Below are 57,040 nucleotides of genomic sequence, written 5' to 3'. Positions count from 1 at the left end.
CGCGGCCTGGATCGTCGCGTGCTGCGTGCGCGCGAGCGACGTCGCCTGCTGGCGCACGCCGAAGCCGATGCCGGCGATCGCGAGCAGGAACGGCACGACGGCCAGAAGGAAGATCTTTGCCTTGAGTCTCATGGTGGTGCGAAGCGGCCGCGAACCGGCGCGGGCCGGCCGGGCGCGTCAGCCGCGCGGCGGCGCGGCGGCGGATCGAGCCGACATTGTCGGCGATTTTGCGCGCGGCCGCCGCCGCCGCCGGGCACCCGGGCGTTCAGGCCCGCCGCGATTCGAAATGGTCCGGCGGCGCGGCCGTCTGCACGACGATGCGATTGCGCCCGGTTTCCTTCGCGCGATACAGCGCGTCGTCGGCGAGCTTCAGCGCGGCCTGTATGTCGTCGTCGCGTTCGGGGTAGCTCGTCGTCACGCCGATGCTCACGGTCAGGCGGCCGGCCGTGCCGGCGTCATGCCGGATGCCGAGATCGAGGATGCCCATGCGGATCGCCTCGGCGATCGTCACCGCGCCGTCCGTGTCGATGTCGGGCAGGACGACGACGAACTCCTCGCCGCCGTAGCGCGCCGCATAGTCGGCCGGGCGGCGCAGGCAGCCGGCGATGCAGTGGCCGACCGCGGCGAGCGCGTCGTCGCCGGCCTGGTGGCCCTGCGTGTCGTTGTAGCGCTTGAAGTAATCGACGTCGATGAACAGCAGCGACAGCGCGTGCTGCTCGCGCGCGGCGCGGCGCCATTCGCGCGCGAGCGTGACGTCGAGCATCCGGCGGTTGTCGAGGCCCGTGAGGCCGTCGGTGCGCGCGAGCGCCTGCAGTTCGGTTTCCGCGCGGTGGCGCTTGCGCAACTGCACGTCGAGCAGCAGCGACAGGCCGACGAAGCCGATCGCGAGCACGGCCATCGCGGAGCCGATCGGAATCGCGCGGTCGTACCACGCGGCGTAGGTGTCCGCCTCCGAGCGCGCGACCATGATGATGAGCGGCAGGTGCTCGAGGTGCCGGAACACGTACAGGCGCCGCACGCCGTCGATCGTCGCGGTGTCGGCGAAGCTGCCTTCGTTGGCCGTCATGAAGCGCCGGAACGTGCTGGCATGGCTGATGTCGCGGCCGACGATCTTGGGGTCGTACGGCTCGCGCGCGACCATCTTGCCGTCCGTGTTGATCAGCGCGATCGAGCCGCGATCGCCGAGCGACAGGCGCGAGAACAGGTTCTGGAAATATTCGAGCCGGATCGACATCACGGCGACGCCGCCGAACGACCCGTCGGGCTTCGCGATCCGCCGGCTGAGGGCGATGCTCGGGGAGCCGCCGCGCAGCCGGGAGTGATACGGCGGGCTGACGTACAGGCCGACGTCGGGATGGTCGCGGTGCACGGCGAAATACGGCTCGTTGGCGAAATTGGCCTTGCGCGGCACATCGCTCTTGCCGTCGACCGCGATGTCGCCCTTCGCGTCGAGCACGTAGATGCCGCCGAGGTACTTGGCGGTCGTCGCGCGGTCGAACAGCACCTGGCGGCGCAGCGGCATCGGCAGCTTGACGACTTCGGGGTCGGTCGCGCCTTCGACGACGGCCTGCAGCGACAGCGAATAAATCTCGATGTTGCGCTCGATGTCCCACGACGCCATCAGCGCCAGGTTCTGCTGCATCGCAATGGAACGGTCGCGCGCGTCGATGCGGCCTTCGTACAGCACGATGCCGCACAGGAGCAGCAGGAGCAGCGCGATCAGCAGCCCGGTATAGAAAATCAGGTGCGGCAGCAGGAACCTGCGCAGATGAGCGGCGACACGGCGCGTCGGGCCGGATTCGCTGGGCATTGCGTAGTCGGTTTCTGCCATGGTCCGTGTGGATCGATGGGCATCGCCGCCTGGCGGCGGGCCGATGCGATTGTTCGTATGACGTGTCGGCGGCGATCCGGTGCGCGGCCCTTCCGGCGCCTTCCCGCCGTTCGGCGGAGAAAGTTGACACCGATTATCGGCAATCGCGGCCGGATTAACCGGTAAATCATCGATTCACCGGTGGCATCTGCCGCGATTCGACGATCCGGCGAATCGGGTGGCGTGGATTCAACGGAGTATAACGCGCGCGTTCGTGTGCGCGGAAAATGTTGCGACCCGTTGATCCGGATCAAATTATAGTGAATTCACGGACTTGCAAATATCGGGCAGAGCGTTGCGGTACAAGGCTTTGCGGTATGCAAAAGGGTGCCGCGCCGCGTATGGCCGGCGATTCCACTGGTTTAACGGCGGGCGTGCGAGATACTTGAATGCACGTGGTATGTACCGATTATCGGTTTCAGCGGACGATTGCAGTGGCCGTGTCAACGCGAATATGAAAACGGGCGGCCGCGAGGGCCGCCCGTTTGGTCAGGCCGGCATGCGGACCGGCCCGCATGCGCAGGTTTAGGCGCCGTGCTGTTGCGCCTTGAACGCGAGGCGGAACTGGTGCAGCAGCGGCTCGGTGTAACCGCTCGGTTGCGACGTGCCCTGCAGCGCGAGCGCGCACGCGGCCTTGAATGCGGTCGACTGGTCGTAGCCGGGCGCCATCGGGCGATAGTTCGGGTCGCCGGCGTTCTGCTGGTCGACGACGCGCGCCATCCGCTTGAACACGTCGAGCACGAAGGCCTCGGTGATCACGCCGTGGCGCAGCCAGTTGGCGATGTGCTGGCTCGAGATGCGCAGCGTTGCACGGTCTTCCATCAGGCCGACGTCGTGGATGTCGGGCACCTTCGAGCAGCCGACGCCCTGTTCGACCCAGCGCACGACGTAGCCGAGGATGCCCTGCGCGTTGTTCTCGACCTCGCTCAGGATCTCGGCCTCGCTCCACGCGGCGCGCTCGACGACCGGCACGGTCAGCAGCCCTTCGAGCAGCGTGTCGCGTTCGCTCGCGTACGGCGTCTTCTCGAGTTCCTGCTGGACGGCCTGCACGTCGACGAGGTGGTAGTGCAGCGCGTGCAGCGTCGCGGCGGTCGGCGACGGCACCCAGGCGGTGTTCGCTCCGGCGCGCGGATGCGCGATCTTCTGCTCGAGCATCGCGTGCATCAGGTCCGGCATCGCCCACATGCCCTTGCCGATCTGCGCGCGGCCGCGCAGGCCGGCCGACAGGCCCGCGAGCACGTTGTTGCGCTCGTACGACTGGATCCACGCGGACGACTTCATGTCGCCCTTGCGGATCATCGGGCCCGCTTCCATCGCGGTGTGCATTTCGTCGCCGGTGCGGTCGAGGAAGCCGGTGTTGATGAACGCGACACGCGCGGCCGCCGCGGCGATACACGCGGCGAGGTTCACGCTGGTGCGGCGCTCCTCGTCCATGATGCCCATCTTCAGCGTGTTGCGCGGCAGGCCGTACAGATCCTCGATGCGCGCGAACAGCGTATCGGCGAACGCGACTTCGACCGGGCCGTGCATCTTCGGCTTCACGATGTAGATCGAACCCGTGCGCGAATTGCGCTTCGCCTTCAGGTCGTGCAGCGCGCACAGCGTCGTGACGACGCCGTCGAGGATGCCTTCCGGGATCTCGTTGCCGTCGCGGTCGAGCACCGCGCCGTTGGTCATCAGGTGGCCGACGTTGCGCACGAACAGCAGCGAGCGGCCGTGCAGCGCCAGCGTGCCGCCGTCGGGCGTGGTGTACTCGCGGTCGGCGTTCAGGCGGCGCGTGAAGTGCTTGCCGCCCTTCGCGACTTCCTCGGCCAGCGTGCCCTGCATCAGGCCGAGCCAGTTGCGGTAGAGCTGGACCTTGTCGTCGGCGTCGACCGCCGCGACCGAATCCTCGCAGTCGATGATCGTGCTGACCGCCGCTTCGAGCACGATGTCCTTCACGTTCGCGAGATCGGCGCGGCCGATCGGCGTCGACGCGTCGATCTGGATCTCGAGGTGCAGGCCGTTGTGCTTCAGCAGGATCGCGGACGGCGCGTCGGCCGTGCCCTGGTAGCCGACGAACTGCGCCGGCTGCGCGAGCGATACGTTGCCTTTCGCGGTTTCGACGGCGAGCTGGCCGTCCTGCACGCGATAGCGCAGCGCGTCGCGGTGCGAGCCGCTCGCGAGCGGCGCCGCGTTGTCGAGCACGTTGCGCGCGTAGTCGATCACGCGCTGGCCGCGCGTGGGGTTGTAGGCCGCGGTGCGTTCGGCGCCGCCGTCTTCGGGCAGCGCGTCGGTGCCGTACAGCGCGTCGTACAGGCTGCCCCAGCGGGCGTTCGCGGCGTTCAGCGCGTAGCGCGCGTTCGACAGCGGCACGACGAGCTGCGGGCCGGCCTGCGTGGCGATCTCGCTGTCGACGTTCGCGGTGGCTGCCGCGACGTTCGACGGGACCGGCACGAGGTAGCCGATTTGTTCGAGGAAGGCACGGTACGCGGCGTGGTCGCGTACGGGGCCCGGGTGGGCACGGTGCCACGCGTCGAGTTCCTGCTGCAGGCGGTCGCGTTCCGCGAGCAGTTCGCGGTTGCGCGGCGCGAGGTCGTGCACCAGGGCCGAGAAACCGCTCCAGAACGCGGCCTTGTCGATGCCGGTGCCCGGCAGCGCTTCGTTTTCAATGAACTGGCTCAGCGCTGGCGCGACTTGCAGTCCTGCTTGGTCGATCATCGTTAATCCTCCCGGGGAAAAATGCGCGCGCGGCTTGGCTGGTTATTCCGCGACGCTCTGTGTGCCGGCGCGGGCGATCTGCGCGTCCTGCTCCGACTTTACGCCAGACACGCCGATCGCGCCCGCAATCCGGCCGCCGACCGTGACCGGCACGCCGCCTTCGAGCAACCCGCTCAGCGGCGCGCTGAGAAACGCGGTGCGGCCACCGTTGATCATATCCTCATACGCCTTCGTCTCGCGACGGCCGAGCGCCGCCGCGCGCGCCTTGTCCTGCGCGATGTCGCTGCTGGCCGGCGACGCACCGTCCAGCCGTGCGAACGCGAGCAGGTGGCCGCCGTCGTCGACGACGGCGATCGACACGGCCCAGCCGTGGCGTTCCGCTTCCGCGCGGGCGGCGGCGAGCATGCGGTCGGCATCGGCCAGTTCGAGTTCGGGTTTCGTCTGCATGGCATTCCTCCGGAATCCGGTCAGTTGACGAGCCGGTTGTCGACGAGCTCGATCCAGTGGCGTACGGGCGTGCGACCCGCGCCGTTCAGGTGAGTCTGGCAGCCGACGTTGGCCGTGACAATCAGGTCCGGCCGCGCAGCTTCGAGCGCATCGAGCTTGTTGTCGCGCAGCGTCGTCGCGAGCTCGGGCTGCGTCAGCGAATACGTGCCGGCCGAGCCGCAGCACAGATGGCCGTCGGCGACATTCGTCAGATCGAAGCCGAGCCGCGTCAGGACGCTTTCGACCGCGCCGCCGAGGCGCTGAGCGTGCTGCAGCGTGCACGGGCAGTGGACCGCGATGCGGCGCGGCGTCCCATCGGCCAGCGCGTCGAGCGGCTCGGCCGCGATCACTTCGGCGAGATCGCGCGCGAGCGTGCTGACGCGCCGCGCCTTCTCCGCATAGACGGGGTCGGAGCGCAACAGGTCGCCGTATTCCTTGACGAACGCGCCGCAGCCGCTCGCCGTCAGCACGATCGCTTCCGCGCCGGCTTCGATCGCCGGCCACCACGCATCGATATTGCGGCGTGCGCGGACCAGGCCCGCCTCCTGCGCGTTCAGGTGATATTCGGTCGCGCCGCAGCAGCCGGCCTCGCGCGCCGGCGTGACGCTGATGCCGAGCCGGTCGAGCACGCGCGCGGCGGCCGCGTTGGTGTTCGGCGACAGCGACGGCTGCACGCAGCCTTCGAGCATCAGCACGCGCCGGGCGTGACGCGCGGCGGGGCGCGCGGCCGCCGCGGGGACGGCGGCCGGGATCTTGTCCCGCAGCGTGCCGGGCAGCAGCGGGCGCAGCGCGCGGCCGGCCTTCAGCAGCGCGGCGAACGTCGCCGGACGCGGCACGACGTGACGCAGCCCCGCGCGCAGCCATCGTTCGCGCGCGGGCCGCGGCGCGCGCTTCTCGGCTTCCGCTCGGCCGATGTCGAGCAGCGTGTGGTAGCGCACGCCGGACGGGCAGGTGGTCTCGCAGTTGCGGCACGTCAGGCAGCGGTCGAGATGCCGTTGCGTGCGCTCGCCGCACGGCTCGCCTTCGAGCAGCTGCTTGATCAGGTAGATGCGGCCGCGCGGCCCGTCGAGCTCGTTGCCGAGCACCTGGTAGGTCGGGCAGGTCGCATTGCAGAAGCCGCAGTGCACGCAGGCGCGCAGGATCGCTTCCGCTTCGTCGGCCCGGGCGAGGGCCTTGCTTGCTTCGCTGAGATTGGTTTGCATCGGCGGGTCGGGGTCGGGTTCGCGTCAGAAGTCGGCGTAGAGCCGGCCGGGGTTGAAAATCGCGTACGGGTCGAGTTGCGCCTTGAGCTGCCGGTGGACGCGCAGCAGCGCGGGCGGCAGCGGCTGGAACGGCGCGTGTGCGGCGCCCGCCGTGAAGCAGGTCGCGTGGCCGCCCCATTGCGCGGCGAGCCGCTGCACGTCGGCCGGCGCGGCGTCGCTCTTCAGCCAGCGCTGCGCGCCGCCCCAGTCGACGAGCTGCGCGCCCGGCAACGCGTCGAGCGGCGCGGCAGCCGGCACCGACACGCGCCACAGCGGGCGCGGATCGTCGAAGAACGGCAGCGCAAGGTCGCGCAACCGTGCCCAGAACGCGTCCCCGGCGTCGTCCATCGGATCGCCGCCGATCGTGTCGCGCGCGGCCTTCACCGAGCCGTCGCCACCCTCGATGCGCACGCGCAGCACGCCGTCCGCGTGGCACGCGCCCGCGAGCGGCAGCCCCGCGCGCCGCCATGCGGCGACGCGCTGAACGGCTTCGCCGGCCGCGAGCGTCAACGCGAGATCGCCGGTCGCGCGCGGTTTCGGCAGCACCTTCAGCGACACCTCGGTCACGACGCCGAGACAGCCGAAGCTGCCCGCGAGCAGCCGCGACACGTCGTAGCCCGCGACGTTCTTCATCACTTCGCCGCCGAACCGCAGGTGCTTCGCGTGGCCGGTGATCACGCGGCAGCCGAGCACGAAGTCGCGTACCGCGCCGGCCCACGGGCGGCGCGGTCCCGACAGCGCCGCCGCGAACATCCCGCCGACCGTCGCCGCGCCGCCGAACGACGGCGGCTCGCACGGCAGCATCTGGCCGGCCGTGTCGAGCATTGCTTCGAGATCGGCGAGCGGCGTGCCCGCGCGCGCGGTGACGACGAGCTCGGTCGGGTCGTACGAGACGACGCCGCGATGCATGCGTACGTCGAGCGTGCGGCCTTCGACGGGGCGGCCGAGGCACGCCTTCGTGCCGGCGCCGCGGATGTGCAGCGGCTGGCGATCGTGGATCGCCGCGTCGACCTGCGCGACGAGCGCCGCGCTGTCGTCGATCGATTCGATGTCGCGTCGCATCAGAAGCGCTCCAGTTCGGGAAACGGCAGCTGGCCGTGATGGACGTGCATCGCGCCGAATTCGGCACAGCGGTGCAGCGTCGGGATGTTCTTGCCGGGATTGAGCAGCCCCTGCGGGTCGAACGCGGCCTTCACCGCGTGGAAGAACGTGATTTCGTCGGCGTTGAACTGCACGCACATCTGGTTGATCTTCTCGCGCCCGACGCCGTGCTCGCCGGTGATGCTGCCGCCCGCCGCGACGCACAGCTCGAGGATCCTGCCGCCGAGCGCTTCCGCGCGATCGAGCTCGCCGGGCCGGTTCGCATCGAACAGGATCAGCGGGTGCATATTGCCGTCACCCGCGTGGAACACGTTCGCGACCGGCAGCCCGTATTCGGCCGACAGCGCGGCGATCCCTTCGAGCACGCGCGGCAGCTCGCGACGCGGGATCGTGCCGTCCATGCAGTAGTAGTCGGGCGACATGCGGCCGACCGCGGGAAACGCGTTCTTGCGGCCGGCCCAGAAGCGCTGGCGCTCGGCCTCGTCGCGCGCGACGCGAATCTCGGTGGCGCCCGCGTCGCGCAGCAGCGCGGCGACGCGCTCGGCATCCTCGTCGACGTCGCTTGCCGCGCCGTCGAGTTCGCACAGCAGGATCGCCTGCGCATCGACCGGATAACCCGCATGGATGAAATCCTCGGCCGCGCGGATCGCGAGGTTGTCCATCATCTCGAGGCCGCCGGGAATCACGCCCGCGCCGATGATTCGCGCGACCGCGACGCCGGCCTCGGCGACGTCGTCGAAGCTCGCCATCAGCACCTTCACGTTCGGCGGCTTCGGCAGCAGCTTCACGGTCACTTCGGTGACGATGCCGAGCATGCCTTCGGAGCCGGTGAACAGCGCGAGCAGGTCGAAGCCGGGCGCGTCGAGCGCATCGGCGCCGAGCGTGAGCGTGTCGCCGTCGATCGTCAGGATCTCGACCTTCAGGATGTTGTGCACCGTGAGCCCGTATTTCAGGCAGTGCACGCCGCCCGCGTTTTCGGCGACGTTGCCGCCGATCGAGCATGCGATTTGCGACGACGGATCGGGCGCGTAGTAAAGGCCATGTGGCGCGGCCGCCTGCGAGATCGCGAGATTGCGCACGCCGGGCTGCACGCGTGCAATGCCGGCATCGGGGTCGATGTCGAGAATCCGGTTGAACTTCGCCATCACCAGCAGGAGGCCTTTTTCGAGCGGCATCGCGCCGCCCGACAGCCCCGTGCCCGCGCCGCGCGCGACGACCGGCACGCCGTGCGCGGCCGCGACGCGCAGCACCGCGCGCACCTGGTCGACCGTGTCGGGCAGCACGACCGCGAGCGGTACCGTGCGGTACGCGGCGAGGCCGTCGCATTCGAACGGCTTGAGCGCCTCGCGTTCGTGCAGCACGTCGAGGCCGGGCGCCGCCGCATGCAGCGCGGCGACGAGCGTGTCACGGTCGACGGTCGCCAGCGCGCCGTCGATCCGTTCGTCGTAGATGAAACTCATCGGTCTGTCTCCACCATGCAGGCGGCCGCGCGATGCGCGGCACGCCGGAAGGAAGGGATTCTTGGCGGGCCGCGCGGGCGTGTCCAGATGTTTTCAAGGTGGTCGTACCAGTTTTTCGATCGAGCCTTTTGAGATAGTCGTGGCGGGCCAGGAAAAACCAGTGGGAACAAGGCTTTGTGAGAAAATCGGCGATATCCGTCCAAAGTGGTCATACCAGTATGGGAATGCAGGATCGAGAAGGGCCGGCGCGGCGCGTGGCCGATGTCGTCGCCGAGCGGATCGAGCAGCTGATCGTCGACGGCGTGCTGAAGGCCGGACAGGCGTTGCCGTCCGAACGGCGGCTGACCGAGAAGCTCGGCGTGTCGCGTACGGCCGTGCGCGAAGGGATGAAGCTGCTGCACGCGCGCGGGATCATCGACACGGCGCACGGCAAGGGCTCGTTCGTTGCGAGCCTGACCCCGCAGCGCGAGGTCACGCCGATGATGCATCTGCTCGGCTCGCAGCCGCGCACGCTGTACGACCTGTTCGAGGTGCGCGGGATGCTCGAGGCCGAGGCCGCGCGGCTTGCGGCGCTGCGCGGCACGCCGGCCGATTTCATCCTGATCCGGCGCCGCTACGAGGAAATGACGGCGGCCGACGCGCAGGATCTCGACCCCGCCGCGCGCGCGAAGCTCGATCACGCGTTCCATCTCGCGATCTGCGAGGCGTCGCACAACCCCGTGCTCGTCAATACGCTGCAGTCGCTGACCGACCTGCTGCTCAGTTCGGTGTTCGCGTCGGTGAACAACCTCTATCACCGCGAGCCGTTGAAGAAGCAGATCGACCGCCAGCATGCGCGGCTCTACAACGCGGTTACCGGGCGGTTGCCCGACCAGGCACGCAAGGCCGCGAGCGAACATATCCGCCAGTGCGTCGAGTATCTGCGCGAGATCGAGCAGGAGGAACAGCGGCTCGTACGTTCGACGTTGCGGCTCGAAGGGTGGACTTGAGCAAGCGCTGGTGCGTTCGGGCGATGACGTCGATCAAGTGACGTGCGTTGACGACGCGGGTTGACACGCCAATGCATCATGATGTGACGTATCCGGCGAACAGCGCGCGCTGATTGGCACATTCGTGCAATACGCGCCGTGTACCGTCGAGCGTGTTACGCCATCGATCCCGACAGGAGGATGCTGCATGTCGATGCCGACGCATGGCGGCGGCCCTGATACCCACGCCGGCCCGAATCCGCAAGATGACCGCACGGCGTTGCTGGCGACGCTCGACGAACTGCTGGAGGCCGAGCGCGCGAGCGCACGTGTGGCTTCCGAAACGGCAGCCGAGGTAACCGGCGATCCGGAGCTGCATCGGCTGATCGCGCGCATTCGCCAGGACGACGCGCACGGGTGCAGCGTGCTCGTCGACGCGATCCGGTCGCTCGATGCCGTACCGACGCGCGCGACGGGCGCGTTCCACGAGCAGGCGATGGCGATCGACGATCTGGCGCAGCGGCTGGCGTTCCTGAACCGCGGCCAGCGCTGGGTCGTGCGCAAGCTGCAGACGTTGCTGCCGACGCTTGCCGATCGGGACATGCATCACGCGCTGTCGTTGATGCTGGTCGCGCACGAGAAGAATATCGGGGCGGTGGCGGTGTGGCTGCGCGGTGCGGCGCACGGGGCGCAACCCGCGCCGTAACCGCTAGAATTGCGGTTTTAGCCCGGAATACGTCCATGTCTTTTGCCTCGCTTGGCCTGATCGAGCCGCTGCTGCGTAACCTGCAGGGCCTCAATTACCAGACACCTACGCCGGTGCAGGCCAAGGCGATTCCTGCGGTGCTGAACGGAAAGGACGTCATGGCCGCGGCACAAACCGGCACCGGCAAGACGGCAGGGTTTGCGCTGCCGCTGTTGCAACGGCTCGTGCAACACGGCCCGGCGGTATCCAGCAACCGCGCGCGCGTGCTGGTGCTGGTGCCCACGCGCGAACTGGCCGAACAGGTGCTGCAAAGCTTCGTCGAGTACGGCAAGGGCCTCGATCTGCGTTTCCTGGCCGCCTACGGCGGCGTGAGCATCAACCCGCAGATGATGAAGTTGCGCAAGGGCGTGGACGTGCTCGTTGCCACGCCGGGCCGCCTGCTCGACCTCAATCGCCAGAACGCGGTGCAGTTCGATCAGGTGCAGACGCTGGTGCTGGATGAAGCCGATCGCATGCTGGATCTCGGCTTTGCGCGCGAGCTCAATGCCGTCTTCGCCGCGTTGCCGACGCGGCGCCAGACACTGCTGTTCTCCGCCACGTTTACCGACGATATCCGCGCGATGGCGGCGGGCATCCTGCGCAATCCGGTCGATATCAGCGTCAGCCCGCCCAACGTCACGGCCAGCAAGATCAAGCAGTGGGTGGTGACGGTCGACAAGCGGAACAAGCCCGATCTGTTCATGCACCTGGTGGCCGAGAACAACTGGGAGCACGCGCTGGTATTCGTCAAGACCCGCAATGGCGTCGACTATCTGGCGGCCATGCTGGATGAAGCCGGCTATGCGGTCGACACCATCCACGGCGACAAGCCGCAACCCGCGCGCCTGCGGGCGCTGGAGCGCTTCAAGGCACGCGAAGTACAGATGCTGGTCGCCACCGATGTGGCGGCGCGCGGGCTGGATATCGACGATCTGCCGCTGGTGATCAACGTCGATCTGCCGATCGTCGCGCAGGACTACGTGCACCGCATCGGCCGGACCGGCCGCGCGGGTGCCAGCGGGGTGGCCGTGTCGCTCGTGTGTGCCGATGAAGCGCCGCAACTGGCCGCGATCGAAGCGTTGATCCGGCAAACGCTGCGGCGCGAGGAAGAGCCGGGTTTCGAAGCCGAACACCGCGTGCCGGAGACGAGCGCGACGGGGCAGATCATCAAGAAACCTAAAAAACCGAAGAAGCCCAAGGTGCAGCACGCCGCGCCGGTTGCCAAGCCGGCGCCCGGCAAGAAGCCGCGATCGCCGGGCGGCGAAGGGCAGCGCAAGCCTGCGGCGCAGCATGCGAGGCCGGCCGACAGCGGGCCGGACTACACCATCGGCAGTCCGTTCAGTGTGAAAAAGCCGCGCGGCAAACCTGGCAGCAAGCCAGCGGGCAAGCCTGCCGGCGGCCGGGGCAAACCGTCCAGGTAATCCGGATCGGTCCTTTCAAAGTCGGTCAGCCGATCCGGCTGCATCCGGCAACTGCGGCCTGTTCGGCGTGCGTCGACGTTTGCTGAAACAGGTCGTGCGTACGTCGCGCGCGGACGGGCGTAGCCATGACCGACGGCCACGACAAACCGTCAGGCGGTGGACGTGCTTGAAGCCCGTCATTGCATGCGTGCCATGACGCGCGTTGCTCGACCCGTTGTCCAGGCCGTCACTTCGGCCATCGCCAGGTCGGATCGCTCAGATGTTCGGCGAAGTAATCGGACAGCGCCGCGACCTTCGCCGGTCGCGCGCGCGCCGACGGCGTCACGAAGTAAAGACCGCCCTTCGTCAGCGACCAGTCGGTGAGGATCGCTTCGAGACGCCCGTCGGCCAGATATTCGCCGGCGATGAACTCGGGCAGTTCGGCAATCGCCAGGCCGTCGAGCAGCGTGGGCAGCAGCGCATCGGCGTTCGTCACGCGCAGCGGGCCCGCCGGCATCACCGGTTCCTCCTCGCCCGCGTCGTTCGTGAAGCGCCACACGGCGCTGCGTGCACGGTACGCGTACGAGAGACACGGACGGTTCGCCAGTTCGCGCGGATGCGCGGGCCGCCCTTCGCGCCGCAGATACTCCGGCGACGCCACCACGTATTGCGAGACCGCGCACAGCCGCCGGGCGACCAGCGACGAATCCGGCAGCGCGGCGATACGCAGGGCGGCGTCGAACCCGTCGCCGACCAGATCGACCGACGCGTCCGACAGATGCAGGTCGATCGACACCTCCGGGTATGCGCGAAAGAAGCCGGGCAGCAACGGCGCGACCCAGCGCAGCCCGTACGACATCGGCACGGCCAGCCGCACCAGCCCGCGCGGCTGTACCGACATTTCGCGCGCCGAGCTTTCCGCCTCCTCGGCCTGGCGATAGATCTCGCCGGCTTTCTCGCTGATCGTCCGGCCGAACTCGGTGAGCGAGAGCTGACGCGACGTGCGATTGAACAGCCGTGCACCCAGCCGGTCCTCCAGGCGGGCCACGCCGCGCGAGACCGTGGCGACCGATACGCCGGTCGCGCGCGCCGCGGCTGCGAACGATCCGTGCTCGACCACCTTCGCGAACATCGCGAGCCCTTCGAAATCGGGAAGTTGAGCCATGTCCTTGTCTTTTCATTTATGCAACGTTTGATTGCAATCAATTCTATTTCGAAAAGATAAGGCCGTCGATATTCTCCTCACATCGCAGCAAGCCGCTGCGACGCAAACATCACCGACTCATCGAAAGGAGCAATACCATGGCACGCAAACTCGACAACAAGATCGCACTCGTCACCGGCGCAACCAGCGGCATCGGCCTCGCCACCGCGCAACGCTTCGCGGCCGAAGGCGCGCACGTCTATCTCACGGGCCGCCGACAGGCGGAACTCGATGCCGCCGTGAAAGGCATTCGCGAAGCCGGCGGCAACGCGACCGGCGTCCGTTCGGATTCCACCCGGCTCGATGAACTCGACGCGCTGTATGCGCAAATCAAGGAAGAACAGGGCCGCCTCGACGTGCTGTTCGTGAACGCCGGCGGCGGTTCGATGCTGCCGCTTGGCAACATCACCGAAGCGCACTACGACGACACCTTCGATCGCAACGTGAAGGGCGTGCTGTTCACGGTGCAAAAAGCGCTGCCGCTGCTTGCCGAGGGCGCATCGGTGATTCTCACCGGCTCGACGGCCGGTAGCGCGGGCACTGCCGCGTTCAGCGTGTACTCGGCTTCGAAGGCGGCGGTGCGGGCGTTTGCGCGCAGCTGGATTCTCGACCTCAAGGACCGCCGTGTGCGCGTGAACACGATCAGCCCGGGCGCGACCCGTACGCCGGGCCTGCTGGATCTTGCCGGCGACGACGCCGCGCAGCGCCAGGGGCTGGCCGATTATCTGGCTGCGCAGATCCCGATGGGGCGGCTCGGCGAGCCCGGCGAGATCGCCAGCGCGGCGCTGTTCCTGGCCTCGGACGACGCGAGCTTCGTGAACGGCATCGAACTGTTCGTCGATGGCGGTCAGCAGCAGATCTGAGCGTTGCCGGGGCGCCCGGGGTGTGGGGGACGCGGTCTTCGACGATCGCGATCCGCACCCGGCGTACCCGAATCGAGCTTCATCATGATCGAACATCGGCCTTTTCTTGCGCTGGGCGGGCTGCGGCGCGGCGGTGTCGACGCCCGCCGGCATTTCCGCGAGGGCGTCGACCCTGCGCTGCCCGGCCCGCTCTACGGATGGGACGACGTCGAATTCGCGCCGCACTCGGGCCTCGGCATGCAGGTTCACCGCGACGTCGAGATCGTCACATGGGTGCGTTCGGGCGCCATCACGCACGAGGACGACGCGGGCAATCGCGTGCGTCTGGTCGCCGATTCCGTCCATGTGACGAGTGCCGGCGCGGCGTTTCATCACGCCGAGCGCAACGAGGAAAACTTACCCGCGCGGCAGTTCCGAATCTGGCTGCGTCCGCGCACACCGGCCGGCACCGCGCGCTGCGCGACGCGCGTCTGTTCGCCCGGATGTCGCGACGGCCGATTCGTGACGGTGGCGAGCGGCGATCCAGACGATGTTCGCGCCGGCGCGCTGCCCCTTCACGCCGACGCACGTGTGCGTATCGCGATGCTGCGCGAAGGCACGACGATGCAGCACGGGTTGCCGCTACCGGGCGCCGCCTATCTGGTTGCGGATCACGGGCGGCTGGACGTCGGGCCGATCAGGCTGGCGCAACGCGACGGCATCGCCGTTCGCGATGAAACGTGGCTCGCGTTGCGGGCGCGAGACGACACGGATGTCGTGATCGTCGAGCGCCTGCGCCAGGGCAGGCGCGCCGACAGGTGACATCGAGCGGCATCGCCTTCCAATCCGCACGGCATGAAAAAAGCCCGCCGAAGCGGGCAACCTCACGATGCGGAGGGGGAGATGCGAAAAACGCTTGCGGCGCGCGTTCAGCCTTTCGTCGCGCCGAACGTGAGCCCCGCGACGAAATGCTTCTGCATCGCGAAGAACATCGCGACCGACGGCAGCGCGGCGAGAATCGACCCGGCCGACACGAGATTCCACGACGTCGTCCATTGCCCCTTCAGCGCCGCGACGCCGGCGGTGATCGGCGCGGCCTCGTCGCCCTGCGTGAGACACAGCGCCCAGAAGTAGTCGTTCCAGACGAACGTAAACACGAGAATCGCCAGCGCGGCCAGCGCCGGCCGGATCAGCGGCAGCACGATGCGCCAGAACACCGTCCATTCGCCCGCGCCTTCGATGCGCGCCGCCTCGATCAGCTCGAACGGCAACTGCTTGATGAAGTTGCGCAGGAACAGCGTGCAGAACCCGGTCTGGAACGCGACGTGAAACAGGATCAGCGCTTCGACCGTATTGAACACGCCGAGCCTCAGCGACAGGTCGCGCACCGGAATCATCAGCACCTGCACCGGCACGAAGTTGCCGGCGACGAACGTGCCGAACAGCGCGGTATTGCCGCGGAACCGGTAGGTCGCGAGCGCGAAGCCGGCCATCGCCGCGAGCGCGATCGAGCCGATCACGGACGGCACCGTGATCTGCACGCTGTTCCAGAAGTAATGCAGCATCGGCGACGTCGTCAGCGCGTCGCGGTAGTTCTCGACCATCGCGAAGCGGCGCGGCCAGCCCCAGTAGTGGCCTTCGACGAGTTCTTCGGTCGAGCGCACCGACGTGACGAACACGGCGATCATCGGCATCAGCCAGATCAGCAGCGCGACGGGCAGCGACAGCTTGTACAGCCGGCGCGAGACGGGCTTCCATTGGGCAACGGGCGTCGGAAACATGATGAAGCCTCTCCGGTGGGTCACTGCTCGTTGCGCAGCATGCGGCGCAACTGGAACACGATGTAGACGAGCATGATCGCGAACAGCACGGCGGCGATCGACGCGGAATAGCCCAGCCGGTAATACTTGATCGCCTGGTCGTACATGTAATACGCGAGCACGGTCGAACTCTCGAACGGGCCGCCGCTCGTCATCACCGAGATCAGGTCGAAGCTGCGCAGCGCGCCGATCACCGTGACGACGATCGCCATGAAAGTGGTCGGCCGCAACTGCGGCAGCACGACGTGCCACAGCAGCGCGAAGCCGCGCGCGCCTTCCATCCGCGCGGCCTCGATCTGTTCCGGGTTGACCGACGTGAGGCCGGTCAGGTACAGGATCATGCAGTACGCCGTCTGCGGCCACAGCGCGGCGAACACGACGCCGAGCGTCGCGTAGCGTGCGTCGCCGAGTACCGGGATGCCGTGCCCGACGATCAACGCGAGCAGCCCGAAGGTCGGATCGTAGAACCACGAGAAGATCAGGCCGACGACCACGCCGGACAGCACGAACGGCGCGAAGAACAGCGATTTCACGAGGCGGATGCCGCCGACCGCCTGGTTCAGGTACAGCGCGAGCGCGAGGCCGAGCGGCGGCGCGAGCATGAAGAGCGCGAGCCAGATCACGTTGTTGCGCAGCGCCGTGTAGAAGGTCGGCGCCTGCAGCAGTTCGACATAGTTCGCGAGACCGACGAACGTGCGCTCGGTCATCCCGTCCCAGTTGTACAGGCTCAGCCACAGCGTCGACAGGATCGGCCAGATCACATAGACGGCCACCATCGCGCAGGCCGGCGCGAGAAACAGCCACGCGGCGCGCCGTTGCCGCCGCACGGCGGGCGACGGGCGGCGCGCGGGCAACGCGGCGGCGGATGTCCCGCGCGGCGGCGGCGCGGTGCCGCCGCGCGGGGGGGACGTGATCGGACTGGACACGGCAAGCCTCCTGAACGGACAGGGCGGCGCGCGGCCGCCGGTTGGGTCACGCGGTCACTTCTTGTAGATCCGCTTGCGGGTCTGTTCGAGTTGCGCGAGCACCGTATCGAGCTGCGCGGGATTCGCGAGGAACTGCTGCATGCCTTTCATCCCTTCGTCGGCCATTTCCTTCGTCATGTCGCGATCGTAGAACTGCGCGACGCCGCCCTTCGTGTCGGCGAGAATCCGGAACCCGATGCGCGAGACCGGATCGGCCGGCTCGGGCGACTTGCTGTTGGCCGACAGCGAGCCGAGCCCTTCCGCGAGCTTCGCGCCCATCTCGGGCGTTTCGACGAATGCGAGGAACGTGCGCGCATCGGCCTTGTTCTTCGCCTTGGTCGGGATGTGCAGCGATTCGACCGGGCCGTCCTCGGCGGTCGGCACCTTCGGGTCGATGATCGGGAAGCGGTAGTAGCCCATTTCCGGTTTCACGTTCGGCGGAAAGCCCGCCGCGATGAAGGTGCCCATCAGCATCATCGCGGCCTTGCCCTGGAACAGGAACGGCTGCGCGCCGTCGAGATCGTAGGACAGCGCGTTGTCGATGAAGTAGCCGGCGTCGATCAGCGACTTCCACGTCGTGTAGACCTTCTTCACGCGCGGGTCGGTGTACGGCACGTCGCCGGCCATCAGTTGCTGGTGGAACGCGTTGCCGTTCAGGCGCAGGTCGAGATAGTCGAACCAGCCGGCAAGCGTCCACGCGTCGCGGCCGCCGATCGCGACCGGCGTGATGCCGGCCGCCTTCAGCTTCTTGCACGCGTCGAGAAACTGGTCCCACGTCTTCGGCTCGTCGGCGATGCCGACCTTGCGGAACAGGTCCTTGCGGTAGAACAGCCCCCACGAGTAGTAGACGGTGGGCGCCGCATACTGCTTGCCGTTGTACGACGAGGCATCGCGCGTCGACGCGTACATCGCGCCCCAGCCGTTCTTGGTCCAGTCGCCGCTCAGGTCCTCGAACAGCCCGCGCTTCGCGTAGTACGCCATCCGCTCGCCCGCGTGCCAGTTCACGACGTCCGGCGCGACGGTCGTCAGCCACGCGGGGAGTTGCACCTTGTACGCTTCCTCGTCGACGAAGGTCGCCTTCACGTCGATGTCGGGATGCGCCTTGTGGAACGCGTCGAGCGTCGATTGCCAGACCGCGCGCTGGCTCGCGCCCTTGAACGCGATATTGATGGTCAGCGTGCCGGCATCGGCGGGCGCCGTCGTGCCGAGCGATGCGAACGCGACGGTGGCGGCCGCGGCGAGCCGGGCGGCGGCGCGAAGGGGGCGATGTGTCATGCGTGTCTCCATTCCAGTGTGTCGTCTTGTGCGTGACCGGCGCGTCGCGGCGCCGGTGGCGGGGGCTACGAACGGCTTCGATACACGGCCACGTCCTGCGGCTCGACTTGCGCGGCGCCGAGCACGAACGCCGACGGCGGCACCGCATCGATCGTGTGCGGCGCGTTGCCGTAGTTGAAAACGTAGGTCAGGCCGCCGCGCCGGCTCACCCGCACGCCGTCGCCGAGCAGCGTCGGCGCGAGGCCCGCGTCGGTCGCGACGTCGGCGAACAGCTTCGCGGTGGTCGCGGCGTCGAACAGCGCGGCCCAGTAGTGCAGCGCGCCATGCGACACGCAGGCCGGATGACCGTCGGCGAAACGCGCATGCACGACGCTGCGCGTTTCGTCGTGGAGCTCGACGAAGTCGCGCCAGTGGCGCGCGTCGCCCGCGAGCGGCGAGCCGTCGCGCAACGTGCCATCGATCCGCTCGGTCACGTTCGGCCGCAGCGATTCGACGCGCCACACGCGCACCGGCAGGATCGACGCGAGCGGGCCGGGCGGCAGCGTCGGCGGAATCTGCAGGTCGACGGTCTTCGAACCCGTACGCGGCCCGAATACCGCATGCGCGCCCGAGGCGGCGAGCCGTGCCGCGAAATCGTCCGGCACGACGGGCAGCGGCGGCACGACGACGAGGCGATAGCCGTCGAGCGGCGCGTGCGGCGACACGATGTCGACGTCGAGGCCGAGCGAGCGCAGCGCCGAGTAGTAGTCGAACGCGACGCGCGGGTAGTGGAAATCGGCGCCTTGCGGCTGCACTTCGAACAGCCACTTCGCTTCATAGTCGAACACGAGCGCGACCGGGGCGCGCACCGTGCCGTTCGCGTCGGCATCGGCGCCGGCATCGAGCACGGTGGCGATTTCGCGTGCGACGCGCTGCGCCTCGCGGCCGCCTTCGTCGAGCCGGTTGTCCGGCGTATTGAGGCCCGCATGCATCTGCTCCTGCGCGAACGGCGCCTGCCGCCAGCGGAAGTAGGACACGCAGCCGGCGCCATGCGCGAACGCTTCCCAGCTCCACAGGCGCACCATGCCCGGCAGCGGCGCGGGGTTCCACTGGGCCCAGTTCACGGGCCCCGGCTGCTGTTCCATCACCCAGAACGGCAGCTTCGACATCCCGCGATACAGATCGTGATTGAACGACGCGAAATCCGGATGGCCGGTGCGCAGCCAGCGCGCCTTCACGTCGGGCGCGAACCAGAGCTCCTCGAGCGCGCCGAGCGGGTAGCTGTCCCACGTCGCGATGTCGAGGTCGCGCGCCACCTCGTAGTGATCGAACTCGGTGAACAGCTGCATGAAGTTGTGCGCGACCGGCCGGCCCGGCGAATGCGCGCGGATCACGTCGACCTGCATCCGGTGATAGCGCGCGACTTCGTCGGATGCGAAGCGCCGGTAATCGAGACGATGCGACGGATGGGCTTCGGTCACGGTGCCGACGGGCGCGTCGATTTCGTCGAAATGGCGATACTCCATGCTCCAGAACACGGTGCCCCATGCGCGGTTCAGCGCGTCGATCGTGCCGTAGCGCGCCTTCAGCCACGCACGGAAGCGCACGAGCGCGGCCGGCGAGTAGCTGACGACGGTCTGGTGGCAGCCGAGTTCGTTGTCGGTTTGCCAGTGGCGCACGGCGGGATGGCGGCCGTAGCGTTCGGCGACGGCCGTGCAGATCTGCCGCGACGCTTCCAGATAGGTCGGCGACGAGAAGTCGTAGTGGCGGCGCGAGCCGAACGCGCGCGGCCGGCCGTCGGCACCGATCGCTAGGATGTCGGGATGGCGGTCGACCAGCCATTTCGGCGGCGTCGCGGTCGGCGTGCACATCACGATCTCGAGGCCGGCCGCGCCGAGCACGTCGACCGCGCGGTCGAGCCAGCCCCAGTCGTATTCGCCCGGCGACGGCTCGATGCGGCTCCACGCGAATTCGGCGATCCGCACCTGCTCGATACCGAGCGCTTTCATCCGGCGGGCGTCATCGGCCCACATCGATTCCGGCCAGTGTTCCGGGTAGTAGCAGACTCCGAGGCGCATGCCGATCCTTATGCGTAGTGGTGGACGTGGACGTCGGCGCACGCGGGCACCGCGCGGCCGTCTTCGGTGAAGAGATGGCAGGCCGCGGCCGGCGCATGCAGGTGCACGCGCTCGCCGGTGCGCACCTGCGCGTCGCCGGGCACCTTCGCGATCAGCGGTGCGCCGCCGGGCCCGTCGAGGTGCACGTAGGTCTGTTCGCCGAGGCGTTCGACGAGCGCGACGTCGCGCGCGAGCGTCGTGGCGTCGAGCGCGACGCCGAGCGTCAGGTGTTCGGGGCGAATGCCGAGCGTCACGGCGGCGCCGGCGCCAAGTGCCGAGCCGTCGCGCGGCAGCGCGAAGGTCTCGCCGGACGGCACGAGCGTGACGGTCGTGCGATGCGCGTCGCACGCGGTCACGACGGCCGGCAGGAAATTCATGCGCGGCGACCCGATGAAACCCGCGACGAAGCGGCTGGCCGGATGGTGGTAGAGGTCGAGCGGCGCGCCGACCTGCGCGATGCTGCCGTGCTGCGCGGTATCCGCGCCGGCGTGCAGCAGCACGATCTTGTCGGCGAGCGTCATCGCTTCGGTCTGGTCGTGCGTCACGTAGACGACGCTCGCGCGTTCGAACTGCCGGTGCAGCCGCGCGATCTCGATGCGGGTCTGGCCGCGCAGCGCCGCGTCGAGATTCGACAGCGGTTCGTCGAACAGGAACACGCCGGGCTCGCGCACGATCGCGCGGCCGATCGCGACGCGCTGCCGCTGACCGCCGGACAGCGCCTTCGGCTTGCGGTCGAGCAGCGTGTCGAGCTGCAGGATGCGCGCGGCGTCGCGCACCTTGCGGTCGATCTCGGCTTTCGGCACCCGTGCGAGCTTCAGCCCGAACGCCATGTTCTCGTACACCGTCATGTGCGGAAACAGCGCGTAGCTCTGGAACACCATCGCGACGCCGCGCTCGGCGGCCGGCACGTCGTCGACGCGGCGGCCGTCGATCGACAGTTCGCCCGCGCTCAGGTCCTCGAGCCCGGCGATCATGCGCAGCAGCGTCGACTTGCCGCAACCGGACGGCCCGAGGAACACGCAGAACTCGTGCGCACCGATCTCCAGATCGACGTCGCGTATCACCGGCGCGTGATCGCCGTAGGCTTTCTGCACGCGCCGCATCGAGATGCTCGCCATTGTCTCCGCTCCATGTTTTAATGCGCCGTACTGCATGATTAAGCGCTTAATCATCGCGATCAAAAAAAGAGGCGATGCGATCGCGTCCGAGTCGCGCCCGTCGGGCGGCGGCAAGGTGTGCGGCGATAGTGCGCCGCTTCGGTGAGCGAAGCAAATATTGGATCGACGTCTCATATAGTGAGCAAACGATGGCAACCCTGGATGAAGTGGCGCGTCGCGCCGGCGTGACGGCCGCGACGGTGTCGAACGTGCTGCGCGGCCGCGGCCGGGTGGGCGAGGCGACGCGGGCGCGCGTGCTGGAAGCCGTCGAGGCGCTCGGGTACCGGCCGCATCTCGCCGCGCGGGCGCTGGCGGAAGGGCGCGCGCCGACGGTCGCGCTGATGGTGTCGAGCATCGCGAACCCGTTCTACCCGGAATTCGCGCTGGCGGTCGAACGGGCGGTGCGCCGCAACGGGCAGTTCCTGATCGTCTGCAATACGAATGAAGACCCGTTGCAGGGGCGCGCGTATCTCGACCAGATCGCCGGCACGATCTCGGAAGGGATTCTCGTGACCAACGCGAACCTGCACCTGCCGGATCTGCTCGACGTCGCGCGGCGCGGCGTGCCGGTCGTGCTGTGCCTGTGGGAGCGGCCCGAGGCGCCGCCCGACGGCCTGCCGTGCGTGGCGATCGATTTCCGCGAGGCGGGACGGATCGCGACACGGCATCTGCTCGAACTCGGCCACCGGCGGATTGGCGTGATCGTCGGCGGGTCGGCAAGCGGCGTGCAGGCGGCGCGCTACGACGGGTTCGTCGACGTGATGCGCGAGGCCGGGCTCGACGCGTCGGTCGTCGCGGCCGAGCCCGATTCGATCGAAGGCGGCGTGCGCGCGGCGGGGCGGCTGCTCGATGCGCATCCGCGCCTGACCGCGCTGGTGGCCACCAACGACCTGCCGGCGATCGGCGCGATGCATGCGGCGGCCGATCGCGGCAGGCGCGTGCCCGACGATCTGTCGATCGTCGGGATGACCGACATTCATCTGGCCAGCGACACGCGCCCGACGCTGACGACCGTCGCGATCCCGACTGCCGAGGCGGCCGGCCTCGCGGTCGAACTGCTCAATACGTTGCGCGAGGCGGGCGGATGGAGCGACGAGGCGCCGCGCATGCGTGTCGCGTCGTTGCCGAAACTGAGGGTGCGCGGCACGACCGGGCAGGCGCCGCGCGCGGCATAGCGCGCGGCGAACCGGCGCGCACCGGTCTCAAGCGCCTTCGACGAGCCGCATCACGATGCGTCTCGCCGACTCGAGATGCGCGACCGTCATCGAGCGTGCCGCCCGCGCATCGCGTGCGCGGCACGCCTGCAGAATCGCTTCGTGCTCGACCTGGAACGACGGCGTATCGGCGAGCAGCGTCGTCTGCAGGCGCTCGTAACGTTCGACCTGGCTGTGCAGTTCGGCAATCGACTTCAGCTGCCGCGCATTGCCGCAACCCGCATACAGCAACGCGTGGAATTCGCGATTCAGTTCGCCCTGCCGGCGCGGCACGCTCGCGTCGCCGAGCAGGCGATGCACGAGTTCGGCGCGCGCGAGCGTCTCGTCGTCCAGACGTTTCACGCTCCGGTAGATCGCGTCGCCTTCGAGCAGCACGCGAAGATCGTAGATGTCCTGCACGTCGGACGCACTCAGCATCCGCACGACGGCGCCGCGATTCCTGAAGATATCCAGCAATCCTTCGCGTTCCAGCCGCTGGATCGCCTCGCGCATCGGAATCCGGCTGATGCCAAACCGTTCGGCGAGATCGCGCTCGACCAGCCGTTTGCCGGCCGAAAGCTCGCCGTTGATGATCATGTCGCGCAGCGACGCTGCGACCGCGTCCGCCGTGGAGTCGAGTTTGGCTTCCATGCCTGCGTGTTTCGTCGATTTGGAATAATGGTATACCAAATGGCCATCCAGTGCCACAATGGCGGCCAGGCAGGCGGATGCTGCAAAACGGCATCCGACACGGTCGAGGCAACCGACATCAATGGAGAGCGAGATGGCAGCAGGCGAGCACAAATATCGCGTCGCGGTGGAGTGGACGGGCAATCGCGGCACCGGCACGTCGGGGTATCGCGAGTACGGGCGCGATCACGTGATCCGGGCGGGCTCGAAGCCGGATATTCCCGGTTCGTCGGATCCGGCGTTCCGCGGCGACGCGTCGCGCTGGAACCCCGAAGACCTGCTGCTCGCGTCGGCATCGGCGTGCCACAAGCTCTGGTATCTGCATCTGTGTTCCGAGGCCGGCATTCGCGTGCTGGCCTATGCCGACAACGCCGAAGGCACGATGCTCGACGGCGCCGGGGAAGGCCGTTTCACCGAAATCGTGCTGCGCCCGCACGTGACCATCCAGGCCGGCGACGATCGTGAACTGGCCGGGCATCTGCATCACGATGCGCATGCGAAGTGCTATATCGCGAACTCGGTCAATTTCCCGATCCGCTGCGAACCGGCGATCGAGTTTGCCGCGGAGTAGGAAACCCCCGCTGCATCGTCACGGCGCGACGCCGTACACCTCCCGCGCAGCCGCGCGAATCGCGTCCGCCATCACCGCGACGGCCGGCGAATGGAGCCGGTCGGTGCGCGTGATGATCCCGAAATCGTCCATCCGGCAATCCATTTCCAGCGGCAGTACCGTAACGATCCCGTGCCGCGCGTAGTAGTGCGCGACGTCCTCGGCCAGCACCGCGATCATGTCGCTCTGTTCGAGCAACTGCGTGATGAACAGCAGCGCCGCCGTCTCGACGAGGTTCGCGGGCGGCGCAAGGCTCGCGCGCTGGAACACGAGCTCGAAGCGGTGGCGCAGCACGCTGCCGGCCGGCGGCACGACCCACGCGGCGCGCTGCACGTCGGCGAGCGACAGCGGCGCGTGCGCGAGCAGCGGGTGGCCGGGCCGCACGACGGCGGCCACCGACTCGCCGGTCAGCGGCTCGTAGCGCAGGCGCAGCTTGTCGTGTTCGGCGGAGAGCCGGCCGAGCACGATGTCGATCTTTTCCTGCGCGAGATGTTCGAGCAGCACGTTGCTGGTGTCGATCTCGACCGACACGTGCAGGCCCGCATGCGTACCCTTCACCGCGGCGACGGCCGGCGGCACGAGCCGCAGCCCGGGCGACGTGATCGCGCCGACCGCCACGTGGCCGAGATGGCCGGCCTTCAGCGCGGCCAGCTCCTCGTGCGCCTGGTCGAGGCTGCCGAGCGCCGCGCGCGCATGGCGGATCAGCGCGTCGCCGTAGAGCGTCGGCCGCATCCCGCGCGGCAGCCGCTCGAACAGCACCGCGCCGATCGATTCCTCGAGTTCGCGCAGCAGCTTCGACGCGGCCGGCTGCGTCATGTTCAGCGCGGCCGCCGCGCGATGAATGCTGCCTTCGTCGGCGAGCGCGACGACCAGCAGGAGCTGGCGCGTCTTCAGGCGGCCGCGGTTTCCCCACGGACTGGCTTCGGGCATCGTACGGGTTTATATCGATATTGGAATTGATATCGTAATCGCCAAAAACGTCATTAGCCAGTTATCAAAATTCTGCCTAGACTGCGCCGGTATCCCGTCACCACAGGACTGACGATGTCGGCAACAAAACCCAGGCTGCGCTCCGCGCAATGGTTCGGCACGAACGACAAGAACGGCTTCATGTACCGGAGCTGGATGAAGAACCAGGGCATTCCCGATCACGAGTTCGACGGCCGGCCGATCATCGGCATCTGCAACACGTGGTCCGAACTGACGCCGTGCAACGCGCACTTCCGCAAGCTCGCCGAGCACGTGAAGCGCGGGATCTCCGAGGCGGGCGGCTTTCCGGTCGAGTTTCCGGTGTTCTCGAACGGCGAATCGAACCTGCGGCCGTCGGCGATGCTCACGCGCAACCTCGCGTCGATGGACGTCGAGGAGGCGATCCGCGGCAACCCGATCGACGCGGTCGTGCTGCTCGCCGGCTGCGACAAGACGACGCCCGCGCTGCTGATGGGCGCGGCGAGCTGCGACGTGCCGGCGATCGTCGTGTCGGGTGGCCCGATGCTGAACGGCAAGCTGGAAGGCAGGAACATCGGGTCGGGCACGGCCGTATGGCAGCTGCACGAAGCGCTGAAGGCCGGCGAGATCGACCTCCATCACTTCCTGTCGGCCGAAGCCGGCATGTCGCGCTCGGCCGGCACCTGCAACACGATGGGCACCGCGTCGACGATGGCGTGCATGGCCGAGGCGCTCGGCGTCGCGCTGCCGCACAACGCGGCGATTCCGGCCGTCGATTCGCGTCGCTACGTGCTCGCGCACATGTCGGGCATCCGCATTGTCGAGATGGCGCTCGAAGGGCTCGTGCTGTCGAAGGTGCTGACGCGCGCGGCGTTCGAGAACGCGATCCGCGCGAACGCGGCGATCGGCGGCTCGACCAATGCGGTGATCCACCTGAAGGCGATCGCGGGCCGCATCGGCGTGCCGCTCGAACTGGAAGACTGGATGCGCATCGGCCGCGACACGCCGACGATCGTCGACCTGATGCCGTCGGGGCGCTTCCTGATGGAGGAGTTCTATTACGCGGGCGGGCTGCCGGCCGTGCTGCGCCGCCTCGGCGAAGGCGGGCTGCTGCCGCATCCGGACGCGCTGACGGTGAACGGCAAGTCGCTGTGGGACAACGTGCGCGAAGCGCCGAACTACGACGACGAAGTGATCCGCCCGCTCGACCGGCCGCTGATCGAGGACGGCGGCATCCGCATCCTGCGCGGCAACCTCGCGCCGCGCGGCGCGGTGCTGAAACCGTCGGCGGCGAGCCCCGAACTGCTCAAGCATCGCGGCCGCGCGGTGGTGTTCGAGAACCTCGACCACTACAAGGCGACGATCAACGACGAAGCGCTCGACATCGATGCGAGCTCGGTGATGGTGCTGAAGAACTGCGGGCCACGCGGTTATCCGGGCATGGCCGAGGTCGGCAACATGGGACTGCCGCCGAAGCTGCTACGCCAGGGCGTGAAGGACATGGTGCGGATTTCCGATGCGCGGATGAGCGGCACCGCATACGGCACGGTCGTGCTGCACGTCGCGCCGGAAGCGGCCGCCGGCGGGCCGCTCGCGGCGGTGCGCAACGGCGACTGGATCGAGCTCGACTGCGAGGCCGGCACGCTGCATCTCGACATTCCGGACGACGAACTGCAGCGCCGCCTGTCGGACGTCGATCCGACCGCCGCGCCGGGCGTGGCCGGCCAGCTCGGCAAGGGCGGTTACGCGCGGCTGTATATCGATCACGTGCTGCAGGCCGACGAGGGGTGCGACCTCGACTTCCTGGTCGGCACGCGCGGCGCGGACGTGCCGAGCCATTCGCATTGAGCGGCAGGCGGCGCGACGTGCGCCGCCGGTTGCGGACCTTCCCGGTCCGCGCTTCGTGAAACCGTGAACGCAAGACGGCCGGTCGCTACCAGGGCCGGCGCAGGACGCGAAACATGACATCGAGCAGCACGCCGCGTTACCGCGGCATCTTCCCCGTCGTCCCGACGACGTTTACCGATACCGGCGAGCTCGACCTCGCGAGCCAGAAGCGTGCGGTCGACTTCATGATCGATGCCGGCTCCGACGGGCTGTGCATCCTCGCGAACTTCTCCGAGCAGTTCGCGATCACCGACGACGAACGCGACGTGCTCACGCGCACGATCCTCGAACACGTCGCGGGCCGCGTGCCGGTGATCGTCACGACGTCGCACTACAGCACGCAGGTGTGCGCGGCCCGCAGCCTGCGCGCGCGGCAGCTCGGCGCGGCGATGGTGATGACGATGCCGCCGTATCACGGCGCGACGTTCCGCGTGCCGGAAGCGCAGATCTTCGACTTCTATGCGCGCGTGTCCGATGCGATCTCGATCCCGATCATGATCCAGGACGCGCCCGCGAGCGGCACCGCGCTGTCCGCACCATTCCTCGCGCGGATGGCGCGCGAGATCGAGCAGGTCGCTTACTTCAAGATCGAGACGCCGGGCGCGGCGAACAAGCTGCGCGAGCTGATCCGGCTCGGCGGCGACGCGGTCGAGGGGCCGTGGGACGGCGAGGAGGCGATCACGCTGCTGGCCGATCTTCACGCGGGCGCGACCGGCGCGATGACGGGCGGCGGCTTTCCGGACGGCATCCGGCCGATCCTCGAAGCCTTCCGCGAAGGGCGGCACGACGACGCGTTCGCGCATTACCAGACATGGCTGCCGCTGATCAATCACGAGAACCGCCAGTCCGGGATCCTCACCGCGAAGGCGCTGATGCGCGAAGGCGGCGTGATCGCGTGCGAGCGGCCGCGGCATCCGATGCCGGAACTGCACCCGGACACGCGCGCGGAACTGCTCGCGATCGCGCGGCGGCTCGATCCGCTCGTGCTGCGCTGGGCGCACTGAGCGATTCGCGAAGGAGACACGCACGATGAGTGATCGGATTTCGCTGGGCGTCGTCGGGATCGGCAAGATCGCGCGCGACCAGCATCTGCCGGCGATTGCCGCCGAACCGGGCTTTGCGTTGACCGCATGCGCGAGCCGCCACGCGGAAGTCGCGGGCGTCCGCAACTATCAGGACCTGCGCGCGCTGCTGGCCGCCGAGCGCGAGCTCGACGCCGTGTCGCTGTGCGCGCCGCCCCAGGTGCGCTACGCACAGGCCCGCGCCGCGCTCGAAGCCGGCAAGCACGTGATGCTCGAGAAACCGCCGGGCGCGACGCTCGGCGAAGTGGCCGCGCTGGACGCGCTCGCGCGCGAACGCGGCCTCACGCTGTTCGCGACCTGGCATTCGCGCTGCGCGAGCGCGGTCGAGCCCGCGCGCGCATGGCTCGCGACGCGCACGATCCGCGCGGTGCAGGTGCGCTGGAAGGAGGACGTGCGGCGCTGGCATCCGGGGCAGCAGTGGATCTGGGAGCCGGGCGGCCTCGGCGTGTTCGACCCCGGCATCAACGCGCTGTCGATCGTCACGCGGATCCTGCCGCGCGAGCTCGTGCTGCGCGAGGCGACGCTGTTCGTGCCGAGCGACGTGCAGACGCCGATCGCGGCCGACCTCGACTGCGCGGATACCGACGGCGTGCCGGTACGCGCGGAATTCGACTGGCGGCACGGCCCCGTCGAGCAATGGGAGATCGCGGTCGACACGGCCGACGGCGTGCTCGCGATCAGCCGCGGCGGCGCGCAATTGTCGATCGCGGGCGAGCCGGTCGAGATCGGGCCGGAACGCGAGTATCCGGCGCTGTATGCGCACTTCCATGCATTGATCGCGCGCGGCGAAAGCGACGTCGACGTGCGGCCGCTGCGGCTCGTCGCCGACGCCTTCCTGTTCGGCCGGCGCGTGCAGACCGACGCGTTCGGCCGCTGAACCCGCGCGCGTCGGCACGACGCGCGTCCGACGAATCTTTACGGCACACATCACGGCACCCGCCGATACCAAGGAGACATCCCATGAACCGCACGACTCACACGATTCGCCGACATACCCTGCGCGCGCTCCTCGCCGCGCTCTGCATCGCGCCGCTCGGCATGCAGGGCGCCGCGCGCGCCGACGCGCCGCTGAAGATCGGTTTCCTCGTGAAGATGCCCGAGCAGGCGTGGTTCATCAACGAGCAGAACGCGGCGTCCGCGCTTGGCCAGAAGGAGAACTTCTCGGTCGTGAAGATCGGCACGCCGGACGGCGAGAAGGTGCTGGCCGCGATCGACAACCTCGGCTCGCAAGGCGCGCAGGGCTTCGTGATCTGCGCGCCGGACGTGCGTCTCGGGCCGGCGATCGCGTCCCGCGCGAAGCGCTACAACATGAAGTTCGTGACGGTCGACGACCAGCTCGTCGATTCGAGCGGCAAGCCGCTGCCGAACGTGCCGCACCTCGGGATGTCGGCGACCAAGATCGGCAACCAGGTCGGCCAGGCGATCGCCGACGAGATGAAGCGGCGCGGCTGGAAGCCCGAGGAAGTCGGCGCGCTGCGGATCACCAACTACGAGCTGCCGACCGCGAAGCTGCGCACCGACGGCGCGACGCAGGCGCTGCTCGCGAACGGCTTCCGCAAGGAGAACATCTTCGATGCGCCGCAGAAGACGACCGACGACGAAGGCGGCTTCGGCGCGGCGGCGCCGGTGCTCGCACGCCATCCGAACGTGAAGAAATGGGTCGTCTACGCGCTGAACGAGGAAACCGTGCTCGGCGCGGTGCGCGCGACCGAGCAGCTGCACATCCCGGCGGCCGACGTGATCGGCGTCGGCATCAACGGCGCGGGCGAGGCGTTCGCCGAATTCCAGAAGAAAGAGCCGACCGGTTTCTACGGGACGATCGCGGTCAGCTCGACCAACCACGGCAAGGACAGCACGCAGAACCTCGTCGACTGGATCCGCAACGGCAAGACGCCGCCGGCCGACACGCAGACGAGCGGCAAGCTGATGACGCGTGCGAACTGGCAGGCCGTGCGCGCCGAACTCGGTATCTGAGCGGGCGAGGCGAGAACGCGATGACGATGCAGACGATGACGGCCGTGCCCGGCCACGACGCCGAAGCGGGCACGCCGCCGGACGGCCCGCTGCTCGCGCTCGACGGCATCACCGTGACGTTCCCGGGCGTACGTGCGCTCGATGCGGTGTCGCTGTCGGTGCGCGCGGGCGAAGTGCACGGGCTGATGGGCGAGAACGGCGCGGGCAAGTCGACGCTGCTGAAGGTGCTGTCCGGCGTGAACCAGCCGCAGGCCGGCACGCTGACGCTGAACGGCACCGTCCAGCGCTTCGCGTCGACGCGCGCGGCGCTCGAGGCCGGCATCGCGATCATCTACCAGGAGCTGCATCTGGTGCCCGAGCTGACGGTCGCGGAGAACCTGATGCTCGGGCAATTGCCGAGCCGGCTCGGCGTGGTCGACGAGCGCACACTCGCCGCGCGCGCGCTCGATGCGCTGGAGCGGCTCGGCGAGCGCATCGACCCGGGCATTCCGGTGAAGTATCTGTCGATCGGTCAGCGGCAGATGATCGAGATCGGCAAGGCGCTGATGCGCGATGCGCGCGTGATCGCGTTCGACGAGCCGACGAGTTCGCTGTCCGCGCGCGAAACCACGCAACTGTTCCGGATCATCCGTGCGCTGCGCGCGGAAGGGCGCGCGATCATCTACGTCACGCACCGGATGGAAGAGGTGTACGAGCTGTGCGACCGCGTGACCGTGTTTCGCGACGGCCGCCGCATCGACACGTTCGATTCCGTCGCCGATCTCGACCGCGACCGGCTGATCGGCTGCATGGTCGGCCGCGCGATCGAGGACGTCTACGGCTATCGCCCGCGCACGGCCGGCGACGTGCTGATCGAGGCGAAAGGGCTGGCGGGGCCTGGCCTGGCGGAACCCGTGTCGTTTACCGCGCGGCGCGGCGAGATCGTCGGCTTCTTCGGGCTCGTCGGCGCGGGCCGCTCGGAGCTGATGAAGCTGCTGTACGGCGCGGTGCGCCCGAGCGCGGGGCACGTCGAGCTGAACGGGAAACGCGTCGCATTCGGGAGCCCGCGCGACGCGGTGCGCGCCGGCATCGCGCTGTGCCCGGAAGACCGCAAGCAGGAAGGCATCGTCGCGATCGCGTCGGTGGCCGACAACCTGAACATCAGCGCGCGCCGCCATTTCAGCCCGGCACGCGTGCTGCTCGACGGGCGGCGCGAGCGCGAGCTTGCACAAAGCTACATCGAGCGGCTCGCGATCAAGACCCGCGACGGCGACACGCCGATCGGCGCGCTGTCGGGCGGCAACCAGCAGAAGGTCGTGCTCGCGCGCTGGCTGGCCGAGCGCATCGACGTGTTCCTGATGGACGAGCCGACGCGCGGCATCGACGTCGGCGCGCGCGCGGAAATCTACAACCTGTTCTACGAACTCGCGGAAGCGGGCCGCACGGTGATCCTCGTGTCGAGCGATCTGGCCGAGGTGATCGGCGTGTCGGACCGCATCGTCGTGATGAAGGAAGGACGGATCGCGGGCGAGGTCGCGAAGGCGCATGCGACGCCCGACACGCTGATCAAGCTCGCGCTGCCGCGCTAGCGGCGAGCAGTCAACCGGAAAGCAACCGATATGAGCCAGGCAATGCAACCCCAACGCACTTCCCCGTCCCCCGATGCCGCCGCCGTGCCCGCACGCGCGCGCGGCGGCGTGTGGCAACTGATCAACCGCTCCGGCATCGTGATGGTGTTTCTCGTGCTGTTCGCGGTGCTGTCGTTGACCGTGCCGGACTTTCTCACGCCGCGCAACATCCAGGGCCTCCTGCTGTCGGTCACGCTGATCGGTTCGATCGCGGTGACGATGATGTTCGTGCTCGCGCTCGGCGAGGTCGACCTGTCGGTCGCGTCGATCGTCGCGTTTTCCGGCGTCGTCGCGTCGACGCTGATCACCGCGACGCACAGCGTCGTGCTCGGTATCGCGGCCGGCGTGCTCGCGGGCGGCGCGGTCGGGCTCGTGAACGGCGTGCTGATCGCGCGCTACAGGATCAATTCGCTGATCGTCACGCTCGCGATGATGGAAGTCGTGCGCGGGCTCGCGTTCATCACGTCGAACGGCGATGCGGTGATGATCTCCGAGGAGCGCTTCTTCGATCTCGGCGGCGGGTCGTTCCTCGGCATCTCGTATCCGATCTGGAGCAACATCGTCGGTTTCGTCGTGTTCGGCTTCCTGCTGCGCAAGACGGTGTTCGGCAAGAACGTGCTGGCCGTCGGCGGCAACGGCGAGGCCGCGCTGCTCGCGGGGCTGCCGGTGATGCGCATCAAGATCACGGTGTTCGTGCTGCAGGGGCTCGTGACCGGCTTCGCCGGCGTGATGCTCGCGTCGCGCATGAGCCTCGGCGACCCGAAGACGTCGGTCGGCCTCGAACTCGGCGTGATTTCCGCGTGCGTGCTCGGCGGCGTGTCGCTGACGGGCGGCGTCGCGACGATCTCCGGCGTGCTGGTCGGCGTGCTGATCATGGGCGCGGTGCAGGATGCGATGAGCCTGCTGAACGTGCCGACCTTTTACCAATATCTGATACGCGGCGGAATTCTGTTGCTCGCGGTGCTGTTCGACCAGTATCGTCGCAACCAGCGGCGCGCGATGAAGATCTGACCGGCAGCGCGGCCGCCCGCGAACGCGACGGTCATTCGCGACAGATATCGGGAGACGGCATGCAACAGACTCATCCGGCCGCGCACGCGACGCTGCTGGCAGACACCCGCAACACGCTCGGCGAAGGCGCGACGTGGTGCGACAAGGCCCGCGCGCTGTACTGGGTGGACATCGAAGGCGCGCAACTGTGGCGCTGCCGCGCGGACGGCACCGACCTCACGCCGTGGGCGATGCCCGAGCGGCTCGCGTGCTTCGCGCTGACCGACGATCCGGACGTGCTGCTCGTCGGGCTCGCCACGCATCTCGCGTTCTTCGACCTGCGCAGCGGCGCGTTCACGCGGATCGTCGACGTCGAGCCCGATCTGCCGACGCGCCTGAACGACGGGCGCTGCGATCCGTCCGGCGCGTTCGTGTTCGGGATGAAGGACGAAGGCGCCGAGCCGCCGCGCGCGGTCGGCGGGTTCTACCGGCTCAATGCGGACCTCACGCTCGAACGGCTCGCGTTGCCGCCGGCCGCGATCGCGAACAGCATCGCGTTCTCGCCGGACGGCTCGACGATGTACTTCTGCGATTCGCTGGTGCGCGAGATTTTCGCGTGCGATTACCGTGCGGGCGGCGACGTTGCGAACGTGCGGCCGTTCGCGCGGCTGACCGATGCGGACGGCGACCCGGACGGCTCGACGACCGATCGCGACGGCGGGCTGTGGAACGCGCAGTGGGGCGGCCGGCGGGTGGTGCGCTACGGGCCGGACGGGATCGAGACCGATCGCGTCGACGTGCCGACCGCGCAGCCGAGCTGCGTCGCCATCGACGGTGAAGGCCGGTTGTACGTGACGAGCGCACGCATCGGGCTCGGCGACGATGCGCTGGCGAACGATGCCGCCGCCGGCGGCGTGTTCGTCGCCCGGACCGGCTACGCGGGGCTGCCGACCGCGCGGTTCTTGGGCAAGCCCGCGAACTGAGCGCGCCGGTGCGGCGGGTGCGGGCGGCGGCGCGGTCGGTCGGGCCGCCACGCGCTGCCGGCCGCCGTCACGGCCGGACGGGTCACGACTGCCGCGCGGCCTGCAGCCCCAGCAACGCGACCGCGTTGTCTTTCAAAATCAGCGAATGCACGTCGGGCCGGAAGCCGGCGCCCTGAAAATCCTCGAGCCAGCGGTCCGGCCGGATCAGCGGAAAGTCGGACGCGAACAGCACCTTGTGCCTGAGCAGCGTGTTCGCGTATTTCACCAGCTCGGGCGAGAAGTACTTCGGCGACCATCCCGACAGGTCGATGTAGACGTTCGGCTTGTGCAGCGCGATCGACAGCGCCTGCTCCTGCCATGGCCATGAAGGGTGCGCGATCACGATCTTCATGTCCGGGAAGTCGACCGCGACGTCGTCGAGGTGAATCGGTTCGGAATACTTCAGACGCAGCCCGCCGCCGCCGTGCATCCCCGATCCCATCCCCGAATGCCCGCTGTGGAATACGGCCGGCAATCCGTATTCCGCGATCACCTCGTAGATCGGATAGGCGAGCCTGTCGTTCGGGAAGCATCCCTGCATCGTCGGGTGGAACTTGAAGCCCTTCACGCCGTGCTCGTCGATCAGGCGGCGCGCCTCGCGCGCGCCGAAGCGGCCCTTGTGCGGGTCGATGCTCGCGAACGCGATCATCACGTCGGCGTTGTCCCGCGCGAATTGCGCGATTTCCTCGTTCGGAATCCGCCGCCGGCCGATGTTCGTCTCGCAGTCGACGGTGAACATCACGAAGCCGATCCGGCGCTCGCGGTAATACGCGATCGTCTCCGGAATGGTCGGCCGACGGCCCTGCTTCAGCACGGTGCCGAAGTACTTGTCGGCCGCGTCGTCGAATGCCTTCGCGAACAGGTCCGGCGGCTGGCAGCACGACACCTCGGCATGCACGTGCGTGTCGATGGCGATCAGGTTGTCGATGTCCAAGCGTGTCTCCTCATGTCGTGATTCGTCGGCCGGCACGGCGCGAAATCGGCTGTCCGGGCCCGTTTAGGGGTTTGTCCGGAGCCGCTTCCATTCTACTTTACATATCAGGTTACCTGATAGTAAATTGGTCGCGAGTCGCACAGGGCGGCATCGTCATTGGAGAACGAAAATGGGTTACGAAGGGCGCTGGAAAACGGTGAAGGTCGAGGTCGAGGGCGGGATCGCATGGGTGACGCTGAACCGTCCGGACAAGCGCAACGCGATGAGCCCGACGCTGAACGCGGAGATGATCGACGTGCTGGAGGCGATCGAACTCGATGCCGAGGCGCAGGTGCTCGTGCTGACCGGCGAGGGCGACGCCTGGACGGCCGGGATGGACCTGAAGGAATATTTCCGCGAAGTCGACGCGGGCCCGGAAATCCTGCAGGAAAAGATTCGCCGCGACGCGAGCCGCTGGCAGTGGCAATTGCTGCGCATGTATGCGAAGCCGACGATCGCGATGGTCAACGGCTGGTGCTTCGGCGGCGGCTTCTCGCCGCTCGTCGCGTGCGACCTCGCGATCGCGGCCGACGAAGCGGTGTTCGGCCTGTCGGAAATCAACTGGGGCATCCCGCCGGGCAACCTCGTCAGCAAGGCGATGGCCGACACCGTGGGCCATCGCCAGGCGCTCTACTACATCATGACCGGCGACACCTTCACCGGCCCGCAGGCCGCGCAGATGGGGCTTGTCAACAAGAGCGTGCCGCGCGCGCAGCTGCGCGACGAGGTGCGCGCGCTGGCCGCGAAGCTGCTCGACAAGAACCCGGTCGTGATCCGTAACGCGAAGCACGGCTTCAAGCGTTGCCGCGAGCTGACCTGGGAGCAGAACGAAGACTACCTGTACGCGAAGCTCGACCAGGCGAACTACCGCGATCCGGAAGGCGGGCGCGAGCAGGGCCTCAAGCAGTTCCTCGACGACAAGAGCATCAAGCCGGGCCTGCAGGCGTACAAGCGCTGACGCGCGCCGCCGCACGCAACCGGATCCGAGTGGAGACACGGAAATGCACGAAGTGAGTTTGTTGATCGACGGCGTGTCGCGCGGCGCGTCGGACGGCGGGACCTTCGACCGGATCGATCCGGCGACGGGACAGGTGGCGTCGCGCGCCGCCGCGGCGACGCTTGCCGACGCGGACGCCGCGGTCGCGGCAGCGGCGCGCGCATTCCCCGCGTGGGCCGCGCTCGCGCCGACCGAGCGCCGTCGGCGGCTGCTCGCGGCGGCCGACCGGATGGACGCGCGCGCGGGCGAATTCATCGAAACCGGCCGCGCGGAAACCGGTGCGATGGCGAACTGGTACGGCTTCAACGTGATGCTCGCGGCGAACATGCTGCGCGAGGCGGCCGCGATGACCACGCAGATCGACGGCGCGGTGATCCCGTCGGACGTGCCCGGCAGCCTCGCGATGGCCGTGCGCCAGCCGTGCGGTGTCGTGCTCGGGATCGCGCCGTGGAATGCGCCGGTGATTCTCGCGACCCGTGCGCTCGCGATGCCGCTCGCCTGCGGCAACACGGTGGTGCTGAAGGCGTCGGAGGGGTGTCCGGGCGTGCACCGGCTGATCGGCAGCGTGCTGCACGACGCAGGGCTCGGCGACGGCGTGGTCAACGTGATCACGCATGCGCCGCGGGACGCGCCGGCGATCGTCGAGCGGCTGATCGCGAACCCGGCGGTGCGCCGCGTGAACTTCACCGGTTCGACACGCGTCGGCCGCATCGTCGCGACGCTCGCCGCGCAGCACCTGAAGCCGGCGCTGCTTGAACTCGGCGGCAAGGCGCCGGTGCTCGTGCTCGACGACGCCGATCTCGACGCGGCGGTCGAGGCGGTCGCGTTCGGCGCGTTCTTCAACCAGGGGCAGATCTGCATGTCGACCGAGCGCGTGATCGTCGATCGCAAGGTTGCCGATGCGTTCGTCGAACGGCTCGTCGCGAAGGCACGCACGCTGAAGGCCGGCAACCCGGCCGCGCCGGGCGTCGTGCTGGGCACGCTCGAAAGCGCGGCCGCCGCGCGGCGGATCGCGGCGATGGTGGACGACGCGCGCGCGCACGGCGCCGCGCTGCCGCTCGGCTGTGAAGTCGACGGCGCGGTGATGCAGCCGACGATCGTCGACGGTGTCACGCGCGACATGCAGCTGTATGCGGACGAATCGTTCGGGCCGGTGGTGACCGTGCAGCGCGTCGACGGCGACGCCGCCGCGCTCGCGGCCGCGAACGACAGCGAGTACGGGCTGTCGGCGGCGGTGTTCAGCCGCGATATCGCGCGCGCGATGCAGGTCGCGAAGCAGATCGAATCGGGCATCTGCCACATCAACGGGCCGACGGTGCACGACGAGGCGCAGATGCCGTTCGGCGGCGTGAAGGCAAGCGGCTACGGCCGGTTCGGCAGCAAGGCGTCGATCGCCGAGTTTACCGACCTGCGCTGGATCACGGTCCAGACCACGCCGCGTCACTACCCGATCTGAGCAGTTCCGGGCGCCGCGGCGCCCCAGTTAAGACAACGACACAATGAAGTCTCCGCCCGGCGCGCGTACGCGCGCCGGGCGGAACCGACCGGAGACAGAACTTGGATGCGGATCCGACCCAACTGCGCGACGCGGCTGCCGCACAGCGCGTTCCCGCCGGCTATCGCCCCGTGGCGATCGGCACGGCACCGCCGGAGATCGTGCAACGCGACGGCTGCTGGACCTTGCGCGCGACGACCCCGCTCGGCGCGTACCCGCACCGGCTGACCGACCGGCTCGCGAGCGGCGCGCGCGCGCATCCGGACCGCTGGCTGGTCGCGCGGCGCGGGCCCGACGGTACGTGGATCGGCATCACGTATGCGCAGATGCTCGAGCGCGCCCGCGCGATCGGCCAGGCGCTGCTCGATCGCGGGCTGTCGGCCGAGCGGCCCGTCGCGATCCTGTCGGGCAACGACCTCGAACATCTGCAACTCGCGTTCGGCGCGATGTGGGCCGGCATTCCGCATGCGCCGCTGTCGCCTGCGTATTCGCTCGTGTCGAGCGATTACGGCAAGCTGCGCCACGCGCTCGCCGTGCTCACGCCGGGGCTGGTCTTCGCGTCGGACGGCGCGGCGTTTCGTGCCGCGCTCGACGCGGCGGTGCCGCCTGATGTCGAGCGCGTGGTCGTGTCGGCACCCGACGGGATGGACGGCGTCACGCGTTTCTCGTCGCTGCTCGACACGACACCGGGCAGCGTCGATGCCGCGCACGGTGCGATCACCGGCGACACGATCGCGAAATTCCTGTTCACGTCGGGGTCGACACGGCTGCCCAAGGCGGTGCCGACCACGCACCGGATGCTGTGCAGCAACCAGCAGATGCTGCTCGAGACGTTTCCGCAGTTCGGTCTGGAGCCGCCGGTACTGGTCGACTGGCTGCCGTGGAATCACACGTTCGGCGGCAGCCATAACGTCGGCATCGCGCTGTACAACGGCGGCACGCTGTACATCGACGACGGCAAGCCGGTCGCCGGCAAGTTCGGCGAGACGCTGCGCAACCTGCGCGACATCGCGCCCACCGTGTATTTCAACGTGCCGAAGGGCTGGGAAGAGCTGACCGCGGCGCTCGAGACGGATGCCGCGCTGCGCGAAACCTTCTTCTCGCGCGTGAAGATGTATTTCTTCGCGGGCGCCGGACTGTCGCAGGCCGCGTGGGACCGGCTCGAGCGCGTGACGCTCGCGCACTGCGGCGAGCGCATCCGGATCATGGCGGGCCTCGGGATGACCGAGGCCGCGCCATCGTGCATGTTCACCACCGGGCCGATGTCGGGAGCCGGCTACATCGGCCTGCCCGCGCCCGGCTGCGACGCGAAGCTGGTGCCGGTCGACGGCAAGCTCGAGGCGCGCTTTCGCGGGCCGAACGTGATGGCCGGTTATTGGCGCGCGAGCGGCGACGACGCGCGCGAGGTATTCGACGAGGAGGGCTACTACCGCAGCGGCGATGCCGTGCGTTTCGTCGATCCCGCGCGACCGGAGATCGGCCTGATGTTCGACGGGCGCATCGCGGAGGATTTCAAACTGTCGTCCGGCACCTTCGTGAGCGTCGGGCCCATGCGCGCGCGGATCGTATCGAACGGCGCGCCGTACGTGCAGGACGCGGTCGTCACGGGGATGAACCGCGACGACGTCGGCGTGATGATCTTCCCGCGCATCGACGATTGCCGTCGCCTGGCCGGCGCGGCACCGGATGCCGATGTGCGCACCGTCCTGCAGGCGCCCGCGGTGCGGGCGTTCTTCGCGGACCTGCTCGAGCGCCTGAACCGCGACGCGACCGGCAGCGCGACGTTCGTCACGCGGCTGTGCGTGCTCGATACGCCGCCTTCGCTCGATCTCGGCGAAGTCACCGACAAGGGCTCGATCAACCAGCGTGCGGTGCTCATGCACCGTGCGGCGGTGGTCGACGCGATGTACGAGCCGGGCGCGGCCGACGCGGGCGTGATCGTCGCCGGCACGGCGTACCGGGCATGAGGTGCGCGCGATGAGCAACGCGTATTGCGCGCCGTTGCGCGACATGCTGTTCGTGATCGGCGAATGGCTCGATGCGCCGGCGCTGTGGCGCCGCGTGCCCGACTGGGCGGAGCTCGACCTGTCGACCGCCGGGCAGGTGCTCGACGAAGCCGCCCGCTTCGTGGTCGAACGCATCGCGCCGCTCGATTCGACCGGCGATCTCGAGGGCTGCCGGTTCGACGGTACCGGAGTGACGATGCCGGCGGGCTTTCGCGATGCGTACCGCGACTACGTCGACGCCGGCTGGCCGACGCTGGCGCTCGACGCCGATTGCGGCGGCCAGGGGCTGCCGCATCTGCTCGACGTCGCGCTGCAGGAGATGCTCGCGGGGGCGAACCATGCGTGGCTGATGTCGCCGGGGCTCACGCACGGCGCGGTGGCGTGCCTGCGCGCGCACGGCGGCGAGCGCCTGAAGCGCGACGTGCTGCCGAGGATCGCGAGCGGCGAGTGGCTGACGACGATGTGCATCACCGAGCCACAGGCGGGCAGCGATCTCGGCCTGCTGCGCACGCAGGCAGTGCCGGACCCGGCCGCCGACGGCTACCGGATCAGCGGCAGCAAGCTGTTCATCACCGGCGGCGAGCACGATCTGACCGACAACATCGTGCACCTCGTGCTCGCGCGGCTGCCCGATGCGCCGGCGGGAACGAAGGGGCTGTCGCTGTTTGTCGTGCCGAAGTGGCTCGACGCGCCGGGCGGCCGCGTGCGCAACGGCGTCTGGTGCGACGGCGTCGAGAAGAAGATGGGGCTGAAGGCAAGCCCGACCTGCACGATGCGTTTCGACGCGGCCGCGGGCTGGCTCGTCGGCGAGCCGCATCGCGGGCTCGCATCGATGTTCGTGATGATGAACGCGGCGCGCCTGCAGGTCGCCATGCAGGGTGTCGGGCATGCGCAGAGCGCATGGCAGGCCGCGTCGGCCTATGCGCGCGAGCGCGTGCAGGGCAGGGCGGCGCCGATCGCGCAACACGCCGCGATCCGCCGCATCCTGCTCGATGCGCAGGCGATCGTCGAAGGCGAGCGCGCGATCGGCTACTGGATCGCGCACTGGCTCGACGTCGCCGCGCACGATCCGCAGCCGCCGGCACGGCTCGCGGCGTCGCGGCTGGCATCGTTGCTCACGCCGGTTGCCAAGGCGTTCTTCACCGCGAACGGCTTCGCGGCCGCGTCGAACGCGCTGCAGGTATTCGGCGGCTACGGTTACGTTCACGAATACGGGATCGAACAGACGGTGCGCGATTGCCGCGTGTCGATGCTGTACGAAGGGACCAACGAGATCCAGGCGATCGATCTGCTGGTGCGCAAGGTGCTGGGGGATCGCGGCGAGGCGCTGCACGCGCTGCTCGAGTTGATTCGCACGGAAGCCGCGCAGGGCGTCCAGGCGGCAGCGGACGAGCGGGTGAGGGACGCCGGGGCGCGCGTCGCCACGCTGTGCGCGGAGCTCGAGCGCGTGACGGCCGGCGTGATCCGCGCGAGCGAGCACGATCCGGATCTGCCCTACCGGGTCGCGGACGACTATCTCGCGCTGGTCGGCTGGCTGCTGCTCGCGTTCGCGTGGGCGCGCACGCTGCGCATCGTCGGCGATTCGCCGGGAGACGATTCGTTCCGTGCGGGCAAGCGCGCGGTCGGCACCTACTTCTTCGACTATCCGCTCGCGGCGTTCGCACACCGGCTCGCGCTGGTGGACGCGGGCTGCCGCGCGGCGTTGCCGGTTGCCGCGGCATAAGGTTTGTCCGAGCCGGGCGTGGATGGCCCGGGGCGGCTCGCCGGCCGGCACGAGCCGCCGTGCGGGCCGATATACGGGCCGATAGACGGACCGCGTGAGGTAAGATGGCCCGCGATCCTCCTTCCGACACGTTCATGAGTTCGACACCCGTCAAACCGGCCGGCACGAAACGCACGGCCCGCGCCAGCGAAGCCAGGCCGCGCATGCGTTCGCAGCAGCGGCTTACCTACCTGATCGGCAATCTCGACCGGCTGCTGCGCCGCCAGATGAGCGATGCGCTCGCGCCGCTCGGTGTGACGCTCGCGCAGTACACGGCGCTGTCGGTGCTCGAGGCGCGCGGCGCGCTGTCCAATGCGCAACTCGCGGTGCGCTCGTTCATCACGCCGCAATCCGCGAACGAAGTGATGGTTGCTATGGCCGCCCGCGGCTTCGTGACGCGCGAGGCCGATCCCAGCCATGGCCGCGTGATCCTGCTGCGTCTGACCGACGAGGGCTCGGCAATCCTGCGCGACTGCGAGCGGGTGCTGCGGCCGCTCGAGCGCCGGATGCTCGGGGACGACGTGAACGCCGACGACGTCGAGCAGGTTCACCGCACGCTCGAGCTGTTCGTGCGCAACCTGCGCGACTGAGCACGCCGCCGCGTCTTTCGTTCCGGTTTCTCCGGCCGCGCCGGGCCACGCCGCGGCGTGGCCCGGGTTGCGAACGGGTTGCGGGTTAACACCGCGCTCGCGACACTTGAAATATCAGGTTACCTGTTATTAAATCATCCCGTCCCTCGACGGGATTTTCTTTCGGGTTATTAATCAGGCTACCTGATAAATTAACGAGACCCGATCACGATAAAGCAAGGACACCGCGCATGCGTTCCGCGTATGCCGCGCGAGTCACGGTTAGGAGACGACATGGATACTTCCGTTGCCGCAAGGCCGGCCGTCGCGACGACGCTCGGCCTGTGTTTCGCGATCGCATTGCTCGAGGGGCTCGACCTGCAGTCGGTCGGCGTCGCGGCACCGCGCATGGCCCACGAATTCGGGCTCTCGGTTTCACAGATGGGACTCGCGTTCAGCGCGGGCACGTTTGGCCTGCTGCCGGGCGCGATGCTCGGCGGCTGGCTGGCCGACCGGATCGGCCGCAAGCACGTGCTGATCGCGTCGGTCTGCCTGTTCGGGCTGCTGTCCATCGCGACCGCGCAGGTGTCGAGCTTCGCGATGCTGGTCGCCGTTCGCGCGCTGACCGGCCTCGGCCTCGGCGGCGCGATGCCGAACCTCATTGCATTGTCGTCGGAAGCGGTCGACGCACGCTCGCGCAGCAGCGCGGTGGCCGTGATGTATTGTGGGATTCCGTTCGGCGGCGTGATCGCGTCGCTGATCGGCGTGCTGCTCGCAGGCGACACCGAATGGCGGCACATTTTCTATGTCGGAGGCGTCGGCCCGCTGCTGCTCGCGCCGCTGCTGCTCGCCCTGCTGCCCGAATCGCGTGCGTTCCTCGACGTCAGCGCATCGGGCGCGGCCCGTCCCAGCGTCGGACAGACGCTGTTCGGCGGCTCGCGCACCGGCACGACGCTGGCGTTGTGGCTCAGCTACTTCTGCACGCTGATCGTGCTGTATTTCCTGCTGAACTGGTTGCCGTCGCTGATGGCCGCGAAGGGGCTCGCGCGCAGCCAGGCCGGGATCGTGCAGATCTTCTTCAACATCGGCAGCGGCCTCGGCGTGCTCGGCATCGGCATGTCGATGGACCGCTTGCGTCCGTCGCGCGTGGTCGGCGGCATGTACGCGGGGATCGTGCTGTCGCTTGCCGCGCTGGCGATCGCGCCCGGACTCCTGTGGCTGTCCGCCGCCGCGTTCGCGGCCGGGATGTTCGTCGTCGGCGGCCAGTCGGTGCTGTATGCGCTGGCCGCGATCTATTACCCGACCGCGATGCGTGGCACCGGCGTCGGCTCCGCCGTTGCCGTTGGCCGCCTCGGCTCGGTGGTCGGGCCGCTCGCCGCCGCCGAGCTGCTCGCAATGGGCCGCAGCGCGCCCGTCGTGATCGGCGCGAGCATTCCCGTCACGCTCGTCGCGGCCGTCGCCGCGCTGCTGCTGATCCGCCGCCCGCAGGCGGACGACTGAGGTTTCGCTTTTTTCGATACGCGCCGTCAGAGCGCGCCATTCAACATGGTCTGGAGACGCAACGATATGAAGACGAAGACAAGGAACGGCCTGCTGGCCGCCGGCGCATGCTGCGCGCTCGCCGCAACCGGCGCACACGCGCAGTCGAGCGTGACGCTGTACGGGATCATCGACACGGGCGTGGAGTTCGTGTCGCACGCGAACGCGGCCGGCGATCACGTGGTGCGCATGCCGGGCGTGACGGGCGAGCTGCCGTCGCGCTGGGGGCTGCGCGGCACGGAGGATCTCGGCGGCGGTTATCAGGCGGTGTTCACGCTCGAAAGCGGCTTCAACGTGCGCGGCGGCGATCTCGGCCAGGGCGGCCGGCTGTTCGGCCGGCAGGCGTTCGTCGGGCTGAAGGGCGGCTTCGGCACGCTCGCGTTCGGCCGCCAGTACACGATGACCTACCTCGCGCTGCAGGGCGCGGACATCATCGGCCCCGACATCTACGGGCTCGGCTCGTTCGACGCCTACGTGCCGAACGGCCGCGCCGACAACGCGGTGACCTACCTCGGCACCTATCGAGGCGTGACGCTCGGCGCCGCGTATTCGTTCGGCCGCGACGGCGCGGGCACCGGCAACTCGCCGGGGCAGGGGACGTGCGCCGGGCAGGTGCCGGGCGATGCCACCCAGTGCCGCAACTGGTCGGTGATGCTCAAGTACGACAGCGCGTATTTCGGCGCGGCAGCGTCGTACGAGGAACAGCGCGGCGGTACCGGCGCGGCCGCCAACTTCTTCGACGGCATCGCCCCCGTCGCCTTCACCAGCAGCGGCGGCAAGGATGCCCGCACGCACGTGAGCGCGTACGCGCAGGCCGCCGGCGCGCGGATCGGCGCGGGCTGGATCGGGCGGCGCGTGTCGACCGGTTCGCCGGCCGCGCCCGGCGCGCATTCGGACCTGTTCTTCGTCGGCGCGTCGTATGCGGTGAAGCCCGATTTCGTCGTCGACGGCGAAGGCTACCGGATCGTCAACACCGCGCACGACACGCGCGCGACGATGGCGACGCTGCGCGCGACCTATCTGCTGACCAAGCGCACGGCCGTCTATGCGCAATCGTCGTATCTGTGGAACAGCGCGCACGCACGCTACGCGGTCAGCGGCGGCGGGCCCGGTACGACGCCGGGCGAAGGGATGGGGCAGCTCGGCGCGATGGTCGGCGTGCGGCACATGTTCTGATCCGGCAGCCAGACAAACGGGAGATATCTTGAACAGGAAATCTGCATTCCTCTGCATCGCGCCGCTCTCCGCGGCGGCCATGCTCGCCGGTTGCGGTGGCGACGACTCGGTCAGTTCCACGCCGACCCACCTGAGCGCCGCGACGCCGGCCGCGATGGCGCAGACCTGCGACGCGCTTGCCGCGAAGCTCGCGTATGCGAACACGTCGTTCACGTCGGTGACGACCGCGGCCGCCGGCGCGCTGACGGTGGCCGGCAAGCCGATCGCCGAGCACTGCGTGATCGAAGGGAAGATGAACGAGCGCGTGAGCGCGGTGGACGGCAAGACCTATGCGATCGGCTTCGAGATGCGCTTGCCGAAAGCGTGGAACGGCCGCTTCTTCTACCAGGCGAACGGCGGGCTCGACGGCAACGTCGTGACCGCGACCGGCGAGATCGGCGGCGGCGGGCCCCTGACCGACGCGCTGAACCAGGGTTTCGCGGTGATCAGCTCGGATTCCGGGCACAGCGCCGCGCAGAACCCGCTGTTCGGCCTCGATCCGCAGGCGCGGATCGACTACGGCTACGGCGCGGTCGATGCGCTCACGCCGATGGCGAAGCAGGTGATCCGGCTCGCGTACGGCAAGGCGCCCGATCGCAGCTATTTCGGCGGCTGCTCGAACGGCGGCCGTCACGCGATGGTCACCGCCGTGCGCAACCCGGCCGACTACGACGGCATCATCGCGGGCGATCCGGGTTTCCATCTGCCGAAGGCGGCGATCGGCGAGATGTACGGTGCGCAGCAGTTCGCGAAGATCGCGTCGGCGACCGGCGCGAACGGGCTGCCGGATATCCGCAGCGGCTTCAACGATGCGGAGCGGCAGTTCGTCGGCGCGAAGATCCTCGAGAAATGCGATGCGCTCGACGGCGCGGCCGACGGGATGGTGCAGGACGTCGCCGCGTGCCAGGCGCATTTCAGCGTCGAGGCCGATATCCCGACCTGCGCGAACGGCACCCGCACGGGCGCCTGCCTCACGCCCGCGCAGAAGACCGCGCTGGAGAACGTGTTCACGGGGGCGCGCAACAGCGCGGGCACGGCGCTCTACGCGAGCTTTCCGTACGATCCGGGCGTGGCCGGCGGCGGCTGGGCCGCGTGGAAGCAGTCGAATTCGGTCTCGCTCGATCCGGCCGCGATGGCGTTCACGTTCATGACGCCGCCGAAAACCGCCGCGGCGCTCGCGAACCTGCCTGGTTTCGCGCTCGGCTTCGACATGGACAACGATGCACCGGCGATCTTCGCGACGAACGGCGTGTACACGCAATCTTCATGGTCGTTCATGACGCCGCCCGACGAGACGAACCTGTCCGCGCTGAAGGCGCGCCGCGCGAAGCTGCTCGTCTATCACGGCACGGGCGACCCGGTGTTCTCGTTCAACGATACGCGCGACTGGTATGCGAAGGTCGCGCAGGCGAACGGCGGCGATGCGTCGGATTTCGCGCGTTTCTATCCGGTGCCGGGGATGAACCACTGTTCGGGCGGGCCGGCGGCCGACCAGTTCGACATGCTGACGCCGCTCGTCGCGTGGGTCGAGCAGGGCCAGGCGCCCGCCGCGATCGTGGCCGCCGCGCGCGACACGACCAACGCGGTGCCGAATGCGGACGTGCCCGCCTCGTGGGGCGCGGGACGCACGCGGCCGTTGTGCCCGTATCCGCAGGTCGCGCGCTACAACGGCTCGGGCGACGTGAATTCGGCGGCGAGCTTCAGTTGTCGTTGACGTAGCCGTCGACGGGAAGCGGCCGGCGCGGGCAGTCTCGCGCCGGCCGTTTCATTTTTGCCGGCAGGCGCGTACTTACTCGCCGAGATCGAGCGGCACGTCGAGCCCGACCTTCACGCGGCTCATGCTCACCAGCGTCTTGAACCGCTTCACGTTGTTGTTCGCGAAGAACAGCTCGCGCGTGAGCGCGTTGTACTGATCCATGTTGCGCACCGCGAGGATCAGCACGAAATCCCATTCCCCCGTCACGTAGTAGCACTGCTGGATCTGCGGACAGCGCTCGAACGCGCGCTTCATCGCATCGAGCTGATCGATCTGCTCGCTCTCGACCTCGACGTTCACGACGATCGTCAGCGGATGGTCGACCTTGTCCGGCGCGATCACGGCCGTATAGCGCTCGATCACGCCGTCTTCCGCGAGGCGCTTCAGCCGCCGGTTCACGGCGGCGGTCGACAGGTTGACGCGCGCGCCGAGCTCGGCCTGCGGCGTGTGCGCGTCGCGCTGCAGCTCCGCCAGCAGCTTGCGGTCGAACGCATCGAGTGGGGTCGTCATGATCGCGCGTGAGCCTTCGAAAGAATGAGAAATTTTTGCGTTGAAGCCGTCGATTTGGCGATTTTATTGACCGGCCCGCGCAATATTATTTTTCGAACCGACGGCGAGCGCAACTGGCGCTCGCCCGATCCGACCCACCCGACGGACCGCCCGCGCGGTCCCGCCCCGGAGCCTTTCGCCATGCTGATCGCCAACCCGCGCGCGTCGCGCACCGCCTATCCGAACGCGCTGCGTCGCGTGATGAACATCGCATCGGCCGACGAAAGCGGCGCATGGCTGTCGCACTGGCCGCTCGTCGGCAACGCGCGCACGCCGCTGCGCGCGCTGCCCGATCTTGCCGCGCGGCTCGGCGTCGCGAGCGTCCGCGTGAAGGACGAGTCGTGCCGCTCGCCGCTCGGCAGCTTCAAGGCGCTCGGCGCGCCGATCGCGCTGGTGCGGCTCGTGAGGCGACTGCGGCGCACGCGGGATCTCGAGCCACGCGGGCTCGTCACCGGCGCGTACGCGGCGGAGCTGGCCGACCTGACGGTGATCAGCGCGACCGACGGCAACCACGGCCGTGCGCTGGCCGCCGCCGCGCGCGCGATCGGCTGCGGCTGCGTGATCGTGCTGCACGCGAACGTCGACGCCGAGCGCGAACGCGCGATCGCGGCGTACGGCGCGCGGATCGTGCGCATCGCGGGGAACTACGACGAATCGGTCGTCTGCGCGGCGCAGCTCGCGCAGGCGAACGGCTGGCATGTCGTGTCGGACACGTCGTACGACGGCTACGAAGCGATTCCGCGCGACGTGATGCAGGGTTACGGCGTGATCGCCGCCGAAGCGGCCGCGCAGGCGGCGCAGGACGACGGGCGACCGTTCACGCACGTGTTCCTGCAGGGCGGCGTGGGCGGCCTCGCCGCGGGCGTCGCGAGTTATCTCTGGGAACGCGACGGCGTGCGGCGGCCGCGCTTCGTCGTCGTCGAGCCGCGCCAGGCCGATTGCCTGTACCAGAGCGCGTTGGCCGGCCGTGCGACGAAGGCGACCGGCAGCGTCGATTCGGTGATGGCCGGGCTCGCGTGCGGCGAGGCGTCGCCGCTTGCATGGGATTTCCTCGAGAGGTGCATCGACCACTTCATGCTGATCGACGACGACGACGCGGTGCAGGCGATGCGCGGCCTTGCGGCCGGCAGCGCCCGCGACGTGCCGGTCGTCGCCGGCGAATCGGGCGCGGCCGGCGTGGCTGGCCTGACGGCACTGATGCGCGACCCGGCGCTCGCGCGGCAGGCCGGGCTCGACGCGAACGCGCATGTGCTGGCGATCAATACCGAAGGCGCGACGGCGCCGTCCGTGTACCGGCACTGCGTCGGCGAAACGGCCGACGCGGTGCGCGCGCGGCAGCGCGACTGGCTGGACCGCGTGGCGGTGGCGGCCTGAACGACATGACGACCGACGAGGCGAATGCAATGGAAGCAATCGAGGAAAGCACGCTGCAGGCGCGACTGAAGACCTGGCGCCGCCATCTGCACCAGTATCCTGAAACGGGTTTCGAGGAAGTGAACACGTCGGACTACGTCGCGCGCATCCTGACGACGCTCGGGCTCGACGTGCATCGCGGGATCGGCGGCACCGGGCTCGTCGCGAACCTGACGGCCGGCACCGGCAAGCGCGCGATCGGCATCCGCGCGGACATGGACGCGCTGAACATCGCCGAGCACGCGCCGGGCCGCGAACACGCATCGCGCACGCCGGGCAAGATGCATGCGTGCGGGCACGACGGCCACATGTCGATGGTGCTCGGCGCCGCGCAACTGCTGGCCGAGCGCAAGGATTTCGACGGCACCGTGCGCTTCATCTTCCAGCCGGCGGAGGAGCACGGCCGCGGCGCGAAGGCGATGATGGCCGACGGATTGTTCGAGCGCTTTCCGGTCGACGCGATCTTCGGCGCGCACAACATGCCCGGCATGCGCGCGGGCACGTTCTCGACACGCGCCGGCGGCATCATGGCGAGCGAAGACAATTTCGTGATCCGAATCGATGGGCGCGGCACGCATGCGGCGCGGCCGCACATGGGCATCGATCCGATCGTGATCGGCGCGCAGGTCGTGCTCGCGCTGCAGACGATCGTGTCGCGCAATCTCGACCCGGGCCAGCAGGCGGTGATTTCGTGCACGGAGTTCATCACCGACGGGCTGCGCAACGTGCTGCCGTCAACCGTGACGATCAAGGGCGACACGCGCAGCTATTCGCGCGACGTGCAGGCGCTGCTCGAAACGCGGATGCGCGAGATCAGCGAAGGAATCTGCCGCACGCATGGCGCGACCTGCACGTTCGAGTACACGCACGAGTTCGCGCCGACGGTGAATTCGCCGGAGTGGGTCGACACGGCCGTGCAGGCCGCCGCGCAGGTCGCGGGCGCTGCCGCGGTGAATGCCGACGTGCAGCCGATGATGATCTCGGAGGATTTCGGCGCGTTCCTGCAGGTGGTGCCCGGCAATTTCGTGTTCATCGGCAACGGTGAAGCGGGTGGCCTCGGCGGCGTGCCGCTGCACAACGCGACGTACGACTTCAACGACGCGATCCTGCCGGTGGGCGCGCGGTATTTCGCGGAAGTGGCGCGGCGGGCGTTGCGGGCCGCGTAGCGCGTGCTGCGGGACGGTACGCGCTCGCGCGAGCACCGTCCCGCGCGTCGTCACGTCACACCAGTTCGCCGAGGCACGCGTCGAACTGCGCGACGAGCCGGTCGACATCGTCGGCCGTCGTCTGCGGACACACGAGCATCATGTTGTGGAACGGCGTGATCAGCACGCCGCGATTCAGCAGGTACAGGTGCACGATGTGCTCGAGTTCGCTGTCGAGTTGCGCGCCGGCCAGCGTGCCGTTGCGCGGCGGCGCGGACGCGAACTGGAATTCGGTGCGCGCGCCGATGCGCGTCACGCACCACGGCAGCCGGTGTTTCGCGATCGCCTGCTCGAGCCCCGTCGCCAGCCGCGCGGCGAGTTCGAACATGTGTGCATACGCGGCGTCGGTCGCGACGTCGGCCAGCGTCGCGCGCATCGCATGCATCGCGAGCATGTTCGCGGTGAGCGTCGTGCCGATGCCCGAATGGCCGGGCGGCGCGTTCAGCTTCGCCTGCTTCGCGCGTTCCGCGAATTCGGCGCTGAAGCCGTATACCGCGCACGGCACGCCGCCCGCGATGGGCTTGCCGACCACCAGCATGTCCGGTTCGAGAGCGTGCGCGACCGCATAGCCGCCGGGGCCGCTGCTGATCGTGTGCGTCTCGTCGATCACGAGCAGCGTGCCGTAGCGGCGCGTCAGTTCGCGCGCGGCCGCCCAGAAGCCCGGGTCGGGCAGCACCATCCCGATGTTCGTCATCGCGGGCTCGGCCAGCACGCACGCGACGTCGCCATCCTTCAATGCGGCTTCGAGCGCGGCCAGGTCGTTGAATTCGACGACGCGCGTGTTGGCGAGCAGGTCGTAGGATTGCCCGAGCAGGCTGTCGCGCTGAACCGGGCGGCCGTCGACGAGATCGACGAATACGTCGTCGACCGTGCCGTGATAGCAGCCGTTGAACACGACGATCGTGTTGCGACCGGTGGCCGCGCGTGCCCAGCGCAGCACGAAGCGGTTCGCGTCGCTCGCGCTCAGCGCGAATTGCCAGACCGGCAGCTTGAAGCGGCGCGCGAGTTCGCGCGACACCCATGCGGCGTCTTCGCTCGGCAGCATCGTCGTATAACCGCGCGTGGCCTGTTCGACGAGCGCGCGGGCGACCGGTTCGGGCGCGTGGCCGAACATCGCGCCCGTATCGCCGAGGCAGAAATCGACATAGCGATGGCCGTCGACGTCGGTGAACGTCGCACCGCGCGCCTCCTTCACATACAGCGAGAACGGTGTCGACCAGTCTTGCATCCAGTGCAACGGCACGCCGAACAGCAGGTGCTCGGACGCTTCCGCGGACAGCGCGCGGGAGACCGGCATGGCTTCGGTGAACGCTTGGCGCTCGCGATCGAACAAGGCGCGGGCGCGGATGAGGTCGACTCCGTGGCGGGAAGGCAAAGGCAGCTCCTGGGCTGTGAACAAGGAGAAACGATAGCGCGGGCGGCAGGGGGCTGAACAGGGGCGGAATTCCCGAGGCGTGATGGCGGGGGGAACGCCCGGGCGCGTCCTGTTCGATTTCAAGATGGCGCGAGTGAATCGAAGCTGTGCCGGATACTGACCGGCGCGCGAATTGGCGCGGGAGGCGATCGAATCCGACGAGGATTTTTAGCTAAAGTTTTTGCGCATAAAGGTACGACAACGTATCTTTAGAGGCGGTCTGTCAGAAGTGAGTGTGCGCACACATTCATAGCATCGACCCAATGAGAGTGCAGTCGAAGACAAGAATCTGCCTTGATATGATCCTGCCTGAACGGTGTGATGCGGTACGACGACGTATGAATTGACGCCGAACGGCGGGACCCACCACGCTTCCAGGCGATCGTCGCGCAGGGGCCGGGTCGCGTCCGACTGCAACGGCACGCCGCCCACGCCTGCCGTGCGGCCGATCCCCAGCGCGACGACGGGCAACTGCGACTTCGGCACGCCCGTCGCAACGGGCACGCCGACAGTCACATCGCCGGGGCCGGTCCAAACGTTCAACATGAGCGCGATGACGCCGACGAACGTGACGATCACCGACAAGCGGCGATGCCATGAGGCGAGGGAGGAGGGGCATTCGCGTGCGGCGTGGTCGGCCGATGCACGCGAACGCAACGGCAAATACGCAAGCGGACGAACGTGAACGCGTTACGCGAGCGTCTTGATCATGTAGTGCTCGTCGTAGAACCGGCCGTCGACGAACATCGAGCGCGGCTCCGTGCCGAACCGCACGAACCCTTGCGACGCATACAGCCGCTCCGCGTTGCCGTTGACCTCGTTTACGCACAGCATCAGCTGCTTGCACTGCCACGCCTGCGCGGCATGCTCGGTCGCGCTTTCGAGCAGCGCCTGCGCGATGCCGCGGCCGCGATACGCGGGCTCGACGAACACGCCCCAGATCGTCGCCTTGTGCGCGATCTTCGCGCGCGCATCGCGGCGTACACCGGTGATGCCGACGAGCGTCTCGCCGTCGAACGCGCCGAACACCGCGCGCTCGTGGTTCGGCGTGAGGCGCGTCGCGAATTCGTCGACCGGCACCTGGGATTCCTCGTCGAGCGTCGGCAGGAAGGACGTGGGCGCGGTATCGACCGCACGCAGGCGAACGGTCTGGAAACGGGCGGCGTCGGCCGCATCGAGCAGGCGGGTCGTGATCGTCATCGGCGGGATTCCGGTTGAGGGGCGTGCATGCCGGCGCGCGCTGCGGCGCGGGATGCATCGTCGTCATGCTAACGGGAATCGGGATGCGCGTGGCGCCGTTCGGCGCGTTGCGCATTTCGGCGGCGCCGGAGCGTTGCGGGCCGTGCGCGCATGGCGGGTCACGCGGCCGTGCCGGCGTGACGGAAGGGAGCGCGCGATCAGATCACGCGCACGCAACGGGCATCAATCAATACCGCGACAGCTGATTGCCGTTGATCTGCACGCGGTCACCCGGACGCAGGTTGCCGGGCGACTGCACGTCGAACGAGCGCATCGAGCCGTCGCTGACTTGCACGTCGATCCGGTAGCTGCTCGGGCCCTGCGCGGCACCCATCTGCTGACCGATCTGGTTGCCCGCCACCGCGCCGCCGAGCGCGCCGATAACGGTCGCCGCATCGCGGCCGTGACCGCGGCCGACCTGGTTGCCGAGCACGCCGCCGATGAGCGCGCCGACGACGGTACCGGCCACGCCCGACGGGCCGACCGAGCCGTTGACCGGCTGGATGTTCGCGACGGTGCCGTATTGCGCGCCGTACGGGTTCGCGTATTGCTGTTGCGGGTTGCCGTACTGGTCATACGGCTGCGAGCCGTATTGCGACGGGTTGCCGTATTGATCGTACGGCTGCGGCGCCGGGTTCGGATACGCCGGTTGCTGCTGCACGTAGCCCGGCTGCGAATACGCGGGCTGCGCGTAGCCGGGCGTCGCGTATTGCTGCTGCTGCGGATAGCCCGGCTGCGCGCCGTAGTAGCCGGGTGCGACGCAGGCGGTCAGGGGAAGCGCCGCCACGGCGACGAGCGAGGCGAACAGAACGGTCTTCGTGGAGGGCATGCGCATCATGATGTTTCCTGCATCGGCAACGTGTCCGCCGATGGATTCCCGTCATGGGTGGCGAACTCGGCGTGAGTATAAGGAATGGCCGGATGCGCGTCCGGTGCGGCCGGGTAACAACGTGTAAAGTCTGTTGCCGCGTAAATCGCTGCGCCGGCGCGGCGTTCGAGCCAGGCCCGACAACGGCGCGAAGCGGCTTCCAGCCATGCGCATGCCGGTGATGCGGCCCGCTTGTTTCATGCGGCGTGTCGGCCCTCCGTTGCGATCGAACCCCTGCGTCACGCGAGACCCGGCGGCCGTATGCGGCACACATCGCGAAATCGAATGCGCGGCATCGCGACATTTAATTGGCCGCGGGCGGCAGCGTCCGATATCGTGGCCGGATTCCCTGCCAGTGGTCGCGCCGCGACCGCCCCACCTTCCAGGCCATGACCGAACGATTCTTCATCAACGCCCTCGATGCCGGCGGCCAGCCCGTCAACCTCGTCGTCCGCGACGGCCGCTTCACGGCGATCGGCGCCGATTGCGCAGCCGCGCCCGGCGCGGAGACCATCGACCTCGACGGCCGCGTCGTGCTGCCCGGCTTCGTCGACGGCCACATCCACCTCGACAAGAGCTTCGTCGGCGCTCGCTGGGTGCCGCACGAATCGGTCGGTTCGCTGCGCGAGCGGCTCGCGGTCGAGAAGCGCCAGCTCGCCGCCGCACCGCCGATCGTCGAGCGCGCGAACGCGCTGATCGCGCAGGCCGCCGCATTCGGCACGATCGCGATGCGCAGCCACGTCGACGTCGATGCGACGACGGGCCTGTCGAACCTGCAGGCCGTGATGGCCGCGCGCGAGCAATGGCGCGGGATCGTCGACATCGAACTGGTCGCGTTTCCGCAGGCCGGCGTCGTGACGTGCCCGGGCACGGCCGCGATGCTCGACGCGGCCGTGCGTGAAGGCGCGGACGTCGTGGGCGGGATCGATCCGACGACGCTCGACGGCGACGCGGACGGCCAGCTCGACATCGTGTTCGGCATCGCGGAGAAACGCGGCGCGAAGATCGACATCCACCTGCACGAGCCGGGCGAGATCGGCATCGCGCAACTGCTGCGGATCGCGGCGCGCACGCGTGCGGCCGGGCTCGGCGGGCGCGTGAACGTGAGCCATGCGTATGCGCTCGGCCAGGTGAGCGATGACGATGTCCGGCGCACCGCGGCGGCGCTGGCCGAAGCGGGCGTATCGATCCTGACGAATGCGCCGGGCGATTGCGCGTTTCCGCCGGTGCGGTTGTTGCGCGACGCGGGCGTGCACGTGTTCGCGGGCAACGACAACATTCGCGACGCGTGGTGGCCGTACGGCAACGGCGACATGCTGCAGCGCGCGATGATGGTCGGCTACCGGTCGGGTTTCTACACCGACGAAGCGCTCGGCATCGCGCTCGACATGGCGACGTACGCCGGCGCGCGCGTGATCGGCAACGCGCACTACGGCATCGCGGTGGGCTGCGATGCGAGTTTCGTCGCGGTGCGCGCGCCGAACGCGGCGGCGGCCGTCGCCGGCGTGCCGGCCGAACGCTGGGTATTCCGCCGCGGCGAAAGCGATACGGGGGTGCCGTTCGCGCCGTCGCTGCGCTTCACGCGCTGACCCACCGGCCGGCGGCACGGCATGCGCCGTGCCGGCCTTGCACTGACCGACTTCACCGGAATCGACATGACGAACCTGCTGATCCGCAACGTCCGCACGAGCGCCGACACCGCACTCGACATCCTGATCGAAGGCGACCGCATCGCGCGTGTCGGCCCGTCGCTCGACGCGCCCGCCGGCTGCGCGATCGAGGACGGCGCGGGCGCGCTCGCGCTGCCCGGCCTCGTCGAAGGCCACACGCACCTCGACAAGACGCACTGGGGGATGCCGTGGTACCGCAACCAGGTCGGGCCGCGTCTCGTCGACCGCATCGAGAACGAACGCCACTATCGCGCGACGAGCGGCCACGACGCGGGCGCCGCGTCGCTCGCGCTGGCACGAGCCTTCCTCGCGGCCGGCACGACGCGCATCCGCACGCACGTCGACGTCGATACCGAAGCGGGCCTGCGCCACCTGCACGGCGTGCTCGCGACGCGCGAGACGCTGCGCGGGCAAGTCGACATCCAGATCGTCGCGTTTCCGCAGTCGGGCGTACTCAAGCGGCCGGGCACCGATGCGCTGCTGTCCGATGCGCTCGGCGCCGGCGCCGACCTGCTCGGCGGACTCGATCCGTGCGCGATCGAAGGCGATCCGGTCGAGGCGGTGGACGTGCTGTTCGCGATCGCGGAGCGTCACGGCCGCGGGCTCGATATCCATCTGCACGAGCGCGGGTCGATGGGCGCGTATTCGCTCGACCTGATCCTGCAGCGCACGGCCGCGCACGGCATGCAGGGGAAGGTCACGATCAGTCATGGTTTCTGTCTGGGCGATATCGCCGAACGCGAGCGCGATACGTTGCTCGCGCGAATGGCCGCGCTCGGGGTGGCGATCGTCACGACCGCGCCGGCGGCGGTGCCGGTGCCGCCGGTCGCCGCGTGCCGCGCGGCGGGCGTGATCGTGATCGGCGGCAACGACGGCATACGCGACACGTGGACGCCATACGGTTCGCCCGACATGCTCGAACGCGCGATGCTGATCGGCATGCGCAACGATTTCCGCCGCGACGATGCGCTCGAAGTCGCGCTCGACTGCGTGACGCACGGTGCGGCGCACGGCTGCGGTTTCGCGGATTACGGGCTGCAGCCGGGCAGCCGTGCGGACGTCGTGCTCGTCGACGCGCTGACGTTCGCCGAGGCCGTCGTCGCGCGGCCGGTGCGGCGTCTCGTCGTATCGTCGGGGGCGATCGTCGCGCGCGACGGCGCACTCGTCTGAGCACGGCGTCGCGCCGGTATGATCGGGTTTTCAGCCGGATTTCCGGGGAGACGACGATGCGACGCACGACAGCGGCACGGGCCGCACGATGGACGGCGGCGGCCTTGTTCGCCGTGACGGCCGCGTACGCGGTGGCGGCCGATCCGGCCGATGCGCGGCAGGAAGCCAACCGGCGGACGGTGCTCGCGTTCTACGAGAAGGGCCTCAACGAAAAGGATGCGGACGCCGCGCTCGCGTACGTCGGCGATCGCTACGTGCAGCACAACCCGAACGCGGCCGACGGCCGCGACGGTTTCCGCAAGTTCGTCGCCTTTTTGCGCGACACCTATCCGCAGTCGCACAGCGAGATCAAGCGTTCGTTCGTCGACGGCGACTACGTGATCCTGCACGTGCACGCGGTGCGCGAACCCGGCACGCGCGGCAGCGCGATCATGGACATCTTCCGGCTCGAGCACGGCAAGATCGTCGAGCACTGGGACGTGAACCAGCCGGTGCCCGAGCAGGCCGCGAACGGCAACACGATGTTCTGACATGCACGGGGCAGTGCGCCCCGTGCGTGGCGCCCGGATGAAACCCGCGCGGCTTATCGCCCCTCGAGTTCCAGCATCGCCGCGAGCGCTTTCGTCAGCTCGCTGACCATCGGGTCGGCCGTCGGCCGGTGCAGGATCGCGATATCCATGTTCTCGATCGGCGCGAAGCCCTGCTTCGCGGTCAGCACGACGTGCTCGTCGGTCACCACGCGCGCGGGCAGCACGCTGATGCCGAGCCCGTCCGCGACGGCTGCCTGGATGCCGCTCAGGCTCGACGTCGTGAAGCTGATGCGCCAGCGGCGCCCGCGCTCCTCGATCGCCTTGATCATGTCGTCGCGGTAGAGCCCGCGCGGCGGAAACACGACGATCGGCACCGGGTCGAGATCGATCGACGGATGCTTCGCGCTGTCGATCCAGCGCAGCTTCTCGGGCCAGCGCACGACGGCCTCCCGGCTGTCGCGCCGCTGCTTGATCAGCACGAGATCGAGTTCGCCGCGATCGTACGCGGCGCAGATGTCGCGGCTCAGTCCGCACGTCACTTCGAGCTTGACCTGCGGATGCTCGCGCTTGAATGCCGCGAGCGCGTGCGTCGTGCGGCCCGCCGCGAAATCGTCGGGCACGCCGAGCCGGATCGTCAGCGCGACCGTGGCGCCCGACAGCGCTTCCAGCATTTCGTCGTTCAACGCGAGCATGCGCCGCGCATAGCTGAGCACCGTCACGCCCGCATCGGTCGGCCGGACATCGCGCGTGCCGCGATCGAGCAGGCGGTGGCCGGCGATTTCCTCGAGCCGGCGCACCTTCTGGCTGACCGTCGACTGCGTCGAATGCAGGCGCGCGGAAGCCGTCGTGAAGCTGCCGCAGTCGGCGACCATCACGAGCGCGCGCAGCAGGTCGAGGTCGAACAGGGGTCTATTCATTTTTGCACTTTTGCGGATTCGAGCATTGCATTTCCACATGCATGCGACGACTTTTAACATGCGCGGACGGCGCGGGCAATCGCGGTTTGGCCGGACTTGGGGCGGCGCGTTTCGCGGGCTTTTGAGGCGCCTGACGACATCCTGCGGATGACGCTCGCGCCCGGCGCCGACCTGCGCGGCACGCACCGGTATCGCGACACCGCATTGAATCCGGCGGCCGAACGCGGTCGTGTCGAGACGGTGCGCAGGCTGATCGATGCGGGCGTGGCCGGGGTTAGCGGCGGCGCGATTTGGGCTCGGGCGTGCCGCCGGGGAGTTTTCGCAGGAAGGCGTCGGCGAGTTCAACACTAGAGTCGAACGACGGCGTGTAGCCGAGTGTTCGGATGTCGTCGAACCGCGGCCGTACGAACGTGCGAGGCT

The 57,040-nt window shown here is 68.8% G+C and carries 48 protein-coding genes and 3 pseudogenes (2 of these 51 only partly in view); 29 read left to right on the top strand and 22 right to left on the bottom strand.

The genetic code is table 11. From position 1 onward, the window contains the following. From WJ12_RS33995 to glcD, 7 genes are all read right to left on the bottom strand, one after another. Positions 1 to 132, bottom strand: partial view of a cache domain-containing protein gene (locus tag WJ12_RS33995; protein ID WP_059559255.1) — the 5' portion only. The gene continues 1,281 nt to the left of window position 1, outside the view; only the first 132 of its 1,413 coding nucleotides appear in the window; its start codon is at positions 130 to 132; its stop codon lies off the left edge, out of view. 133 nt (positions 133 to 265) lie between these two features. Continuing rightward, the gene (locus tag WJ12_RS33990) at positions 266 to 1,831 is read right to left on the bottom strand and encodes a sensor domain-containing diguanylate cyclase (protein ID WP_059559253.1); all 1,566 of its coding nucleotides are present in this window, start codon (positions 1,829 to 1,831) and stop codon (positions 266 to 268) included. 564 nt (positions 1,832 to 2,395) lie between these two features. Continuing rightward, positions 2,396 to 4,570 carry a malate synthase G gene (locus WJ12_RS33985; RefSeq protein ID WP_059559250.1) on the bottom strand — a complete coding sequence of 725 codons (2,175 nt, stop codon included), beginning with the start codon at positions 4,568 to 4,570 and terminating at the stop codon, positions 2,396 to 2,398. A 42-nt stretch (positions 4,571 to 4,612) separates the two neighbouring features. Further along, positions 4,613 to 5,017: a GlcG/HbpS family heme-binding protein gene (locus WJ12_RS33980; RefSeq protein ID WP_059559247.1), complete on the bottom strand. Its 405-nt coding sequence runs from the start codon at positions 5,015 to 5,017 to the stop codon at positions 4,613 to 4,615. A 20-nt stretch (positions 5,018 to 5,037) separates the two neighbouring features. Continuing rightward, positions 5,038 to 6,258 (bottom strand): glycolate oxidase subunit GlcF, encoded by a 1,221-nt coding sequence (glcF, locus tag WJ12_RS33975; protein ID WP_034187574.1) that lies wholly within the window; start codon positions 6,256 to 6,258, stop codon positions 5,038 to 5,040. A gap of 24 nt (positions 6,259 to 6,282) precedes the next feature. Then, positions 6,283 to 7,359 (bottom strand): glycolate oxidase subunit GlcE, encoded by a 1,077-nt coding sequence (glcE, locus tag WJ12_RS33970; protein ID WP_034187575.1) that lies wholly within the window; start codon positions 7,357 to 7,359, stop codon positions 6,283 to 6,285. Next, positions 7,359 to 8,858 carry a glycolate oxidase subunit GlcD gene (glcD, locus tag WJ12_RS33965; RefSeq protein ID WP_059559245.1) on the bottom strand — a complete coding sequence of 500 codons (1,500 nt, stop codon included), beginning with the start codon at positions 8,856 to 8,858 and terminating at the stop codon, positions 7,359 to 7,361. Before glcD ends, glcE begins: the two co-directional genes overlap by 1 nt. 218 nt (positions 8,859 to 9,076) lie before the next feature. Between glcD and glcC the strand changes: the two genes are divergently transcribed. The 3 genes and pseudogenes from glcC to WJ12_RS33950 all read left to right on the top strand — a co-directional run bounded on the left by glcC (position 9,077) and on the right by WJ12_RS33950 (position 11,992). After that, entirely contained in the window at positions 9,077 to 9,847 is a 771-nt protein-coding gene (glcC, locus tag WJ12_RS33960; protein ID WP_049030349.1) for a transcriptional regulator GlcC, read from the top strand. Positions 9,848 to 10,094: 247 nt separating this feature from the next. Continuing rightward, positions 10,095 to 10,532: pseudogene (locus tag WJ12_RS33955) on the top strand (DUF6306 domain-containing protein); the annotation flags it as partial. A 35-nt stretch (positions 10,533 to 10,567) separates the two neighbouring features. Next, positions 10,568 to 11,992: a DEAD/DEAH box helicase gene (locus tag WJ12_RS33950; RefSeq protein WP_034187579.1), complete on the top strand. Its 1,425-nt coding sequence runs from the start codon at positions 10,568 to 10,570 to the stop codon at positions 11,990 to 11,992. A gap of 226 nt (positions 11,993 to 12,218) precedes the next feature. Here WJ12_RS33950 and WJ12_RS33945 read toward each other — a convergent pair whose 3' ends face one another. Next, positions 12,219 to 13,136 carry a LysR family transcriptional regulator gene (locus WJ12_RS33945; protein WP_069246029.1) on the bottom strand — a complete coding sequence of 306 codons (918 nt, stop codon included), beginning with the start codon at positions 13,134 to 13,136 and terminating at the stop codon, positions 12,219 to 12,221. Positions 13,137 to 13,273: 137 nt separating this feature from the next. On the opposite strand from WJ12_RS33945, the gene WJ12_RS33940 reads away from it, so the two are divergent. After that, positions 13,274 to 14,038: an SDR family NAD(P)-dependent oxidoreductase gene (locus WJ12_RS33940; RefSeq protein ID WP_034187581.1), complete on the top strand. Its 765-nt coding sequence runs from the start codon at positions 13,274 to 13,276 to the stop codon at positions 14,036 to 14,038. 84 nt (positions 14,039 to 14,122) lie between these two features. After that, on the top strand, positions 14,123 to 14,839 hold the full coding sequence (locus WJ12_RS33935) for a pirin family protein (protein WP_069246028.1): 717 nt from the start codon (positions 14,123 to 14,125) through the stop codon (positions 14,837 to 14,839). 107 nt (positions 14,840 to 14,946) lie between these two features. Here WJ12_RS33935 and WJ12_RS33930 read toward each other — a convergent pair whose 3' ends face one another. From WJ12_RS33930 to WJ12_RS33910, 5 genes are all read right to left on the bottom strand, one after another. After that, positions 14,947 to 15,798: a carbohydrate ABC transporter permease gene (locus WJ12_RS33930; RefSeq protein WP_034187583.1), complete on the bottom strand. Its 852-nt coding sequence runs from the start codon at positions 15,796 to 15,798 to the stop codon at positions 14,947 to 14,949. A gap of 20 nt (positions 15,799 to 15,818) precedes the next feature. Beyond that, positions 15,819 to 16,763, bottom strand: a complete 945-nt coding sequence (locus WJ12_RS33925) for a carbohydrate ABC transporter permease (protein WP_069246027.1) — start codon at positions 16,761 to 16,763, stop codon at positions 15,819 to 15,821. A 54-nt stretch (positions 16,764 to 16,817) separates the two neighbouring features. Continuing rightward, positions 16,818 to 18,077 carry an ABC transporter substrate-binding protein gene (locus WJ12_RS33920; protein ID WP_059559230.1) on the bottom strand — a complete coding sequence of 420 codons (1,260 nt, stop codon included), beginning with the start codon at positions 18,075 to 18,077 and terminating at the stop codon, positions 16,818 to 16,820. Positions 18,078 to 18,142: 65 nt separating this feature from the next. Beyond that, positions 18,143 to 20,134, bottom strand: a complete 1,992-nt coding sequence (locus WJ12_RS33915) for a beta-galactosidase (protein WP_069246026.1) — start codon at positions 20,132 to 20,134, stop codon at positions 18,143 to 18,145. 8 nt (positions 20,135 to 20,142) lie between these two features. Continuing rightward, positions 20,143 to 21,291 (bottom strand): ABC transporter ATP-binding protein, encoded by a 1,149-nt coding sequence (locus WJ12_RS33910; RefSeq protein ID WP_034187587.1) that lies wholly within the window; start codon positions 21,289 to 21,291, stop codon positions 20,143 to 20,145. Positions 21,292 to 21,479: 188 nt separating this feature from the next. On the opposite strand from WJ12_RS33910, the gene WJ12_RS33905 reads away from it, so the two are divergent. Then, positions 21,480 to 22,505 carry a LacI family DNA-binding transcriptional regulator gene (locus WJ12_RS33905; RefSeq protein WP_034187588.1) on the top strand — a complete coding sequence of 342 codons (1,026 nt, stop codon included), beginning with the start codon at positions 21,480 to 21,482 and terminating at the stop codon, positions 22,503 to 22,505. A gap of 27 nt (positions 22,506 to 22,532) precedes the next feature. Here WJ12_RS33905 and WJ12_RS33900 read toward each other — a convergent pair whose 3' ends face one another. Further along, the gene (locus WJ12_RS33900) at positions 22,533 to 23,174 is read right to left on the bottom strand and encodes a GntR family transcriptional regulator (protein WP_069246025.1); all 642 of its coding nucleotides are present in this window, start codon (positions 23,172 to 23,174) and stop codon (positions 22,533 to 22,535) included. 133 nt (positions 23,175 to 23,307) lie between these two features. Here WJ12_RS33900 and WJ12_RS33895 point away from each other — a divergent pair, with 133 nt between their 5' ends. After that, complete coding sequence (locus WJ12_RS33895; protein WP_069246024.1) at positions 23,308 to 23,784, top strand: OsmC family protein; 477 nt, start codon at positions 23,308 to 23,310, stop codon at positions 23,782 to 23,784. 18 nt (positions 23,785 to 23,802) lie between these two features. Here the strand turns inward: WJ12_RS33895 and WJ12_RS33890 are convergent, their stop codons facing one another. Further along, positions 23,803 to 24,753, bottom strand: coding sequence for a LysR family transcriptional regulator (locus WJ12_RS33890; RefSeq protein ID WP_034187591.1), 951 nt, complete (start codon positions 24,751 to 24,753; stop codon positions 23,803 to 23,805). A 114-nt stretch (positions 24,754 to 24,867) separates the two neighbouring features. Here WJ12_RS33890 and WJ12_RS33885 point away from each other — a divergent pair, with 114 nt between their 5' ends. The 7 genes from WJ12_RS33885 (at position 24,868) to WJ12_RS33855 (ending at position 33,294) form a co-directional block, all read left to right on the top strand. After that, positions 24,868 to 26,619, top strand: coding sequence for an IlvD/Edd family dehydratase (locus tag WJ12_RS33885; RefSeq protein ID WP_049035313.1), 1,752 nt, complete (start codon positions 24,868 to 24,870; stop codon positions 26,617 to 26,619). 113 nt (positions 26,620 to 26,732) lie between these two features. After that, a complete protein-coding gene (locus WJ12_RS33880) occupies positions 26,733 to 27,662 on the top strand; it encodes a dihydrodipicolinate synthase family protein (RefSeq protein WP_034187593.1) in 930 nt (309 codons plus the stop codon). A 25-nt stretch (positions 27,663 to 27,687) separates the two neighbouring features. Continuing rightward, positions 27,688 to 28,617, top strand: coding sequence for a Gfo/Idh/MocA family protein (locus tag WJ12_RS33875; RefSeq protein WP_034187594.1), 930 nt, complete (start codon positions 27,688 to 27,690; stop codon positions 28,615 to 28,617). A gap of 83 nt (positions 28,618 to 28,700) precedes the next feature. Beyond that, the gene (locus WJ12_RS33870) at positions 28,701 to 29,714 is read left to right on the top strand and encodes an arabinose ABC transporter substrate-binding protein (protein WP_069246023.1); all 1,014 of its coding nucleotides are present in this window, start codon (positions 28,701 to 28,703) and stop codon (positions 29,712 to 29,714) included. A 20-nt stretch (positions 29,715 to 29,734) separates the two neighbouring features. Next, complete coding sequence (araG, locus tag WJ12_RS33865; protein WP_034187596.1) at positions 29,735 to 31,282, top strand: L-arabinose ABC transporter ATP-binding protein AraG; 1,548 nt, start codon at positions 29,735 to 29,737, stop codon at positions 31,280 to 31,282. Positions 31,283 to 31,312: 30 nt separating this feature from the next. Continuing rightward, entirely contained in the window at positions 31,313 to 32,332 is a 1,020-nt protein-coding gene (gene araH, locus WJ12_RS33860) for an L-arabinose ABC transporter permease AraH (protein WP_034187597.1), read from the top strand. A gap of 59 nt (positions 32,333 to 32,391) precedes the next feature. Continuing rightward, complete coding sequence (locus WJ12_RS33855) at positions 32,392 to 33,294, top strand: SMP-30/gluconolactonase/LRE family protein (RefSeq protein ID WP_069246022.1); 903 nt, start codon at positions 32,392 to 32,394, stop codon at positions 33,292 to 33,294. Positions 33,295 to 33,376: 82 nt separating this feature from the next. On the opposite strand, the gene WJ12_RS33850 is transcribed toward WJ12_RS33855, so the two are convergent. Next, a complete protein-coding gene (locus WJ12_RS33850) occupies positions 33,377 to 34,267 on the bottom strand; it encodes an amidohydrolase family protein (protein ID WP_049033264.1) in 891 nt (296 codons plus the stop codon). Between the two features lie 169 nt (positions 34,268 to 34,436). Between WJ12_RS33850 and WJ12_RS33845 the strand changes: the two genes are divergently transcribed. From WJ12_RS33845 to WJ12_RS33810, 8 genes are all read left to right on the top strand, one after another. Then, the gene (locus WJ12_RS33845; RefSeq protein WP_021163522.1) at positions 34,437 to 35,264 is read left to right on the top strand and encodes a p-hydroxycinnamoyl CoA hydratase/lyase; all 828 of its coding nucleotides are present in this window, start codon (positions 34,437 to 34,439) and stop codon (positions 35,262 to 35,264) included. Positions 35,265 to 35,307: 43 nt separating this feature from the next. Beyond that, a complete protein-coding gene (locus WJ12_RS33840) occupies positions 35,308 to 36,759 on the top strand; it encodes an aldehyde dehydrogenase (RefSeq protein ID WP_034187600.1) in 1,452 nt (483 codons plus the stop codon). Positions 36,760 to 36,860: 101 nt separating this feature from the next. Further along, positions 36,861 to 38,765, top strand: coding sequence for a feruloyl-CoA synthase (locus tag WJ12_RS33835; RefSeq protein ID WP_049031913.1), 1,905 nt, complete (start codon positions 36,861 to 36,863; stop codon positions 38,763 to 38,765). 10 nt (positions 38,766 to 38,775) lie between these two features. Then, positions 38,776 to 40,527 carry an acyl-CoA dehydrogenase gene (locus tag WJ12_RS33830; RefSeq protein WP_069246057.1) on the top strand — a complete coding sequence of 584 codons (1,752 nt, stop codon included), beginning with the start codon at positions 38,776 to 38,778 and terminating at the stop codon, positions 40,525 to 40,527. 134 nt (positions 40,528 to 40,661) lie between these two features. Continuing rightward, entirely contained in the window at positions 40,662 to 41,156 is a 495-nt protein-coding gene (locus WJ12_RS33825) for a MarR family winged helix-turn-helix transcriptional regulator (RefSeq protein WP_034187602.1), read from the top strand. Between the two features lie 273 nt (positions 41,157 to 41,429). After that, entirely contained in the window at positions 41,430 to 42,635 is a 1,206-nt protein-coding gene (gene mhpT, locus WJ12_RS33820; RefSeq protein WP_069246021.1) for a 3-(3-hydroxy-phenyl)propionate transporter MhpT, read from the top strand. A gap of 66 nt (positions 42,636 to 42,701) precedes the next feature. Further along, entirely contained in the window at positions 42,702 to 43,850 is a 1,149-nt protein-coding gene (locus tag WJ12_RS33815; protein ID WP_034187604.1) for a porin, read from the top strand. Between the two features lie 28 nt (positions 43,851 to 43,878). After that, a complete protein-coding gene (locus tag WJ12_RS33810) occupies positions 43,879 to 45,603 on the top strand; it encodes a tannase/feruloyl esterase family alpha/beta hydrolase (protein WP_049033783.1) in 1,725 nt (574 codons plus the stop codon). A 75-nt stretch (positions 45,604 to 45,678) separates the two neighbouring features. Here WJ12_RS33810 and WJ12_RS33805 read toward each other — a convergent pair whose 3' ends face one another. Next, a complete protein-coding gene (locus tag WJ12_RS33805) occupies positions 45,679 to 46,155 on the bottom strand; it encodes an Lrp/AsnC family transcriptional regulator (protein ID WP_059559204.1) in 477 nt (158 codons plus the stop codon). A gap of 180 nt (positions 46,156 to 46,335) precedes the next feature. On the opposite strand from WJ12_RS33805, the gene WJ12_RS33800 reads away from it, so the two are divergent. Together WJ12_RS33800 and WJ12_RS33795 are read left to right on the top strand one after the other, a co-directional pair. After that, on the top strand, positions 46,336 to 47,568 hold the full coding sequence (locus WJ12_RS33800; RefSeq protein WP_059559201.1) for a diaminopropionate ammonia-lyase: 1,233 nt from the start codon (positions 46,336 to 46,338) through the stop codon (positions 47,566 to 47,568). Between the two features lie 5 nt (positions 47,569 to 47,573). Beyond that, positions 47,574 to 48,773 (top strand): M20 aminoacylase family protein, encoded by a 1,200-nt coding sequence (locus tag WJ12_RS33795; RefSeq protein ID WP_059559198.1) that lies wholly within the window; start codon positions 47,574 to 47,576, stop codon positions 48,771 to 48,773. A gap of 55 nt (positions 48,774 to 48,828) precedes the next feature. Here WJ12_RS33795 and WJ12_RS33790 read toward each other — a convergent pair whose 3' ends face one another. Then, on the bottom strand, positions 48,829 to 50,187 hold the full coding sequence (locus tag WJ12_RS33790; RefSeq protein ID WP_034187607.1) for an aspartate aminotransferase family protein: 1,359 nt from the start codon (positions 50,185 to 50,187) through the stop codon (positions 48,829 to 48,831). A 411-nt stretch (positions 50,188 to 50,598) separates the two neighbouring features. Here WJ12_RS33790 and WJ12_RS37010 point away from each other — a divergent pair. Continuing rightward, a pseudogene (locus WJ12_RS37010) lies at positions 50,599 to 50,815 on the top strand (endopolygalacturonase); the annotation flags it as partial. Positions 50,816 to 50,916: 101 nt separating this feature from the next. On the opposite strand, the gene WJ12_RS33780 reads toward WJ12_RS37010, so the two are convergent. After that, entirely contained in the window at positions 50,917 to 51,426 is a 510-nt protein-coding gene (locus WJ12_RS33780) for a GNAT family N-acetyltransferase (protein ID WP_034187608.1), read from the bottom strand. Positions 51,427 to 51,652: 226 nt separating this feature from the next. Continuing rightward, positions 51,653 to 52,303, bottom strand: a complete 651-nt coding sequence (locus tag WJ12_RS33775; RefSeq protein ID WP_049031241.1) for an outer membrane lipoprotein — start codon at positions 52,301 to 52,303, stop codon at positions 51,653 to 51,655. A 419-nt stretch (positions 52,304 to 52,722) separates the two neighbouring features. Between WJ12_RS33775 and WJ12_RS33770 the strand changes: the two genes are divergently transcribed. From WJ12_RS33770 to WJ12_RS33760, 3 genes are all read left to right on the top strand, one after another. Next, the gene (locus WJ12_RS33770; protein ID WP_059559196.1) at positions 52,723 to 53,922 is read left to right on the top strand and encodes an amidohydrolase family protein; all 1,200 of its coding nucleotides are present in this window, start codon (positions 52,723 to 52,725) and stop codon (positions 53,920 to 53,922) included. Positions 53,923 to 53,988: 66 nt separating this feature from the next. Next, positions 53,989 to 55,173, top strand: a complete 1,185-nt coding sequence (locus tag WJ12_RS33765; RefSeq protein ID WP_059559309.1) for an amidohydrolase family protein — start codon at positions 53,989 to 53,991, stop codon at positions 55,171 to 55,173. A gap of 56 nt (positions 55,174 to 55,229) precedes the next feature. After that, positions 55,230 to 55,703, top strand: a complete 474-nt coding sequence (locus WJ12_RS33760; RefSeq protein WP_059559194.1) for a nuclear transport factor 2 family protein — start codon at positions 55,230 to 55,232, stop codon at positions 55,701 to 55,703. Positions 55,704 to 55,756: 53 nt separating this feature from the next. Here the strand turns inward: WJ12_RS33760 and WJ12_RS33755 are convergent, their stop codons facing one another. After that, complete coding sequence (locus WJ12_RS33755) at positions 55,757 to 56,620, bottom strand: LysR family transcriptional regulator (protein WP_059559191.1); 864 nt, start codon at positions 56,618 to 56,620, stop codon at positions 55,757 to 55,759. A gap of 135 nt (positions 56,621 to 56,755) precedes the next feature. Between WJ12_RS33755 and WJ12_RS37005 the strand changes: the two are divergent. Further along, a pseudogene (locus WJ12_RS37005) lies at positions 56,756 to 56,890 on the top strand (ankyrin repeat domain-containing protein); the annotation flags it as partial. 4 nt (positions 56,891 to 56,894) lie between these two features. On the opposite strand, the gene WJ12_RS33750 reads toward WJ12_RS37005, so the two are convergent. Then, positions 56,895 to 57,040 carry the 3' portion of a hypothetical protein gene (locus WJ12_RS33750; RefSeq protein WP_082744727.1) on the bottom strand. The gene runs 139 nt beyond the window's last position, so only the last 146 of its 285 coding nucleotides appear in the window; the start codon falls outside the window, past its right edge; it ends in the stop codon at positions 56,895 to 56,897.

The organism is Burkholderia seminalis, assembly GCF_001718535.1.
Classification (GTDB): domain Bacteria; phylum Pseudomonadota; class Gammaproteobacteria; order Burkholderiales; family Burkholderiaceae; genus Burkholderia; species Burkholderia seminalis.
Note: the sequence above shows the minus strand (reverse complement) of the source record. Positions and strands in the feature narration are given on the sequence as shown.

What these genes read in the sequence shown, in the direction of transcription:
- WJ12_RS33990 (WP_059559253.1), bottom strand. Translation starts at nt 1,831, where the DNA reads ATGGCAGAAACCGACTACGCAATGCCCAGCGAATCCGGCCCGACGCGC.
- WJ12_RS33985 (WP_059559250.1), bottom strand. Translation starts at nt 4,570, where the DNA reads ATGATCGACCAAGCAGGACTGCAAGTCGCGCCAGCGCTGAGCCAGTTC.
- WJ12_RS33980 (WP_059559247.1), bottom strand. Translation starts at nt 5,017, where the DNA reads ATGCAGACGAAACCCGAACTCGAACTGGCCGATGCCGACCGCATGCTC.
- glcF (WP_034187574.1), bottom strand. Translation starts at nt 6,258, where the DNA reads ATGCAAACCAATCTCAGCGAAGCAAGCAAGGCCCTCGCCCGGGCCGAC.
- glcE (WP_034187575.1), bottom strand. Translation starts at nt 7,359, where the DNA reads ATGCGACGCGACATCGAATCGATCGACGACAGCGCGGCGCTCGTCGCG.
- glcD (WP_059559245.1), bottom strand. Translation starts at nt 8,858, where the DNA reads ATGAGTTTCATCTACGACGAACGGATCGACGGCGCGCTGGCGACCGTC.
- glcC (WP_049030349.1), top strand. Translation starts at nt 9,077, where the DNA reads ATGGGAATGCAGGATCGAGAAGGGCCGGCGCGGCGCGTGGCCGATGTC.
- WJ12_RS33950 (WP_034187579.1), top strand. Translation starts at nt 10,568, where the DNA reads ATGTCTTTTGCCTCGCTTGGCCTGATCGAGCCGCTGCTGCGTAACCTG.
- WJ12_RS33945 (WP_069246029.1), bottom strand. Translation starts at nt 13,136, where the DNA reads ATGGCTCAACTTCCCGATTTCGAAGGGCTCGCGATGTTCGCGAAGGTG.
- WJ12_RS33940 (WP_034187581.1), top strand. Translation starts at nt 13,274, where the DNA reads ATGGCACGCAAACTCGACAACAAGATCGCACTCGTCACCGGCGCAACC.
- WJ12_RS33935 (WP_069246028.1), top strand. Translation starts at nt 14,123, where the DNA reads ATGATCGAACATCGGCCTTTTCTTGCGCTGGGCGGGCTGCGGCGCGGC.
- WJ12_RS33930 (WP_034187583.1), bottom strand. Translation starts at nt 15,798, where the DNA reads ATGTTTCCGACGCCCGTTGCCCAATGGAAGCCCGTCTCGCGCCGGCTG.
- WJ12_RS33920 (WP_059559230.1), bottom strand. Translation starts at nt 18,077, where the DNA reads ATGACACATCGCCCCCTTCGCGCCGCCGCCCGGCTCGCCGCGGCCGCC.
- WJ12_RS33915 (WP_069246026.1), bottom strand. Translation starts at nt 20,134, where the DNA reads ATGCGCCTCGGAGTCTGCTACTACCCGGAACACTGGCCGGAATCGATG.
- WJ12_RS33910 (WP_034187587.1), bottom strand. Translation starts at nt 21,291, where the DNA reads ATGGCGAGCATCTCGATGCGGCGCGTGCAGAAAGCCTACGGCGATCAC.
- WJ12_RS33905 (WP_034187588.1), top strand. Translation starts at nt 21,480, where the DNA reads ATGGCAACCCTGGATGAAGTGGCGCGTCGCGCCGGCGTGACGGCCGCG.
- WJ12_RS33900 (WP_069246025.1), bottom strand. Translation starts at nt 23,174, where the DNA reads ATGGAAGCCAAACTCGACTCCACGGCGGACGCGGTCGCAGCGTCGCTG.
- WJ12_RS33895 (WP_069246024.1), top strand. Translation starts at nt 23,308, where the DNA reads ATGGCAGCAGGCGAGCACAAATATCGCGTCGCGGTGGAGTGGACGGGC.
- WJ12_RS33890 (WP_034187591.1), bottom strand. Translation starts at nt 24,753, where the DNA reads ATGCCCGAAGCCAGTCCGTGGGGAAACCGCGGCCGCCTGAAGACGCGC.
- WJ12_RS33885 (WP_049035313.1), top strand. Translation starts at nt 24,868, where the DNA reads ATGTCGGCAACAAAACCCAGGCTGCGCTCCGCGCAATGGTTCGGCACG.
- WJ12_RS33880 (WP_034187593.1), top strand. Translation starts at nt 26,733, where the DNA reads ATGACATCGAGCAGCACGCCGCGTTACCGCGGCATCTTCCCCGTCGTC.
- WJ12_RS33875 (WP_034187594.1), top strand. Translation starts at nt 27,688, where the DNA reads ATGAGTGATCGGATTTCGCTGGGCGTCGTCGGGATCGGCAAGATCGCG.
- WJ12_RS33870 (WP_069246023.1), top strand. Translation starts at nt 28,701, where the DNA reads ATGAACCGCACGACTCACACGATTCGCCGACATACCCTGCGCGCGCTC.
- araG (WP_034187596.1), top strand. Translation starts at nt 29,735, where the DNA reads ATGACGATGCAGACGATGACGGCCGTGCCCGGCCACGACGCCGAAGCG.
- araH (WP_034187597.1), top strand. Translation starts at nt 31,313, where the DNA reads ATGAGCCAGGCAATGCAACCCCAACGCACTTCCCCGTCCCCCGATGCC.
- WJ12_RS33855 (WP_069246022.1), top strand. Translation starts at nt 32,392, where the DNA reads ATGCAACAGACTCATCCGGCCGCGCACGCGACGCTGCTGGCAGACACC.
- WJ12_RS33845 (WP_021163522.1), top strand. Translation starts at nt 34,437, where the DNA reads ATGGGTTACGAAGGGCGCTGGAAAACGGTGAAGGTCGAGGTCGAGGGC.
- WJ12_RS33840 (WP_034187600.1), top strand. Translation starts at nt 35,308, where the DNA reads ATGCACGAAGTGAGTTTGTTGATCGACGGCGTGTCGCGCGGCGCGTCG.
- WJ12_RS33830 (WP_069246057.1), top strand. Translation starts at nt 38,776, where the DNA reads ATGAGCAACGCGTATTGCGCGCCGTTGCGCGACATGCTGTTCGTGATC.
- WJ12_RS33825 (WP_034187602.1), top strand. Translation starts at nt 40,662, where the DNA reads ATGAGTTCGACACCCGTCAAACCGGCCGGCACGAAACGCACGGCCCGC.
- mhpT (WP_069246021.1), top strand. Translation starts at nt 41,430, where the DNA reads ATGGATACTTCCGTTGCCGCAAGGCCGGCCGTCGCGACGACGCTCGGC.
- WJ12_RS33815 (WP_034187604.1), top strand. Translation starts at nt 42,702, where the DNA reads ATGAAGACGAAGACAAGGAACGGCCTGCTGGCCGCCGGCGCATGCTGC.
- WJ12_RS33805 (WP_059559204.1), bottom strand. Translation starts at nt 46,155, where the DNA reads ATGACGACCCCACTCGATGCGTTCGACCGCAAGCTGCTGGCGGAGCTG.
- WJ12_RS33800 (WP_059559201.1), top strand. Translation starts at nt 46,336, where the DNA reads ATGCTGATCGCCAACCCGCGCGCGTCGCGCACCGCCTATCCGAACGCG.
- WJ12_RS33795 (WP_059559198.1), top strand. Translation starts at nt 47,574, where the DNA reads ATGACGACCGACGAGGCGAATGCAATGGAAGCAATCGAGGAAAGCACG.
- WJ12_RS33780 (WP_034187608.1), bottom strand. Translation starts at nt 51,426, where the DNA reads ATGACGATCACGACCCGCCTGCTCGATGCGGCCGACGCCGCCCGTTTC.
- WJ12_RS33775 (WP_049031241.1), bottom strand. Translation starts at nt 52,303, where the DNA reads ATGATGCGCATGCCCTCCACGAAGACCGTTCTGTTCGCCTCGCTCGTC.
- WJ12_RS33770 (WP_059559196.1), top strand. Translation starts at nt 52,723, where the DNA reads ATGACCGAACGATTCTTCATCAACGCCCTCGATGCCGGCGGCCAGCCC.
- WJ12_RS33765 (WP_059559309.1), top strand. Translation starts at nt 53,989, where the DNA reads ATGACGAACCTGCTGATCCGCAACGTCCGCACGAGCGCCGACACCGCA.
- WJ12_RS33760 (WP_059559194.1), top strand. Translation starts at nt 55,230, where the DNA reads ATGCGACGCACGACAGCGGCACGGGCCGCACGATGGACGGCGGCGGCC.
- WJ12_RS33755 (WP_059559191.1), bottom strand. Translation starts at nt 56,620, where the DNA reads ATGAATAGACCCCTGTTCGACCTCGACCTGCTGCGCGCGCTCGTGATG.